General features: G+C 66.4%; 49 protein-coding genes and 3 pseudogenes (1 of these 52 running past the window's edge). 29 read left to right on the top strand and 23 right to left on the bottom strand.

The window, feature by feature from the left end:
* Positions 1-204 precede the first annotated feature (204 nt).
* The 4 genes from RJ1_RS30645 to RJ1_RS30660 all read right to left on the bottom strand — a co-directional run bounded on the left by RJ1_RS30645 (position 205) and on the right by RJ1_RS30660 (position 2814).
* Positions 205-942: an IclR family transcriptional regulator gene (locus tag RJ1_RS30645; RefSeq protein WP_073366274.1), complete on the bottom strand. Its 738-nt coding sequence runs from the start codon at positions 940-942 to the stop codon at positions 205-207.
* Positions 943-1060: 118 nt separating this feature from the next.
* Positions 1061-1348, bottom strand: coding sequence for a PaaI family thioesterase (locus tag RJ1_RS30650; protein ID WP_143049021.1), 288 nt, complete (start codon positions 1346-1348; stop codon positions 1061-1063).
* A gap of 219 nt (positions 1349-1567) precedes the next feature.
* Positions 1568-2452, bottom strand: coding sequence for an alpha/beta fold hydrolase (locus tag RJ1_RS30655; protein WP_073366275.1), 885 nt, complete (start codon positions 2450-2452; stop codon positions 1568-1570).
* Complete coding sequence (locus RJ1_RS30660; protein ID WP_240320077.1) at positions 2449-2814, bottom strand: hypothetical protein; 366 nt, start codon at positions 2812-2814, stop codon at positions 2449-2451. Before RJ1_RS30660 ends, RJ1_RS30655 begins: the two co-directional genes overlap by 4 nt.
* Before the next feature lie 605 nt (positions 2815-3419).
* Here RJ1_RS30660 and RJ1_RS30665 point away from each other — a divergent pair.
* The 3 genes and pseudogenes from RJ1_RS30665 (at position 3420) to RJ1_RS30675 (ending at position 6197) form a co-directional block, all read left to right on the top strand.
* A complete protein-coding gene (locus tag RJ1_RS30665; protein WP_073366277.1) occupies positions 3420-4457 on the top strand; it encodes a zinc-dependent alcohol dehydrogenase family protein in 1038 nt (345 codons plus the stop codon).
* 313 nt (positions 4458-4770) lie between these two features.
* Positions 4771-5748: pseudogene (locus RJ1_RS30670) on the top strand (aldo/keto reductase).
* Positions 5749-5825: 77 nt separating this feature from the next.
* The gene (locus RJ1_RS30675) at positions 5826-6197 is read left to right on the top strand and encodes a DUF2255 family protein (RefSeq protein WP_073366278.1); all 372 of its coding nucleotides are present in this window, start codon (positions 5826-5828) and stop codon (positions 6195-6197) included.
* A gap of 225 nt (positions 6198-6422) precedes the next feature.
* On the opposite strand, the gene RJ1_RS30680 is transcribed toward RJ1_RS30675, so the two are convergent.
* The 5 genes from RJ1_RS30680 to RJ1_RS30700 are packed head-to-tail and all read right to left on the bottom strand — an operon-like array spanning position 6423 to position 10908.
* Entirely contained in the window at positions 6423-6836 is a 414-nt protein-coding gene (locus RJ1_RS30680; protein ID WP_073366279.1) for an OsmC family protein, read from the bottom strand.
* Complete coding sequence (locus tag RJ1_RS30685) at positions 6833-8197, bottom strand: LLM class flavin-dependent oxidoreductase (RefSeq protein WP_073366280.1); 1365 nt, start codon at positions 8195-8197, stop codon at positions 6833-6835. Before RJ1_RS30685 ends, RJ1_RS30680 begins: the two co-directional genes overlap by 4 nt.
* Before the next feature lie 13 nt (positions 8198-8210).
* Complete coding sequence (locus RJ1_RS30690) at positions 8211-9299, bottom strand: NrtA/SsuA/CpmA family ABC transporter substrate-binding protein (RefSeq protein WP_073366281.1); 1089 nt, start codon at positions 9297-9299, stop codon at positions 8211-8213.
* Positions 9300-9325: 26 nt separating this feature from the next.
* Positions 9326-10063: an ABC transporter ATP-binding protein gene (locus RJ1_RS30695; RefSeq protein WP_073366282.1), complete on the bottom strand. Its 738-nt coding sequence runs from the start codon at positions 10061-10063 to the stop codon at positions 9326-9328.
* Positions 10063-10908, bottom strand: coding sequence for an ABC transporter permease subunit (locus RJ1_RS30700; RefSeq protein ID WP_083400807.1), 846 nt, complete (start codon positions 10906-10908; stop codon positions 10063-10065). The genes RJ1_RS30695 and RJ1_RS30700 overlap by 1 nt, the downstream gene beginning before the upstream one ends.
* Positions 10909-11096: 188 nt before the next feature.
* Here RJ1_RS30700 and RJ1_RS30705 point away from each other — a divergent pair, with 188 nt between their 5' ends.
* From RJ1_RS30705 to RJ1_RS30715, 3 genes are all read left to right on the top strand, one after another.
* Positions 11097-11720: a GntR family transcriptional regulator gene (locus RJ1_RS30705; protein ID WP_240320076.1), complete on the top strand. Its 624-nt coding sequence runs from the start codon at positions 11097-11099 to the stop codon at positions 11718-11720.
* Positions 11721-12021: 301 nt separating this feature from the next.
* Entirely contained in the window at positions 12022-13452 is a 1431-nt protein-coding gene (locus RJ1_RS30710; protein ID WP_073366283.1) for an aldehyde dehydrogenase family protein, read from the top strand.
* Positions 13453-13500: 48 nt separating this feature from the next.
* Positions 13501-13998, top strand: a complete 498-nt coding sequence (locus tag RJ1_RS30715; protein ID WP_073366284.1) for a hypothetical protein — start codon at positions 13501-13503, stop codon at positions 13996-13998.
* 104 nt (positions 13999-14102) lie between these two features.
* On the opposite strand, the gene RJ1_RS30720 is transcribed toward RJ1_RS30715, so the two are convergent.
* Both RJ1_RS30720 and RJ1_RS30725 read right to left on the bottom strand, forming a co-directional pair.
* Positions 14103-14432 carry a VOC family protein gene (locus RJ1_RS30720; protein WP_073366323.1) on the bottom strand — a complete coding sequence of 110 codons (330 nt, stop codon included), beginning with the start codon at positions 14430-14432 and terminating at the stop codon, positions 14103-14105.
* Positions 14433-14676: 244 nt separating this feature from the next.
* Entirely contained in the window at positions 14677-17007 is a 2331-nt protein-coding gene (locus RJ1_RS30725) for an ATP-binding protein (protein ID WP_073366285.1), read from the bottom strand.
* A gap of 248 nt (positions 17008-17255) precedes the next feature.
* Here RJ1_RS30725 and RJ1_RS46890 point away from each other — a divergent pair, with 248 nt between their 5' ends.
* Positions 17256-17393 (top strand): hypothetical protein, encoded by a 138-nt coding sequence (locus tag RJ1_RS46890; RefSeq protein ID WP_162850414.1) that lies wholly within the window; start codon positions 17256-17258, stop codon positions 17391-17393.
* Positions 17394-18870: 1477 nt separating this feature from the next.
* Here the strand turns inward: RJ1_RS46890 and RJ1_RS30730 are convergent.
* The 5 genes from RJ1_RS30730 to RJ1_RS30755 form a co-directional block, all read right to left on the bottom strand.
* The gene (locus RJ1_RS30730) at positions 18871-19908 is read right to left on the bottom strand and encodes an extracellular solute-binding protein (RefSeq protein ID WP_073366286.1); all 1038 of its coding nucleotides are present in this window, start codon (positions 19906-19908) and stop codon (positions 18871-18873) included.
* Between the two features lie 832 nt (positions 19909-20740).
* Positions 20741-22903: an acetate--CoA ligase family protein gene (locus RJ1_RS30740; protein ID WP_162850413.1), complete on the bottom strand. Its 2163-nt coding sequence runs from the start codon at positions 22901-22903 to the stop codon at positions 20741-20743.
* Positions 22904-22908: 5 nt separating this feature from the next.
* Positions 22909-23697, bottom strand: coding sequence for an enoyl-CoA hydratase-related protein (locus tag RJ1_RS30745; RefSeq protein WP_073366289.1), 789 nt, complete (start codon positions 23695-23697; stop codon positions 22909-22911).
* Entirely contained in the window at positions 23694-24092 is a 399-nt protein-coding gene (locus RJ1_RS30750) for a Zn-ribbon domain-containing OB-fold protein (RefSeq protein WP_073366290.1), read from the bottom strand. The genes RJ1_RS30745 and RJ1_RS30750 overlap by 4 nt, the downstream gene beginning before the upstream one ends.
* Complete coding sequence (locus tag RJ1_RS30755) at positions 24082-25197, bottom strand: thiolase family protein (RefSeq protein ID WP_073366291.1); 1116 nt, start codon at positions 25195-25197, stop codon at positions 24082-24084. Before RJ1_RS30755 ends, RJ1_RS30750 begins: the two co-directional genes overlap by 11 nt.
* An 890-nt stretch (positions 25198-26087) precedes the next feature.
* Here RJ1_RS30755 and RJ1_RS46145 point away from each other — a divergent pair.
* The 13 genes and pseudogenes from RJ1_RS46145 to RJ1_RS30815 all read left to right on the top strand — a co-directional run.
* A complete protein-coding gene (locus RJ1_RS46145; protein WP_143049019.1) occupies positions 26088-26567 on the top strand; it encodes a hypothetical protein in 480 nt (159 codons plus the stop codon).
* Positions 26568-27463: 896 nt separating this feature from the next.
* On the top strand, positions 27464-28894 hold the full coding sequence (locus tag RJ1_RS30760; RefSeq protein WP_073366292.1) for an aldehyde dehydrogenase family protein: 1431 nt from the start codon (positions 27464-27466) through the stop codon (positions 28892-28894).
* Between the two features lie 47 nt (positions 28895-28941).
* Entirely contained in the window at positions 28942-30894 is a 1953-nt protein-coding gene (iolD, locus tag RJ1_RS30765) for a 3D-(3,5/4)-trihydroxycyclohexane-1,2-dione acylhydrolase (decyclizing) (protein WP_073366293.1), read from the top strand.
* A gap of 29 nt (positions 30895-30923) precedes the next feature.
* Positions 30924-31712: an HpcH/HpaI aldolase family protein gene (locus RJ1_RS30770; RefSeq protein WP_073366294.1), complete on the top strand. Its 789-nt coding sequence runs from the start codon at positions 30924-30926 to the stop codon at positions 31710-31712.
* A 33-nt stretch (positions 31713-31745) separates the two neighbouring features.
* Positions 31746-32957 carry a Gfo/Idh/MocA family protein gene (locus tag RJ1_RS30775; protein WP_073366295.1) on the top strand — a complete coding sequence of 404 codons (1212 nt, stop codon included), beginning with the start codon at positions 31746-31748 and terminating at the stop codon, positions 32955-32957.
* 42 nt (positions 32958-32999) lie between these two features.
* Complete coding sequence (locus RJ1_RS30780; RefSeq protein WP_073366296.1) at positions 33000-33932, top strand: NAD(P)-dependent oxidoreductase; 933 nt, start codon at positions 33000-33002, stop codon at positions 33930-33932.
* A complete protein-coding gene (locus RJ1_RS30785; RefSeq protein WP_417716681.1) occupies positions 33929-34915 on the top strand; it encodes a Gfo/Idh/MocA family protein in 987 nt (328 codons plus the stop codon). Before RJ1_RS30780 ends, RJ1_RS30785 begins: the two co-directional genes overlap by 4 nt.
* A 2-nt stretch (positions 34916-34917) precedes the next feature.
* Positions 34918-35565 carry a sugar phosphate isomerase/epimerase family protein gene (locus tag RJ1_RS30790; protein WP_240320075.1) on the top strand — a complete coding sequence of 216 codons (648 nt, stop codon included), beginning with the start codon at positions 34918-34920 and terminating at the stop codon, positions 35563-35565.
* A 389-nt stretch (positions 35566-35954) separates the two neighbouring features.
* Positions 35955-36734: an SDR family oxidoreductase gene (locus tag RJ1_RS30795; protein WP_205415429.1), complete on the top strand. Its 780-nt coding sequence runs from the start codon at positions 35955-35957 to the stop codon at positions 36732-36734.
* On the top strand, positions 36734-37741 hold the full coding sequence (locus tag RJ1_RS30800; RefSeq protein ID WP_073366298.1) for a Gfo/Idh/MocA family protein: 1008 nt from the start codon (positions 36734-36736) through the stop codon (positions 37739-37741). Before RJ1_RS30795 ends, RJ1_RS30800 begins: the two co-directional genes overlap by 1 nt.
* The gene (locus RJ1_RS30805; RefSeq protein ID WP_073366299.1) at positions 37738-38601 is read left to right on the top strand and encodes a sugar phosphate isomerase/epimerase family protein; all 864 of its coding nucleotides are present in this window, start codon (positions 37738-37740) and stop codon (positions 38599-38601) included. The genes RJ1_RS30800 and RJ1_RS30805 overlap by 4 nt, the downstream gene beginning before the upstream one ends.
* A complete protein-coding gene (locus tag RJ1_RS30810; RefSeq protein WP_073366300.1) occupies positions 38598-39578 on the top strand; it encodes a Gfo/Idh/MocA family protein in 981 nt (326 codons plus the stop codon). Before RJ1_RS30805 ends, RJ1_RS30810 begins: the two co-directional genes overlap by 4 nt.
* Positions 39579-39698: 120 nt before the next feature.
* Positions 39699-40183, top strand: a pseudogene (locus RJ1_RS30815) (substrate-binding domain-containing protein); the annotation flags it as partial.
* 139 nt (positions 40184-40322) lie between these two features.
* Here RJ1_RS30815 and RJ1_RS30820 read toward each other — a convergent pair.
* The 6 genes and pseudogenes from RJ1_RS30820 to RJ1_RS30845 form a co-directional block, all read right to left on the bottom strand.
* Positions 40323-40478 (bottom strand): annotated as a pseudogene (locus tag RJ1_RS30820) (sugar ABC transporter substrate-binding protein); the annotation flags it as partial.
* A gap of 923 nt (positions 40479-41401) precedes the next feature.
* On the bottom strand, positions 41402-42586 hold the full coding sequence (locus tag RJ1_RS30825; RefSeq protein ID WP_073366301.1) for an acyl-CoA dehydrogenase family protein: 1185 nt from the start codon (positions 42584-42586) through the stop codon (positions 41402-41404).
* On the bottom strand, positions 42583-43416 hold the full coding sequence (gene phaZ / locus RJ1_RS30830; RefSeq protein WP_073366302.1) for a poly(3-hydroxyalkanoate) depolymerase: 834 nt from the start codon (positions 43414-43416) through the stop codon (positions 42583-42585). The genes RJ1_RS30825 and phaZ overlap by 4 nt, the downstream gene beginning before the upstream one ends.
* Positions 43413-43865: a MaoC family dehydratase gene (locus RJ1_RS30835; protein ID WP_073366303.1), complete on the bottom strand. Its 453-nt coding sequence runs from the start codon at positions 43863-43865 to the stop codon at positions 43413-43415. The genes phaZ and RJ1_RS30835 overlap by 4 nt, the downstream gene beginning before the upstream one ends.
* 19 nt (positions 43866-43884) lie before the next feature.
* Entirely contained in the window at positions 43885-45576 is a 1692-nt protein-coding gene (locus tag RJ1_RS30840) for a PHA/PHB synthase family protein (RefSeq protein WP_073366304.1), read from the bottom strand.
* 2 nt (positions 45577-45578) lie between these two features.
* Positions 45579-47090, bottom strand: a complete 1512-nt coding sequence (locus RJ1_RS30845) for a long-chain-fatty-acid--CoA ligase (protein ID WP_073366305.1) — start codon at positions 47088-47090, stop codon at positions 45579-45581.
* Between the two features lie 144 nt (positions 47091-47234).
* On the opposite strand from RJ1_RS30845, the gene RJ1_RS30850 reads away from it, so the two are divergent.
* From RJ1_RS30850 to RJ1_RS30890, 9 genes are all read left to right on the top strand, one after another.
* On the top strand, positions 47235-48416 hold the full coding sequence (locus tag RJ1_RS30850; RefSeq protein ID WP_073366306.1) for a PucR family transcriptional regulator: 1182 nt from the start codon (positions 47235-47237) through the stop codon (positions 48414-48416).
* Positions 48417-48938: 522 nt separating this feature from the next.
* Positions 48939-49463 carry an MSMEG_0572/Sll0783 family nitrogen starvation response protein gene (locus RJ1_RS30855; protein ID WP_073366307.1) on the top strand — a complete coding sequence of 175 codons (525 nt, stop codon included), beginning with the start codon at positions 48939-48941 and terminating at the stop codon, positions 49461-49463.
* An 11-nt stretch (positions 49464-49474) separates the two neighbouring features.
* Positions 49475-50536, top strand: a complete 1062-nt coding sequence (locus RJ1_RS30860; protein WP_073366308.1) for an MSMEG_0568 family radical SAM protein — start codon at positions 49475-49477, stop codon at positions 50534-50536.
* 1 nt (position 50537) lies between these two features.
* Complete coding sequence (locus RJ1_RS30865) at positions 50538-51986, top strand: MSMEG_0567/sll0787 family protein (protein WP_240320074.1); 1449 nt, start codon at positions 50538-50540, stop codon at positions 51984-51986.
* Positions 51983-52924, top strand: coding sequence for a carbon-nitrogen hydrolase family protein (locus tag RJ1_RS30870; protein WP_073366310.1), 942 nt, complete (start codon positions 51983-51985; stop codon positions 52922-52924). The genes RJ1_RS30865 and RJ1_RS30870 overlap by 4 nt, the downstream gene beginning before the upstream one ends.
* Positions 52917-53222 carry an MSMEG_0570 family nitrogen starvation response protein gene (locus tag RJ1_RS30875; RefSeq protein ID WP_073366311.1) on the top strand — a complete coding sequence of 102 codons (306 nt, stop codon included), beginning with the start codon at positions 52917-52919 and terminating at the stop codon, positions 53220-53222. Before RJ1_RS30870 ends, RJ1_RS30875 begins: the two co-directional genes overlap by 8 nt.
* Complete coding sequence (locus RJ1_RS30880; protein ID WP_073366312.1) at positions 53219-54475, top strand: MSMEG_0569 family flavin-dependent oxidoreductase; 1257 nt, start codon at positions 53219-53221, stop codon at positions 54473-54475. The genes RJ1_RS30875 and RJ1_RS30880 overlap by 4 nt, the downstream gene beginning before the upstream one ends.
* 4 nt (positions 54476-54479) lie before the next feature.
* Positions 54480-55328, top strand: a complete 849-nt coding sequence (locus RJ1_RS30885) for a carbon-nitrogen hydrolase family protein (protein WP_073366313.1) — start codon at positions 54480-54482, stop codon at positions 55326-55328.
* A 1-nt stretch (position 55329) separates the two neighbouring features.
* Positions 55330-56403, top strand: coding sequence for an MSMEG_0565 family glycosyltransferase (locus RJ1_RS30890; RefSeq protein WP_073366314.1), 1074 nt, complete (start codon positions 55330-55332; stop codon positions 56401-56403).
* 104 nt (positions 56404-56507) lie between these two features.
* Here RJ1_RS30890 and RJ1_RS30895 read toward each other — a convergent pair whose 3' ends face one another.
* A protein-coding gene (locus tag RJ1_RS30895; RefSeq protein ID WP_083400842.1) for an MFS transporter crosses the window boundary here: on the bottom strand, positions 56508-57671 show its 3' portion. Its footprint extends 222 nt past the window's final position; only the last 1164 of its 1386 coding nucleotides appear in the window; the start codon falls outside the window, past its right edge; it ends in the stop codon at positions 56508-56510.

Here is a 57671-nt window from a genome sequence, read left to right on the forward strand (position 1 = left end):
AATCACCGCCCGCCTGTGACGGCGACGCGATGAAGCCCCCCGTGCCGGATCTGAGGCACGGGGGCGCTTTCTACGCTCAGTCCCGAACGAAAAGACATGCGGCGAGGCCGCTCACCCGCCGACCTCCGTGAATTAGGGAAGCCGACGCCGTGGACGAACTTCGCCTGTGCGGCTCAGGAAGGCATCCCGAGCGCATACGCGGGATCAGAGCAATGAACTCACGTTCGCTGCAGTGTCGGCGACCTGCTTACCCCACCACGGCACACGATTCTCGTCGAAACGGGTCTCCGGCATCGAGATCCCGATGCCACCCACGGGGCATCCCCCCTCACCGAGCACGGCAGCCCCGACGGCGCACACTCCCATCCGGTTCTGATTGACGTTCACCGCATATCCGACGCGGCGGATTTCCTCGATCTTCTTTCGGATCGATTCGGGGTCGGTGTCGGTCTGCGGAGTCAGTTGCTGGATGGGGCTGGAAAGAATTCTGTCGACCTCGTCGTTCGGCAAGCGCGCCATGATCGCCATTCCCCCCGACGTGTGTGGGAGCTGCCATGTGCTGCCGACCTTGATGAAGGTGCGAACCGCCTGATGGGAATCCATGCGTTCGATCTGAACCACCCGCTCCGCGCCATCGCGAACCTGAAGTGTGATGGTCTCGTTCGTCAGATCCCGCAGCTCACGCATCGGCTCGAGCGCGACCGTCCGCAAGTCTCCCTTGTCCCAGCCCCGCCGGCCCACGGCCAGCGCCCGCGAGGTGAGCTTCCATCTCGTGTACTCGCTCCCATCGCTGCGGATCCAGCCGGCGGACGCGAGCGCCTGAAGAGTCCGCTGTACGGTCGATTTCGGTAACTGAAGGGTGCGTGACAGTTCGCCCACTCCGACCGGCTGGCTCTCCGCCACAGCTTCGAGTACGCGCAACCCTCGTTCGATGCCTTGCACCTACTGTTCCTCTCCCTCGACCGCCGCTGGATCAGCACCGCCGCGGTGCTACATTTCCGTACTGTGCCGATTATCGGCACAGTATGTCGAAATGTCCAGCCTTGACTTCCCTACCGACTCACCGAGGGCGGCTCTCGGCGAGCCCACCGACGCCGACAGACGGCGAACTGTCCGCGAGGATCTTGAAGACCCCCGTCACCGTGGCCACCACCGCGTCGTTCACCCGCAGGTCGGAGTCCGCGAAGACCATCGATGCCGTGCGCCGCACGATACGCGGTGAGCTCGTCAAGAGGTCCCCGACCCGGACGGTACCGAGAAAATTGACACTCAGCTGCACCGCCGCCATGTTCTGCGTGCCGGTTTCGGCGAGGGCGGTCGATCCGAGAGCACGATCGGCGAACGCCATGATCAGCCCCCTTGCACGACTCCTCGAAGGTTTCGATGTCGCGCCCGCGCCCCGGAAAAGGTCACACGCTCGGCACGAATCGTGAGCTGATGGGCGGCGCCGGGCCGCCGACGGCGAGGTTGGAGGAACTCGCTCGCCGGCGGCCCGGCGTGGTTGCGACGGCCCCGGACCCGCGATCACCACGAGCACTGCCGACCGCGCAACACACCTATCCGACTGCTACCGGGTTGCCGAGAGCGCCTTCGACGGCACGGCCGCGTTACGGATTTCCCACAGCACCGGCTTGATGCACCGGAAGAACTGCTCGGGGTCCTCGCTCATCGGAAAATGCCCGAGTCCCGCCATCGGAAGAACCTTCGCGCCCTCGATCCGCGCGCCGAGCTCCTGCGCTTCCTCCGGCCCCGTCGCGAAATCGTATTCGCCGTTGAGGATGTACACCGCAGTCCTCGACGTGTCGATGTTCTTCGCCGTTTCCCGAAGATCGTGCTCCACGCTGTAGTACTGCAGGTCACCCTTGAACACCGGCGGGGAGCCCTGACTGTAGACCCAGGTCGTTTCCCTCCGGCCGACCTCCGGCGCCGTCGGTGAGGTCAGCGCGTACATCGCCGCCGGCTTCGAGTCGTTGCTGATCTCGGGGTGGAACCAGTAGTCGAGGTAATAGCCGGGCGAATGCAGCGCCGCCTCCAGGCCGATCACCGCACGGAACACGCCGGGGTAGTGCAAGGCCAGATCCGGGGCGAGGTTGCCGCCCATCGAACTACCCATATACACCGCGTCCTCGCAGCCGAGGGCCTCGGCCAGGGCAACGACGAACTTCATGAAGAAGTCCTGGGTCAGGGTGTACTCCTGCTCCCACCACCGCACCGACAGCGGCGGCAACGACCGCCCGTGATACGGCAGATCCCACGAGATCACACGGAACTGGGAGGTGATCTCCTCGTCCTCGAGCAGATGCCGGTACTGGCGGCCGTCACAGCCGGCGGTGTGCTGGAGAAGCAGCGGGATCCCGGACCCGCTCTCCTCGTAGTAGACCCGGTACTCGACGTCGTCGATCGTCAGGTACAGGTACCGCCCGACCGCCTTGTCGAACTTCGTCGTGGTCATTTCGCCTCCTCGGCAACGTTGGTGTACGAACGCATGAAATCGAACAGCCGCCGCAGCGCCGCGTAATAGGCGAAGAACATCTTCATGTCCCCGCCATAGCGGAAGTTGTGCCGCGACACCGCCGAGAACAGGTCCTGATAGAACGGGCGAGGCACCCGCTGGAAAAACTTGCTCCATTCTTCGATCGGCGCCGAGATCTCGATGTCGTAGTTCCGCGCCACCGTCATGAGGTTGTTGCCCTCGGGCGGTGCCATGGACTCGAGGTGTCCGTCCCGAATCACCAGCACGTAGGTCTCATCGCCGATCTCCAACCGGACGATGGCGTTCCAGAAGCGCGCCGCAATCTTGAATTCGGGATCCAAGTTGAGCGCCTCCGTGAACCTCTCCGTGTCCACAAATGGCATGAGATTTCCCTTTCTAGGAAGTCACTAATCGAACTGCGATCGCACGCGGGCTGCGTGGGGAGTCGCGGGGACTCGACGCGGCCACCGAACCCTCCCGGGGTAAGTGTGCCGTTCAGCGGAACGCCGTGTCATTTTCGAGTATGTGCACTGGATCACAGATTGTCAATACTGTTGCGGGTGCCGCCGTCGGGCTCGCGACCAGCGGTCCGGATCGCCTCGAAGTTCAGGTCGAGGTCACCGACACGGGATGGTGCAGCTTCTCGAGTCTGGTGCGGTGAAAGCGCACGGTGCGCTCGGCTCAGGAAGAACCGAATACCTCTCTGCGCGTGGATAACTCACCGACGGTTTCTGGACACCGAACTCTCACGCGGCGATTTCCGCCGTAGGCCGACAGGGCCCGCGTGCTCCGGGGTGATACGTGTCGCGAGGGAGGTACCGCCAGTACCTGGAACGACAGGCACTCCCGCACGGAGGAGACAGAGCGTTGACTGATCGACGTCGGTCGCGGAGGGCAATCGTCCGCGGCGATCAGGGATCGACTCCAGAACAATCGAAGGGACATCATGCGAGCAACCATCATGTACGGCGCCGGAGACGTTCGTGTGGAAAATGTGCCGGACCCGGTGCTGCAGCAGCCGACCGACGCGATCGTCCGGGTGGTCCGTTCCTGCGTCTGTGGCTCCGACCTGCACCCGTACCACAACATGCCGGTGACGCCGGAGGGAAGCCCGATGGGCCACGAGTTCATCGGAGTCGTCGAGGAGATCGGCAAGGATGTCGCGACCCTGAAGAAGGGCGACTTCGTCATCGCCCCGTTCGCCTGGTCCGACGGCACGTGCGAGTTCTGCCGGGAAGGCCTGCACACCTCCTGCCGCCACGGCGGATTCTGGGCCGCCAACGGCATCGGCGGCGGACAAGCCGAAGCCGTCCGCGTCCCACTGGCCGACGGCACCCTGGTCAAGGCCCCGGTCGGAGAGGACTCCGCGCTGCTGGCGTCGCTGCTGACCCTGTCCGACGTGTTCGGCACCGGCTACCACGCCGCGGTCAAGGCCGGCGTGAACGAGCGCAGCACGGTCACCGTTATCGGTGACGGCGCGGTGGGATTGTCGGCGGTGCTGTCGGCCAAGCGGCTCGGCGCCGAGCGGATCATCCTGATGGGACGCCACAAGACCCGCACCGACCTGGGTGTCGAGTTCGGTGCCACCGACGTCGTCGCCGCACGCGGCGAGGAGGGCATCGCCAAGGTCCGCGAGCTCACCGGCGGCGACGGTACCCACGCGGTGCTCGAGGCCGTTGGCCACATGCCCGCCTACGAGCAGGCCCTCGGGGTGGTCCGTCCGGGCGGTGTGATCAGCCGTGTCGGTGTGCCGCAGTACGAGGCCGCGCCTATCGGGTTCGGCACCCTGTTCGGGCCGAACATCACCCTCACCGGCGGCCCGGCCCCGGTCCGCGCCTACATCGAGGAACTGCTGCCCGACGTGCTCGACGGCAAGATCGAACCGGGCAAGGTCTTCGACCGCACCGTCGGCCTCGACGAGGTCCCCGACGGCTACCGCGCGATGGACGACCGCAAGGCCCTGAAGGTCCTCGTGCGTCCCTGAACACCTCGAGCCGCGTAGCCGGATTCGTCCGGCTGCGCGGTTCCCCCACCCGCCCAACGAGAAGAAGCGCGTGACTACTGACTCGGGCCCGGCAGCCGGCCGGGATCGCAGGGGTCACCCCCCGAGACGCCGGCGCCGCCGAGGACGATCCCGCCACCGTTCTCACCGCCCACATCTCTACGGCTCTCACCGGTGGCACCGTCCTGCTCGCGCGGCGGACACTCGACCGCACCCCCATCGACCTCACGAGCGCAGGCGTGCAGCAGAACGCATGACGACATCACCGCACCGACGAACAGAAGGAGTAGCGACTATGAAGCACGTCGAACTGAGAGACCTGGACGTCTCCCGCATCGGTCTCGGAGCCATGGGGATGTCCTTTGCCTACACCGGAGCGGGCACGGACGACACCGAGTCCATCCGCACCATTCACCGGGCGCTCGATCTGGGCGTCACCCTCATCGACACGGCCGAGATATACGGGCCTTTCACCAACGAAGAACTCGTCGGCCGCGCGATCAAGGGCCGCCGAGACGAGGTCGTGCTGGCCACCAAGTTCGGCATGATCTCCCACTCCGGCGGCGGTCCCGGCGCCCTCGACAGCAGCCCGGCGAACATCCGCACCGCGGTCGAAGGCTCACTCAGACGGCTGGGCACCGACCACATCGACCTGTACTACCAGCACCGCGTCGACCCGAATACGCCCATCGAGGACACCACCGGCGCTCTGGCAGAGTTGGTGAGCGAGGGCAAGATTCGCCACATCGGCCTGTCCGAAGCGGGAGCAAGCACGATTCGCCGCGCCCATGCCGTCCACCCGATCACGGCTGTGCAATCCGAGTAGTCCCTGTGGACTCGTGACCCCGAGCCACAGGTGTTGCCGTTGCTGCGCGAGTTGCGCATCGGCTTCGTGCCCTACTCCCCGCTCGCCCACGGCTTCCTCACCGGGACCATCCGCTCGACGGAACAATTCGACGCCGACGACTTCCGCGCAACCAACCCCCGCTTCACCGGTGAGAACTTCGAACGGAACCTGCACATCGCCGACGAAGTCGAGGCCATCGCCACGGAGGTCGGTGCCACACCAGCGCAGGTTGCACTCGCTTGGCTGCTGGCGCAGGGCGACGACATCGCCCCCATCCCCGGCACCAAACGGGTGTCCCGCGTCGAGGAAAACACCGCCGCAGACGCCGTCGAGCTGACCGACGACCAGATCGCCAAGCTCGACAACCTCACCCCGCCCGCCGGCGATCACCACAACGAGCAGCAAATGCGGATGATCGACCGTTAGCCGGCCGAGCCCTCGGCGCCCGAACCGCGAGACGCTCAATCCACAGAAGTAACTATCCATCGAGAAAGCGAGAGCACATGAACTCGTGGCGACCGCAGGACGCGCGGGCCGTCACCGCCCCCGAGGAGGTGCAGGTCGTCATCCGCCGCGGAGACGGCAGCCTGCGGCGCCCCACGACGATCTGGATCGTCGGTGACGGCGACCGGGTCTTCGTCCGGTCCACGAACGGCCGCACCGCCGACTGGTTCCGGGGTGCCCTCGCCACCGGCACGGGACGGATCGTCGCCCGCAGCACCACACACGACGTCGAGTTCACCGAGGCCGACGACGGCGACCTGGCGCGTGTCGACGCGGCCTACCGCGCAAAATACGGCCGATATGCCTCGATCGTCGACCACCTCGAGAAAGACGGCCCGCGGGCGGCCACACTCGAAATCCATCCTGCCTGAATAGATTCAGTGCATCGGCGGTGCCCCCACGTCGCGGGCAGTGCCACCTCTCCACGCCGAAACAAACCAAGTGGCCGGTTTACTGGTAGGGTTTGGGCGTCATGGTGGTCACATGACAACGCGAACGCTCGGGGCACACGAGCCGATTCGCGCGAGGGGTGGAGTGCAGGTGCCGCCTGAGCTGCTGGTTGGGCGGCACCTGCACCCACTGTCCGGGACCATCGCTCACAGGCTCCCGTTGACGACGAGTTCGATCCCGCTACCCCGCCGGACGGTGTTGTAGATCGGGCAGGTGGAGACGAACTTGTCCGCCAACAGTTCGGCTGCCGCCTGGTCGACGCCGTGGATGTGGATGTGGACGGTGGTGAAGTCGTAGCGGGTGACGTCGGCCGTCCCTCGCCGATGCGTCGCCCGGACCTCGATCGAGTCCACAGCTATACCGTCAGCCTCGGCGTTGGCCTGGATGTTCGCCATCGCACAGGACGTGAGCGCGGCGAGCAGTAGTTCGCCCGCCTGGACGGCCTCGGCGGGCCCGAACCGGGAGTCGGTGACGAGGTGGTTGCCGCGAGCATCGAGGAGGAATCGTCCGGGTCTATCGACGAGAGTGTGCCCGGCTACCTCGACGACGTCAGTGGTCACGCGTCGGCCTCCGCGGTCCGTCGTACGCGGCGAGCCCACTCCCCCGACTCGACCCGCGGGAGACCGAGGTTCTCCCGGAGCGTTCTCCCCTCGTACTCGGTGCGGAACAGTCCGCGCTTCTGCAGTTCGGGGACGACCTGACGGGTGAAGTCCTCGAATCCGCCCGGCTGGTAGGGAGCCTGCAGCATGAATCCGTCGCATGCGCCCTCCGTGAACCACTGTTCGAGCCCGTCGGCGACCTCGTTCGCGGTGCCGATGAACCCACCCTCGACGCGTCCGCCGTACCGCTTTCCGAGTTCGCGGAGGGTCAGGCCCTCGCGCTCGGTCATCTCACGGACCTCGTTGTAGTGCCCTTCGACCCCGGGTACCTCGACGTCGGGTAGGCGTTCGTCCAAAGGGAAGGTCGAGAGATCGACATCGAGATGGTAGGCGAGGGTGGACAATCCACCGAGCGGCGGCACCAACTCGAACAGTTCGTCGAAGGTTTGCCGGGCGATCGCGGTGGTGGCGCCGACCACCGGCGCGATCGACGGCAGGATCTTCACCGAGTCGGGGTCGCGGCCGTGCGCGGCGGCGCGTTCCTTGATCTCCCGGTAGAAGTCCTGGGCGGATTCCAGCGAGGCGTGGCTGCAGAAGATGACGTCGGACCACCGGGCGGCGAAGTCCTTGCCCTTCGCGGACGCTCCTGCCTGGATCACCACCGGGTATCCCTGGGGCGGCCGCGGAACGTTCAGCGGTCCTTGGACGGTGAACCACTCCCCCTTGTGCCCAATGCTGTGGACGCGTTCGGGGTCGGCGAAGAGCGGCGCCTCGGTGTCGAGCACGAGCGCGTCGTCGTCCCAGCTGTCCCACAGTTTTCCGGTGACTTCGAGGAACTCGTCCGCCCGCTCGTATCGCTGCTTGCGGGGAAACTGCTCGTCCCGGTTGAAGTTCCGGGCCTCCGACTCCTGAAACGACGTCACGACGTTCCAGGCGGCCCGGCCGTCGGTGAGGTGGTCGAGTGTCGCGAAGGACCGGGCCACGGTGAACGGCTGCGCGTAGGTGGTCGAGACCGTCGCCGCGAGCCCGAGATGCGAGGTCACTGCGCCCATCGAGGACAGGATGTGCAGTGGGTCGAGACGCATCGAGCCGAGCGCGCCGTTACGCAGTTGCGAGTCGAGGCTGCCGCCGAAACGGTCGGGGACGGAGAGGATGTCGGCGAAGAAGGCGAGGTCGAACCGCGCGTCCTCGAGGGTGCGCGCGATGTCCTGGTAGTAACGGGCCGACAACCAGCCGGGCACGGACGCGGGGTATCGCCAGCCGCCCGGGCGGCCCGGCCCGGCGGTGACGAACGCGGCGAGGTGCATACGAGGAGATGACATGGTTTCGGTGTTCCTAATTCGCGAGTGCCGAGGTGACGGTCGATTTGATCGAATCGAAGCGGGAGTCCTGCAGCCAGGTGGTGACGTCGACCCGGTCGGGATACACGCCGAGGTCGTGGAAGTTGTCGGCGAGGTCCTGGGTTCCGTTGATCGCGGCTGCGTCGACGGCGCCGAATTCACCGGCGCCCGAGTACGACAATCGTCGCGACTTCACCAGGTCGAGATAGACCTGCTCTTCGAGGTCGCTGTTGCCGAAGCCGCCCAGGTCGGCGAATGCCGCCACCGCCACTTCGGGATTTCCCTCGATCCACCGCTGCGCGTCGCGTACGTTCCGAACGAGCGCCGCGGCGGTCTCGGGGTGATCGAACGCGAGGCTCTCACTGGCGACGAAGAATGCGTAGTCGTACGTTTTCACGTCGGGCAGAGCCACGGCATCGTGTTTGCGCTTGGCCAGTTCGACGGTGGGTTGCCAACTTGTCCAGGCATCGACCTTGCCCTCGGCGAACGCGGCCTCGGCGTCGGCGGCGGGTAGGTTGACGTATTCGATGTCCTCGAGTGTGAGACCGACCGACTGCAGGTACTTCACCAGGCTGTAAGTGCCGGTGGTGCCACGGTGGTCGGCCACCCTGCGGCCCTTCAGGTCCGCTCCCGCCTTGATGTCGGATCCGCGCGGCACGAGGATGTCGACCTCGTTCGCGGGCAGCGGGTAGGAGACGAGCGGGACGATCGGCACCCCACCACCGATCGCATAGATGACGGCGGTCGCCGTGGCGAAGGAGAAGTCGACGCTGCTCGACTTGATCGCCTCCATCACGGGCAGTGACGCCGGGAATCCGGAGGGCCATTGCACGGGAAGACCGAGATCGGCGCTCAGGTCGAAGCCACCGAGGTTGTTGCGGAGGATGGTTCCGGGCTCGGCCTTCCCGTCGCCGATTAGGGCGTAGCGCACCTCGGTGAGCGGACCGCCGGACGTACCCGAAGCCGTACCGGACCCGCATCCGGCGATCGAGAGCGCCGACAGGCCGAGGACACCGGCCCCGGCTGCCTTGAGGAAACCGCGGCGGTCGAGTGCCGCGAGGGACGGGTTGACGCGCGAAGACATGGAGAGGACGAACCTTTCGGGTGGGATCAGGGGAAGGTGAGCGCGGTGTCGGCCTGCAGGAGTCCGTCGAGGAACTCCTCCTTCCAGACCGCGAGCCGGCTGTCACCACGGTGTCGTGGCCGCGCCTGCGGGATCCGCAGGTCACGGGTAATGCCCTGCTCGGTGAGCAGGAGGACGCGGTCGGAGAGGACGAGCGCTTCCTCGACGTCATGCGTGACGAGAAGAACCGTGCGGGGCCGGTCGGCCAGCACTCGCTCGAGCAACTGCTGCATCGCGACCCGGGTGATGGCGTCGAGTGCGCCGAAGGGCTCGTCGAGCAGCAGCACGTCGGGCTGATGCAGGAGTGCGCGAGCCAGGGCAACGCGCTGCCGCTGCCCGCCGGACAACTCGGACGGCCAGTCCGTCTCCCTGCCGGCGAGGCCGACAGCGTGGAGCAACTCGACAGCCCGGTCTCGCTGGTTCCGGGTGCCGAGTTGCACGTTGTCGACGACGGACCGCCACGGCAGCAACCGGTCCTCCTGAAACATCATTCGGGTGACCAAGTCGGCGGTTCTTGCGCCGACCGGTTCGACCGAACCGCTCGTCGGTCGCTCGAGACCCGCGAGGATCCGCAGGAGCGTCGATTTGCCGACACCGCTGGGGCCGAGGAAAGAGACGAACTCGCCCGGGGCGATGGCGAGATCGATGTCGTGGAGGACGGTCTTGTCGCGGTAGCGGTGGCCGAGACCGACGAGGTCGAGACCGACGAGGGAGGAAGTGGGCATTAGCGAGTTCCGCCTTGGTAGTGAGGGTTCCAGCGCAATACACGGGCCTCGATCAACCGGGTGATCTGGTCCGCGAGCAGACCCGCGATCGCGTACAGAAGAATGGCGAGGACGATGCGGTCGTTCCGCAGCATGTCGCGGCCGTTCTGGGCGAGGAAGCCGATGCCCTCGCTGGTGGCGATGGTCTCGGCGATCACGAGAGTCAGCCACGCGACGCCGAGGGCGTACCGGATGCCGGTGAGGATCATCGGCATCGCGCCGGGGACGATGATGTCGCGGATTCGGGCGCCACGGCCGAGTCCGTAGGACTCGCCCAGCTGGATCAGTTTGGGATCCACGGTACGGATACCCGCGACGGTGTTGAGGTAGACCGGGAAGATCACGCCGAGAATGACGAGGACGATCTTCGGCAGTTCACCGATGCCGAACGCGGCGATCAGCAGCGGCACCAACGCGAGGTGTGGCAGCGCCCGCAGCATCTGCAGGGTGCGGTCGACGAGCCCCTCCGCGATCTTCGAGAGCCCGACGAGGAAGCCGAGCAGCAGGCCGATAGCTGCGCCGAGCGTGAACCCGATCAGGATCCGGCGCACACTCACCAGCAGATGCGTCTGCAATTCGCCCGACGTCCACAGTTTATCTGCGGTGGCGAGCACCTTGCTGGGCGGCGGAAGGATCGACGGGGACATCGTGCCGGTCGACGACGCCCATTGCCAGCCGAGGATCAGCAGAACCGGGACCACCCAGGGCAACAGCACGGCGGGCCGGAGGCGGCGGCGCGGCGCCGGCGGGCGGTCGCCGGGAGGTGATGTGACGGCACGGCGCGGTGCGACCTGGGTGTCAGACATATCGATTGCCCGGGATTGACGAGTGGTTGTGCATGACTTCTCCTTGTGCAGACGCGGAGGAGCCTACGAACATCTGCACATAAATGTCTTTATCTGTATACACATGGATTCAAAGTATTTACTCGGGCACCTGCACTCTGGTAAGGGTTGCGTCGTGGCATGCCTTCGTGCCAGAGAGAGGACAACCCGTGGAACGAGAGTCAGCCGCGTACAAGCAACTACGCGAGCGCATCACAGGGGGCACCTACCGCCCGGGGACGATGCTGGTGCCCGCGGCGGTCGGCACCGAACTCGGGCTGTCCCGCACGCCGGTGCGGGAAGCGATGCAGCGCCTCGACTACGAGGGCCTCGTCGTCCAGGCACCGCGCGGGTACCGGGTGCGCGAGCGGAGCGCCGAAGAAGTGCTCGAGATCTGCGAGGCGCGTATCGCCCTCGAATCGGCGATCGCCTACTCCGCGGCCACCCGCCACACCGACCTCGACATCGCTCGACTGACCCGACTGTTCGACCAGGCCGTCGAAACACCCGACCCCGCGACAAGCCTGGCCATACACAACGAATGGCACAGTGCGCTGCGCAGCGCTGCACACAACCAGACGATCACTGAACTGATGGATCGGCTCGACGCTCAGCTACGGGTGTACGACGCGGAAGAAGCGCAGGCCGAATCGAATCTGCAGCAGATCGAAACCGAGCACCGCGACATCCTGAGCGCCGTCCGAGCGGGAAACGCCGAGCAAGCCAGGCTTCTCATGATCGCGCACCAATCCCGCACGCGCGACCTGCGGATCGCCGCGATGGCGACACGCTGAAATCGCGGGACGCCCAACACCTGAATCCGAACGCGCGAAGACGGCGACCACCGATCCGGTATAGCGAGGCACATTCTCGTGGGGGCACCGCCCGCTGATCAGCAGGCGGGACAGATCGTCTCGCATTTCATTCCATGATCGCTCGACCCGAATCCCGGTTGTCCTCCGATTGGGGGACAACGCATTCATCCTCCAGTGGGCCCGGCCGGCGGACAGACGTCGGAGCTGCGAAGAGTCATTGTTGTCACACGCCGGAAGCAAAGCTTTCCTGCCTTCTGCAGCAGCCGACCAAAGGAGCACCATGGAGAACACCCGGAAGTTTTACGTCGACGGCGAGTGGGTCGACCCGATCGGCACCGACACGGTCGACGTCGTCAACCCTGCGACGGAGCAGGCGATCGCCACGATCGCATCGGGCGACGAGAAGGATGTCGATCGCGCCGTCATGGCCGCCCGCAGAGCCTTCGACAGTTACGGGTCGACGACACGTTCCGATCGGATTGCTCTGCTGAGTCGGATAATCGAGGTCTACGAGCGGCGTGTGGACGACCTTGCGTCGACTATCACCCAGGAGATGGGCGCACCCACCGGCCTCGCCACGACCGCGCAGGCACCGTCCGGCCTGGTGCATCTCACCGCAGCCCTCGATGCACTCCGCGGGTTCGAATTCGAGGAGCAGATCGGCACGACAACGGTCGTGCACGAGCCGGTCGGCGTGTGTGCGTTCATCACTCCCTGGAACTGGCCTGTCAATCAGATCGCCGCGAAAGTTGCACCGGCGTTGGCCGCCGGCTGCACCATGGTGTTGAAGCCATCCGAGATCGCGCCGCTCAACGCGATCGTCTTCGCGGAGATACTCCATGAAGCGGGTGTCCCTGCGGGAGTGTTCAACCTCGTCCATGGCGACGGACCCACCGTCGGAGCCGCCCTGTCGATGCACCCCGATGTCGACATGGTGTCGTTCACCGGATCGACGCGCGCCGGCGTCGAGGTCGCTCGGAATGCTGCGCAGACAGTCAAACGCGTCACGCAGGAACTCGGCGGCAAGTCGGCGAACATCGTGCTCGACGACGCGGACTTCGAAGAAGTGATCACGCGAGACGTGTTGGGTGTCGTCGTCAATTCGGGTCAGTCCTGCAACGCGGGCTCTCGCATTCTGGTTCCGTCGGACCGCATGGACGACGCGGTCGCGATCGCCAGAGCCGCGGCCGGATCGATCGTGGTCGGTCCACCCGAGGCCGAGGGAACGACCGTGGGCCCCTTGGTGTCACAGACGCAGTTCGACAAGGTTCGGCGTCTGATCCAGACCGGCATCGATGAGGGCGGCACGCTCGTCGCGGGAGGTGTCGGTCGCCCGGCCGGACTGTCCACGGGCTACTACGTTCAACCCACCGTCTTCGCGGACGTGACGAACGATATGACCATCGCACGCGAAGAAATCTTCGGGCCCGTCATGATGCTGATCGCCTACGAGGACGAAGCCGACGCAATCCGCATCGCGAACGACACCAACTATGGGCTGTCCGGAATGGTCTCGTCGAGCGATCCGCAGCGCGCACGGAACGTCGCCCGACAGCTGCGGACGGGGATGGTTCATCTGAACGGAGCTCCACTCGCCTTCGATGCGCCGTTCGGCGGCTACAAACAGTCAGGCAACGGCCGTGAGTTCGGCAGATTCGGTCTGATGGAGTACCTCGAAGCCAAGACCATCTTCGGCGACAACGAGAACTGAAGGGTTCTCGCTGTAAGAAATGGATGCACAAGAGACGGGAGACGGACCGTGAATGCCATCATGTGGATGGGCGTGGCCGGGATAGTCGGCACGGCCGTCTCCCCGTGGGTTACCGAACGATTGCGCAGCAAGAACGCGCGCCGAGACCAGCTAGTGAAGCTGCGGCTCGCGATCTACGCCGAGTTGCTGAGAGCGACGGCCGCGCTCGCGGCGACCGCGACGACACGGGCATCGCATCCTGCCGGCGACCAGGAAGGGATAGGTGGCTATGAACTGGATTGCCTCGTCAGCCAGGCGCAGGTCGTGGCCAGCAAAGACGTCTACCGACAACTCGACGAGCTGTCGCACCTCACGGAGTCGTTCAATCAACACCTCGTGAGGGCAGGGTCCCGCCCGGTGTTTCCCCATCGGCAACATCTGCACGATGGCGCAGTGCACGACCCGCTGCGCGTCCGGCACCGGAGAACACTGACCGATATCGCGGGCGGTATCACGGCGGCTCACGGAAAAATCCAGGACGCGATCCGCCATGAGATGAACCGTTGACGGTGCGAGGCTCGCACCATCGCAGTGAGACGACCCCGATCGGGGAGATCGTCTCGACACGTGACGCGGGGCGACTCACGACGCCGACCCCGGCCACGGCGGGGCTACCGGCCGCGCAGCCCGATCGGGTTGCCATCGGCGTCGGCGAGCACGCAGATCCGCGCCTCGGATGCGACTTGACGCGGGGCGCTGCGCTCGGTCGCACCGGCGGCAAGCAGAGTTTCGCGGGTCGCGTCGAGATCCTCGACGTCAGCGAAGGCAACAGGTCCGGCGGTCTCGCCACCTGGGTTCAAGGCGATTTCGAAGCCGTCCACGTTGTACCCGACGTAGTACGACTCGTCGGTGTGCGGTGCGCCGAGCAACGCGGTGTAAACCGCCTTGGCGGCGTCCAGGTCCGATACCGGGATCACCAGGCTGCGGATAGTGGGACTCATGTTCGTCTCCTTCGGGATACGGCGGTCATCGACGACCGCTTCTTCGGCGATGCAGTCCACGCTATGCGCACCCAGGGACCGGCGCTTCTCGAATCCTGACCGATCTGTAGGTCTTTGGTCCGTCGTAGCGGATCGACGCGCACAGGTTCCAGACCGGGACTCCGAGTGGGTTCGTGTCTTCAGGTCGGCTACGGAACGCCTCCACCTGCGGGCGCCGAATCAGTTCCGCCGCGGCGGCATGCGATCAGGACTGCTGCCCCTGTGTCTGCTCGACGACCCATGTCGCGATCTGAGTGCGGGAGGTGAATCCCAGTTTGGAGAGGATGTGCTCCACATGGCCCTGCGCGGTCCGTTGCGAAATGACGAGCTTGTCGGCGATCGATCTGTTGGTGAGGCCCTCGGCGACAAGTTCGGCTACCTGCTGTTCCCGCCGCGTGAGGCTCGTCGATCCCGGTCCGGCGGGGGTGTCGGTCGTGTCCTTCTCGTCGAGGGCGTACGCCGCGGCTTCCTCGAACCGCATCCCGAGCCCCTGCCGGAACTCCGTCTCGAACGCGCGGTCACCGATCGCCCGACGGGCCATTTTCTCGAACTCGGCGTGAAGGACACCCACGTTTGGGTATACGGTGCTCGGACTCCCCGCCGTCTGGGCGAGGGCGTCCGTCGCACCCATCAGCCTGGCCGCACGCCTGGAGGCTCCCTCATCCACTGCGATCCACGAGAGCACCTCCATACACCCCCCTGCGCTGATGCGGTCGTCCACGTTCCGAGCGAGCGGCAATGCCTGTGTGAGCAGATCTTTCGCACGGGACGGCTCGCCCCGCTGCCAGGCCCCCATCCCTAAACCCCACAGCGCCCATCCTCGGTAGACGAACTCCCCTCGCGACGCGGTGAGCGCAAGGATCTCCCCCCGGCACTCCTCGCTGCGTGTCCGGTCTCCGTCCGCGTCACTTGCCAATGCGAGCCCGAGCAGCGACCAGATCAGGTACAGCAGGTTGCCGTCCGTGCGGAATACCGCGAGCGAGGATTCGAAGTGTTCACAGGCCGTCGCGTAGTCCTGGGTGACCAGTGCGTGATGGCCGGCGGCGTCAGACATGAGCGCCGCGCCGGTACGATCTCTGAGTTGCGCCGCGAGGGCGCCCCCGCGTTCCGCATAGAGTGCGGAGGCCTCCGGGTCGCCGTTCAGTGCGGACAGCACACTCAGCACGTACAACGGCTTGATTCGCTCCGTACCGGTTTTGTCGTCCTGAACCGCCAGAAGTTGCGCGAGCCATCGCATCCCCTCGCGCAGTCTGCCCCGCACCAGCCAGTACAGGTACAACGCCTCGGCCAGGCGAAGTCCCGCATCCGCCTCTCTCGGGCTGGTCAGGCAGAACTCCAGCGCGGCCCGGATGTTCGGTTGCTCGGCGTCGAGGCGCACGATCCAGGCCACCTGTCGCGAACTGATCCAGTCGGCCTCCGCCCGCAGCACCACGTGTTCGTACCAGTCCCGGTGCCGCCGCAACAGCGATCCGAACTCGCCGGTCTCCTGCAACCGTTCAGTACCGTAGTCGCGCAGAGTCTCGAGCATCCGGTACCGCACCGCCCCCGCGGCATCCGCTTCGCGAATCAGGATCGATTTGTCGATCAGCGAGCCCACCAGATCCACAACCTGGTCCGCTGCCACGACATCGGTGCAGACGGCTTCGACGGCGTCGAGCTCGAAGCTGCCCGAAAATACCGCCAACCGTCCCCACATCGCCCGCTCGGCCCGAGTGCACAACTCGTGGCTCCAGTCGATGCACCACTCCAGAGTTTGCTGCCGTGCTGGTGCCCCACGACTACCCGAAGTCAGCAGGCTGTAGCGGTCCGTCAGCCGGTGCAGGATCTGCTCCACCGACATCACCCGCACCCGCACCGCCGCCAGTTCGATCGCCAGCGGCAGGCCATCCAGGCGACGGCAGATCGCCGCGACCACATCCTGATTGTTCTCGGTGACAATGAAGCCCGGGACCGCCGCGGCCGCACGTTCGGCGAACAGGCTCATCGCCTCGTAGTGACCGAGTCCCCCACCGACCGCCGACCGCTGATTCGGCTCCGGCATCGTCAGGGGCGGCACCCGGAGCACGGCTTCTCCCCCAATGCCGAGCGATTCCCGACTGGTCGCGAGAATCCGAAGTTCCGGGCAGGCACGGAGAAGCGTGTCGACGAGATCGGCGACCGGTTCTACGAGGTGCTCACAGTTGTCCAACACGACCAGCAGCTTTCGCACCGCGAGGTATTCGACCAGCAGTGCCGCGGGTGGGTCGCCCCTGCCCTCGCGCAGGTCCAATGACGACAACACAGCGTCGCCGACAGCGCCTGGGTCGTCCAGTTCGCCCAGCCCGACCAACCACACACCGTCGTCAAACGCACGACTCGAGTCGGCGGCGACCCTCAGAGCGAGCCTGGTCTTTCCCACGCCGCCGATACCTGTCAACGTCACGAGCCGCGACAAGGAGAGCAGCCGGCGAACCTCTGCGACCTCACGGCGGCGGCCGACGAAACTCGTCAGTTCGTGGGGAAGATTTCCCACGTTCGCCTTGCCGTCGGGAGGCATGAAACCGTCGCTTTCCTCTCACATACCCTTGCGGACCACGGTACCTCCGCAACAGCGACGCGATACGGTTCGCGACCACCCTCCGCGGTGACAACTGACGAACAGAAGGGGACCTGCCATTTCCCTGCTGATGTCCATCGAACGCATTGCCGTCACCCAGCCAGTCGGTACCCGCTTCCCCGTACCTCTGCCCGCATGCCCGGAACCTCAGCGCCGACCACGACGAGCGCTGCCGTCTCCGGCCACCGGTGACATCTCAGCGGATCCGCACTGTCCTCACACCGTTCGACGTCGCGGCCACGCAGTGGTTCCCGGCCGCAGTCATCGCGTTCGTCGCCGAGTCGGTGTCCCCGCGCAAACTGAGGCAGCGCACCAAGAGCCTTTGACCGCTAGATCGAAAACATCTCTGCCATAGGGGTATTCGGGTTGCCTGAACCTACTTCAGTTACCTACATGGAGGTGGTGCTGAATGTCAGAGATTCGCCCCCGGGCACCGAAGTCGGATTCTTCGGCAGGGACGATCTGTCGCCACGGGTCCGTCGTATCGCGCTCACGTCGACAACATGGCCTCCGCTCCGACGAGCACCATCAGTGGGTGTCAGTGTTCTCGCTGACGCACACGCGTCGACGACCCGTGCGCTCGCGCCGCAAGTGCCAGATAGGTTTGCCGGAATAGACTGGGTTCGCAACAGTTCCGGAGCGGTCTTCACTGTCGGCGCAGCCCTTTGGCTGAATTGTTCAACGTACGATCAGGTTCGGTAGACATCATGCTAGACGTCGGCGGCGCTACGGAGGTTCACAGACACACGTCGGGCGGCGCCCCGATGAAGGGGAGCCGCCCGCGAGCACGAACATCTGGCTACCAAGCTGCATGGTTGCGCGGGGTGAAATGTGGCCTCGGCGTCAGACATCCCCCGCCTGACGCAAGCCCACCGCGCTGAGCCCAGTTAGTGGGCCGTGCTTTTGCGTGGGTACCTACAACTCGTGCTGGGCGCCACGACCGAGAGGCGGAACCTTTTCTTCCGGTCCAACCTTGGTCTGCCGTGGATCCATACCTCAGGTCTACCCCGCATATCCAGTTAAGGCAAGGAACGTGAGCTCGAATGCACCGGCCGGTGCCTCCAACTCGCTCAGTAGCCGAGCTGCAGAGGCCGCCGACGCAGTCCGCTTGGCACGACAGACGTCACCCCTGATGCGTACAAAGGAAAGACACCCACATAACTCGGGCGAGTGGCATGACACGCCGCCACCCGCGCGAACTACGTGACTGGTGGAGCGATCTCCTCTCGTCAACGCACAGAGACGACATCGCATGAGCGTTCCGTGGGCGGTACGGGCACGATCGGATGCGTTCTGGGAGCAACGAGTCTCCGGCGAAGCGCGGCTGCGGCGGTAACGGCGCGAGAGGATTCGCATCGTCCGACAATCCCCCTACACCGGCTGACCAATGCCAGGATCGCCGCAACCCTGACGCCTCCCCTGCAGATCGAAGCGAGCAATTTCGCGTCGGTTCGCTGCTGCCTCCCTGATCAGCCTCTCTGCGTTCTCACCTCGCTGAACTGCCCGGCTTCCGGCCGCCGTGGTCATTAGCTTGGCGGCAGCGACCGCGAACCGGCTCGCTCGCGCGTGCATCATAAATGTCACCGCCCCCGGGCGCTGTGGCATTCGGAGTTCCTCGAATCATTCGAATATCGTTGGGGCGTAATCGTGCTCGACCTCAACGATGCAGTTGGCCGGGGTGGCGGTCAGGGGCGCGACGTCGAATGCGACGCGGGTGCCGAAACCTGGCCACCGATGTCGCGGCGCACTCCGCCCGCCCCCACATTCGCAGATCCAAAGGATGGAAACCGCGAGGCGGGCCGCCTACTGGACGAATCGCTTTTCCCAGTCCGATTGGTATTGCGTGAGCGCTTCGGGCGTGAGATCAACGGCGTTGGGCAGCTCGATGTCCTGGGCGCGGGCGACGCTTCCTTCGATATCGGGAAGCGCGCTTGCGTAGCCGAGTGACAACGCCTTCTGGCCGGCCGGGGTCACCATGAAATTCGCCAGCACCTGCGCCGCATTCGGGTGCGGCGCCGCCGAGAGGACGTGAGTGAACCATGGAGTTCCCCACCGAGGGGTCGGCAATGCCCAGTCCACGGGAGCACCCGATTCCTTTTCCCGCACCAGGGGTTGCACCATAGGGGTTGCGACGATCTCACCCGAGGTCAAGGCCTGAGCGACCCCCAGCGCACTCGGGTAGATCCGTGGTTTCAGCTCCGCGAGTTTCTGAAGGTAATCGTCGCCGAAGTTCTTCTCGAAGAATCGGTAGAGATCGACGTACGAGGCAATGCCCGACGGGTTGACGATACCGATCTTGCCCTTCAACGCAGGATCGAGCAGGTCTGCCGGCTTCTGCAGACCACCCGGAAGTGCGGCGGTGTTCCATCCGAGAGAGAACACCGCCGCACTCGTCAGGAAGAACTTGTCGGAAATGACGCTCTTCTGCGGTTCGTACTCCGGCGCGTCAAATGCCGGACCGACGAGGTCGGTCGAGTAGGTGCCCGACTCGGCGGAATTCTCGATCCAGGCGGCGTCGGTCAGCATGTGGACGTCGGCCGTGCCTCGCTTCGTCTGATTCTCGACCTCGACCTTCGGGTTGATGTCGGCGTCGGTTCCCCGGACGTACTCGAGGGAAATTTCGGGATACTCCTGCTCGAACGCCACTGTGAGAGCGTCGAGATTGGCGGGTTTCTGGCTCGAGTACAGCAGCACACTGCCTTCGCCCTTGGCAGCTGCAACGACCTCGTCCCAACCGCCGGACACTGGTTGGTTGGCTGCGGAGCCACCGGACCCGCAAGCGGCGGAGGCGAAAGCAGCGACGACCGCGACCGCCATCAGCTTTATCGGCACACTTCTCATGACATGCAAGTCCTTTCGTATGGGTTCACGGAGCGCGAACCTGTGCATTCGGGACAGAGCGAGGAATCTCGCACAGAGGGAACGTCTACGCCGCGAGTGACCTGTCCAGTGCAGCAACATGATCGGGACGTGCGTACAAGCGTTTGCCCAAGGCCGCCTGTTGTCCGCCTGTGTTTGCAAGAGCGGTCGGCTGCCATCGTGTGAACGGACGACATTGCACTTGACGAAACATGAACTGAAATCAGTTTGAATCTAGATAAGTCGGGGTGTGCTGTCAATCGCATGATCGCGTGAAGTGAACCCAGTTTCTACCGGGGTCGTGCCGGCTCGACGCGCAGTACAGCTGCAGTTTCGCTCACTTCGGTTGGCAAAACCGTCTTGTCGGAACAGCTCACGCCTCTGACCCCGTCGCTGCCGGCATCCCATTACCCGGGTGACGGGGACGACCGACGGTGCTGCGCAGCCGACGGCGCCACCATGCTGATCGTCGGCGGCACCCAGTTCGACCAATCGCAACTGATTGTCGCGCCTCTCGGTCCTCGAGCCCTACTCGTGTCTTGCCGGCCGTCCGGCCGACCAGCATGTCGTTCATGGCCGTCGGCGCCGTTACCGGCCCGTCGGAGTCGGTCTCGAGATGGGCCGGCTTGCCCTCGCACAACCAGGACGCGAGCCGCTGCTGCATCTCGTCCAGGAGGACGAAGTGCGCGCTGCAGCGAAATCCCCGGAGGGTGAGGCTCTTCGCCGTGGCGAGGAAGATGTTGCGCGGGCCCACCTTCTCCGACTCTTAGCCAGACGCCTACCCGCACAGGGCGCCTCGGCCCGGTGGACGAACTCACGGGCGCGCTGCCGCTCCGTCTCCGGCTTCCCCGACTCCCGCTCGGTCGCCAGCATTGCCGCTGGGGCGCCAGACGATCGATGCGTCGAGGGCTTCGACGGTCGAGCCCTCCACCCGGAGCGGGTTGATCTCGATGGATTCGAGCGAGTCGCCGAGTCGCTCGGCCAGCCTCGCGACGTGAAGGATCGCAGTCACCAGCGCATCCTGGTCGACGGGCTTGGAGCCGCGGACACCGTCGAGCAGAGCCTTGCCGCGCAGCTCGGACAACATCTGCCGCACGTCGGTCTCGCTTACGGGAAGGGTCCGCAGCGCACTGTCGTCGATGACATGCACGAGGACACCTCCGAGGCCGACCGCGAGAGTGAGCCCCCACTGCTGGTCGCGCACGACCCCGACGATCATCTCCACGCCGCCAAATCGCATCGATGAGATCAGGGCACCTTCGGACTGCGCGCCCGGCACTGCCTGCACCGCCGCCTGCACCTGGCGGTACGCCCGCCGGACCGCCTCGGGCGAATCCAGGCCGAGGAGGACTCCACCGACGTCGCTCTTATGCACGATATCGGGCGTCACGAGCTTGACCACGAGGGGCAAACCGAGCCGACCCGCCGCCTCGACGGCGGCCTCCTCGCCCCGAACATGGGCGTACGGAACCGCGGGGACACCGTGCTCGACCAAGAGCGACAGCGACTCAGCCTCGCTCCACACCCCACCGGTCCCGGCGAGGTCGGACAGGTCCGGCGCGCTCGCAGTCGGCAGGTGGTCCTGGCGAAGCCACTGCGACCACCAGATCGCATGGCCAGCCGCCTCGACGGCGTGGTCGAGACCCGTCATGGCGAGTGGGATGCCAAGCTCCTCGAGATTGCGCACCGTCCCGGGGTCCATCGTCGCGATCGTCTGGTCGAGCAGGATCACCGGCGTGGCCGAACCGGCGAGTGCCGGTGCGTCGATCCGCAGTCGCTCCTTGATCGCCTCGCCACGTTCCTCGGTGGGATGAACGTGGATCGCAGCGACGATCGCCACCGACGGATCATCGGCGAGCGCGAAGATCGAGTCGCGAAAGAGCTCCGGCTTCGCCGACGCCGCTCCCGTCGAGTCGAGCGGGTTGCGCAGGGTGCAGAACTCCGGCAGCAACTCGGCGAGCCGCGCCCTCGTCGCGTCCGCGAGGACGGGAAGCCTGACACCGGATGCATCGGCCCGGTCGGCAACAAGGTCGCAGGCGCCGCCGGACATCGAGACGACGCCCAGGTCGCCCGTGCCCAGCGGACCGGTACGTGACAGCAGCCCGGCCGTCATCACCAGCTGCTCCAAAGACCTGACCCGGATGACCCCGAACTGCCGAAGCGCCGCATCAACGAGACGGTCGTCACCGACGAGTGCACCGGTGTGGCTCTGGGCGATCTCGGCGGCGAGCTCGCTCGAGCCGATCTTGAGCGCCACGATCGGCTTCGCGAGCTCGGCGGCCCGACGCGCCAGACTCCGGAAAGCTCGGGCGTCGCGGATCGATTCGATGAACATCGCCACGGAGCGGACCCGCTCGTCTTCGATGAGGATGGTGGCCATCGTGGTCGTGTCGACCATCGACTCGTTGCCGGTTGAGACGACGTGGCTGACGCCGATGTTCTGCTGCGCTGCAAAGGCCGAGATAGTGTGCGCGGTCGCGCCGCTCTGCGACACGACCGCCATTCCGCCTGTGGTGAGCTCGGCCATCCGGCCGGACCACGCAGGCACCTTGTCGACGAGGTTGATGAACCCCAGGCAGTTCGGTCCCACACAGGTTACCCCGAGCTCCAGTGCGAGCGCGGTGATCTGGTGCTGCATGGCACGACCGTTGGCACCGATCTCGTCGAACCCGGCAGCGAGCACCACAGCGAAACGGATCCCGGCAGCGGCGATGTCGAGCAGCGCGTTCGGGACGGCCTCGGCGGCCACCAGCAGCAGTGCCAGGTCGACCTGCTCGCCGATCTCGGCGCACGACTTGTGGGCCGTCTGTCCGTGGACGGTGCCACCCTTCCGGTTGACGAGATGCACCTGACCCTCGAACCCGAGCCGAGCGAAGTTGGAGAACGACCCTGCGGACCAGGCGGAACGCTCCGACGCCCCGACGATGACGACGTTGCGCGGTGCGAGCAGCGCGCTGAGGGAATGGGTCCCGGTCATGTCAATCAGCATCCTGTCCATTCGGGTTGCCTCTTCTCAGTGAAGGCCCGTGGCCCCTCGACGAAGTCGTGCGAGGCCAGCAACCGGTCGCGTCGGCCGTTGTCCTTCCGGAAGGCGTCGTCGATGTTCACGAACTGGGCGTCGAAGACCGCCTCCTTGGTGAGCTGCACGGACAACGGCGAGCACCTGACGATCCGGTCGGCCCACGCCTGCGCCCTCGCCATCAGCTCGTCGTGAGGAACCACCTCGTTGATCAACCCCATCCGATGGGCCTCGGGCGCATCGATCAGGTCGCCGGTGAGGAGCATCCCCATGGCGAACTTGAAGGGGATCTGACGTGCGAGCCGGTGAGCGCCCCCGGCACCGGCGAAGAGTCCGACCTTCGGCTCCGGAAGTCCCATGCGGGCGTGCTCCGACGCCACCACAATGTCACAGGCCAGGATGAGCTCGAGACCGCCGCCGGCGGCGACACCGTTGACCGCCGCGATGATGGGCTTCGGGCAGTCGAAGTCACGGGTAATGCGCCCGAACGGGGGGCGGGCCTCGCCTTGGACGTCGCCACCCCGCGCTGTACGCTCGGCCGTCACCTTGAGGTCGTTCCCCGCACAGAAGGCGCGGTCACCTGCTCCGGTCAGGATCGCGACCCACACATCAGGGTCGTCGCGGAAATCTTCCCACGCCTCCGCGAGCTCGAGGTGCGCCTCGAGATGCAGGGCGTTCATCGACTCCGGCCGATTGAGGGTCACGACCGCGACACGGTCTCGCTTCTCGTAGGTGATGAATTGATAGCTCATGAGGCTCTCCGGAATCTGGGAACGGTGAATGGCTTTGCGGTGCGGTCGAACACGGCGACCAGCTCCGATCCAATCGGTGTGCTCGCGGCGTCCTCACCGACGAGCGAGGCGTTGAACCGGACACCCTCCTGCGTCTCGACCGTTGCGAGGACGTAGGGACTGGGGAATCTCGGGTGAGCCTGGTGCACGACGGACAGGCTGTACAACGTCGCCCAACCGCTCGCTGCACGCCATACAACCCCGGGCGCGAAGCAATGGAGGCAGCGGTACTTCACCGGCCACATGTACCCATCGCACGACTCACAGAACTGCAGCATGAGCTCACCACGGGCCGCGCCCTCGAAAAACGGCGCGCTGGCGTCGTCGTAGGTGAGCTCTGGGGTGTCAGTCGGCATGCTTGCTCCAGATCGTTGTCGAGTGGAAATTGAGGACGCCACCGTTGCCACTGGCCACGACGATGTCGTTCTTGGCCACCTGTCGCTCGCCTGCCTGTCCCCGTGCCTGCATGATGGCCTCCGACAGCGGGGTGAAGCCCCACATGTAGTAGCCCGACAGCTGCCCGCCACCGGTGTTGGTGGGCAGCGAGCCACCGGGGCCGAGCTTGCCGTCCGCGACGAACGCACCGCCCTCACCTTTTTCGCAGAAGCCGTAGTCCTCCAGCGTCACCAGCACCGTGTACGTGTAGCAGTCGTAGAGCTCGAGGATGTCGACGTCGTCGCGCGTGATACCCGCAAGCGCGAAGGCCTGCCCGCCGGCCTGCTTCGCGCCCGTGACGATTCCCGGGTCGCGTCCGGACATCTGGTTGTCCCCCGGCGCGGCTTGCGTCGCAGCCTTCAGGTGAATCGGCGGCTGCCGCAAGTCCTTCGCGCGCTCGGCCGTCGTCATCACGACGGCAACGGCACCGTTGGAAACCAGGCAGCAGTCGAACAGGTGGAACGGATCGGCCACCATGCGTGAAGCCTGGTGGTCTTCGAGCGTCATCGGCTTCTGCATCTGCGCGTGCGGGTTCATCTGTGCCCACTCACGCTGGGCCACTGCGATCGTGCCGAGCTGCTCGCTCGTGGTGCCGAAGAGCTCCATATGTCGACGCGCGGCCAGGGCGTACGGGACATTGCCACCGAACTCGCCATACACCGCCTTGAGGACGTTCATCCCGTCCCAGACCCCGCGAGCCGCGTACGCGGCGCCAGCGCCGACAGCGGGCTTCAGTGGGGTATCGCCGTATACCAGGACCACATAGTTGACCAAACCCGCTTCCAGAGCAAGGCTGGCGTACTGGACCATCGAGCCGACTGTCGAGCCGAATGCCCTCATCGAGTTCATGATCGACAGATCCTCGAACCCCAGCGAGAACTGCAGGCGCGGGTCCATATCCAGGTTTCCGTTGCCGTTGAGTAGCAGCCCGTCGATGTCGGTTTTCTGCAGTCCTGCGTCGTCGAGGGCTAGGCCGATCGCCTCAGCGGCGAAGTCTGCGGTGGTTCGCCCGTAGATCTTTCCCATGGCCGTTACGCCTAAGCCCACTACCGCGGTATTCGCCGACCATCTCCGATGCGCAGTCACGCGACTGAAGGTAACTCCACCGGTTCGATCTGTCAAACTGAATTCGGTTTAGTAATAGAGGAGAGTTGCAGCACCGGGAATCTTGCAGTGCTACGACCGAGGCCACCCCGGCGACGACCTCCGTGCGAATCGCGACCACACTGCGACACGGAACTGTCACCACGGCATGCGCCCGATACGATCGCGACGAAGCGTCATTCGGCATCGCCATGGCGAGCATTTCGCCGGAGCCCTCCGGGAAAGTGCGGAACCGGGTCGCTCGCAGCGGAACCCGCGCAGATGATTCTCGGTTGCAGTGACGCCGACAATGACATAGCCGACGTGACATAGGGGTGCGGTGCGCCACCGTGCGGCAGACATTTCGGACGCCGATGCGTTCAACATGCGAGCCACATTGCACCCGTGGAACTTTCGCTACCACGCACCAGAAGATGCGCAGCCTGGACCGCCCTGCGTCGCCGCGGACAATCACGGAAATTGCGCGCTGCGCAGTGTCCTGCATTCGACGAGGTCGACGGCGGCAGTCCTGACCACGGCTTTCATGGCCACGGGCACGCTGCGGCAACCGCTCTTGCGGACGTGTTTGATGTCACATACTATCAGCCATATGAACTGAACTCATTTAGATGATTGACGAATCATGGGATAGCTGTGGCAACTCTCTGGTCCACAGGCACAGCAACGCCGACCTCGCGATGCACCATGCGAAGCAGCGGGTTCGAGGATTCCTCCAACACTTCGACCCAGCTCGTATCTGGGACTCGTTTGGGCGATGTTCATCTGCTGAACGCCGCAACTTTCGTTCGCGGCCTTGACCGAGAGATGACGCAATGGGTGCTGAGTACCAGAAACGCGCACTCGCCGGCGGTCGCCGGCCGGTCGCCATGCCTGAACAGCCTGGTGACCACAGAAGCGCGATCAACCGAAGTCTCCGAACCTCGCGGCACAGCCGGGCGACATCACCGAACAATGCAGCTGCCATCGAATCCGACGTACAACGCTACCGTCGCCGAAAGGAAGAGCACCGAAAGGCAAGGAGTCGTCCTCACGGCACACCAACGGATGCCGACGACTTCATCACCTTTGCGCGAACATGGGCGCCATACGGCGGGGCTTCGAGTGAAGACATATTCGTGAAATACGGAATGACACGAACAGAATTCGTCCGCAAGCTGTGGGAGCTGATCCCGATGGGGGCGGAGAGCGACAATCAGACGGTTCAGCAACTCCTGGATGTCTACCCACCGCCGGAGCCGCACACACGGCGGGTTGCCGAAACCGGCGGAATCTCGAAAACGCGAATCACATAGCCACACCGTCGGCGCCCCCACGACGGCACATCACCGGTCGCGGCGGCGCCATCGGCGCGGATAGGCGGTCCCCGGGGCCGGCCCAGCAAACGACACCGGAGCCGGAACGTCGCCTCGGCCGCCGGCGCTTCGACCACATCGACTGGACACGCCCTCCCGGCGCCCTCGATCAGATCCGCCGGGGCCCGGGAAGATCCCGCACTCGCACTTCGCGGCATTGCGCAACAGGGGCTTCTACGCCTCCGCCACTAATGATCCCTGCCCATCCCGAATCTGATGTCGATGTCGCCGAACCGGCAAACGATGTCACGACGGCCCGGCGTCGTCTCCCTGGGCGGATTCATCGACCGGATCGACGAGATCACCGAAGTCGACTCGTTGTTCATCGACAACGCCACTGCCATCTGAAGGTCGGCCGAGTCATTACCCCTACCTGATATTGGGTCCGGCGCGGCCGAGCACGATTTCCCGACGACTCCGGCGGACTGCGAAAGCATCTCGAGAGTTTGCCATGAGGTGAATTTGATGGCATTTTCGCCTTGATTGAGGCGCGAGTCACAGCAAGACTGACTGCATGAGCATGAGTAGTCCCCCACCGACGGGGCGCGGTCGAACTCCGACCCGCAGGGTTGTCGAAACAATCCACGTCTCAGCGTGGTTCGCCAGCCGTCGCGGCGACCAGTAACGGAAGCGCCGCATAGGTCTTCCGCACCAATTCCCGTCCCGGACGTCCCCGTCCCGGGGTATGAGTTCCTCGCCCTGATTCGAGCACAGACGTCGCCCACTGCGAGACGTGTACTCATCTCGGCGCCACAGCTTTTCGAACGAGTTCTTCTGCCGTGCCGTCTTGCCGCTGACGCGGCGGGCGGCGAACGAGTCCCGATATGGAGCCTGACATGGATATGTTGCTTGCTGGTGAGTGGCGCGGTGCCGCCGACGGTCGCACGGAGACCATCCGGTCACCGTTCGACGGTCACCCCGTGGACGCGGTCCCGGTCGCCACAGCTGCCGATGCCGCGGCGGCCCTCGATCGGGCCGAGGTCGGCGCACGAGTCCAGCGCGCCACCCCCGCGCATGAGCGCGTAGCGATCTTGATGCGCGCCGCCGACCTGGCAGATCAGCGCGCCGAGGACATCGCCCAGACGATCAGCGCGGAGACCGGGAAGCCGATCACCGAGGCACGCGGCGAGGCCGGCCGGTCGGGCAGCATCATCCGGTTGGCAGCCTTCGAGGGCAGCCAGCTCTACGGCTCGTCGTTGCCGCTCGACGCGAACCCCGGGACCGGGCTCGAGAAGGTCGGATTCACGCTGCGCCAACCGTGCGGCATCGTCGTGGCGATCACCCCGTTCAACTACCCCGGATTGTTGGTGCTGCACAAGATCGCTCCCGCACTGGCCGCGGGCAACGCGGTGGTGCTCAAGCCTGCCCGCACCACGCCGCTGACCGCTTTGAAGCTGGCGGAATGCTTCGTCGATGCCGGCCTCGCCCCGGAGGCTCTGTCGGCACTGACCGGACCCGGCTCGGTGCTCGGTGACGTGCTGGTGACCGACCCTCGGGTGCGCAAGGTGTCCTTCACCGGCTCGACCCGGACCGGGACCCGGCTGGCCTCGATCGCCGGCATCAAGAAGCTGTCCCTGGAGCTGGGAGCGTCCTGCCCGGTCATCGTTCTTCCCGACGCGGACATCGAGCTCGCCGCCTCCGCGGTCGCCGCCGGTGGCTACATCAACTCCGGTCAGGTCTGCATCAGTGTGCAACGCGTGATCGTCGACGAACGTGTGGAGGCGGACTTCCTCGACGCCCTGGTCCCCAAGGTGGAGGACATCCTCGTCGGCGATCCCGCGAACGCCGACACCAAGCTCGGCTCGCTGATCTCGGAAACCGAAGCCACGCGCGTACATTCGGCGATCGCCGACGCCGCCCTCGCCGGGGCGAAGGTCCTCACCGGCGGTGACCGGAACGGCGCCGTCGTGACCCCCACCGTCGTTGCCGGCGTCGACCCGGCCTCCCCGTTCAGCCGCGACGAGTTGTTCGGCCCCGCCGTCGCCGTCTCCTCCGCACCCGACATCGAGTCCGCGATCGCATTGGCCAACGACAACGACTACGGACTCGGCGCCGGACTGTTCACCTCGGACATCTCGGCGACGACCCGGGCGATGCGCCAGATCGACGCCGGCAACATCCACATCAACTGGACCCCGCTCTGGCGCGCCGACCTCATGCCCTACGGCGGCCTCAAGGGCAGCGGCATCGGCAAGGAAGGCGTCCGATCCGCGGTCGAGGAGATGACCGAGGAAAAGACCGTCATCCTCCACGGCCGACCCTGGTAACCGCCTCCTGCTCACACACTTTCGTGGCACTCACAGAAAACGACGACATGACACCCTTGAACTCGCACAAGACCGTCCGGCTGACCACCGCCCAGGCTGTCGTGAAGTACCTGGCCGCACAGTACTCCGTTGCCGACGGCGAACGCCGCCGCCTGATCCCCGCCGCACTCGGCATCTTCGGCCACGGCAACGTCGCCGGCCTCGGGCAGGCCCTCGACCAGCTGTCCGACGACCTCCCGTTCATCCAGGGCCGGCACGAGCAGTACCTGGCGCACATCGCGACCGCCTACGCCAAGGCCAGTCGGCGCCGCGCCACCCTCGCGGTCACCGCCTCCATCGGTCCGGGCGCGCTGAACCTCGTCACCGCCGCCGGGCTCGCCACCATCAACCGGCTGCCGTTGCTGCTGCTGCCTGGCGACACCTATGCCACCCGGCACCAGGGGCCGGTGCTCCAGCAACTCGAGCACGCCAGTGAAGCCGACCTCACGGTCAACGACACCTTCCGTCCGGTCGCGAAGTTCTTCGACCGCATCACCCGTCCCGAGCAGCTGCTCACCGCGTTGCCCCAGGCCATGCGCGTGCTCACCAGCCCGACCGACACCGGCGCGGTCGTACTGTCACTGCCGCAGGACATCCAGTCGCACGCCTTCGACTTTCCGGTCGAGTTCTTCGAACCCCGCGACTGGAAGATCCGCCGTCCGCTCCCCGACCCCACCGAGGTCGACGAGGTCGCCTCTCAGATCCGGGAGGCGCAGCGGCCGGTGATCATCGCCGGTGGCGGCGTGCACTACTCGGATGCCACCGCGGCACTCGAACGCCTCGCCGAGCAGACCGGTATCCCGGTGGTCGAGTCGTTCGGCGGCAAGGGCGCGGTCAGCCGCGACGAATGGTGGCAGGTCGGCGGCGTCGGCCTCGAGGGCAACTTCGCCTCCAACATTCTCGTCAAGCAGGCCGACCTCGTGCTCAGCGTCGGGACCCGGCTGACCGACTTCGTCACCGGATCGCAGTCGATCTTCGAGAACGACAACGTGCGCTTCGCCTCCCTCAACGTTGTCGACGCCGACACCCGCAAACAGGGTGCCACCGGCATCCTCGCCGACGCCCGCCTCGGCCTCGAGGCTCTGGCATCGGCATTGGAAGGGCACACGACGAGCGCGTCCTGGCAGGACACGGTGCGGTCGGCGAAGGCGGACTGGGCACCGATCCGGGCACGCGCCCTCGACCCCGACATCGCGTTCGACCCGGCCGAGCACCCGCACGCCCCGGCCACCGGTGCCGTGCTCACCCAGCCGCAGCTGATCGGCCTGCTGCAGGAGCACGCCCGCAGTGGTGACACCATCATCGCCGCCGCCGGAGGCCCGCCCGGAGACCTGCAGAAGGTGTGGGACGCCACCGGAAACCGGAACTGCCACCTCGAGTTCGGGTTCTCGTGCATGGGCTACGAGCTCCCGGCCGCGATGGGTGTGCGCCTCGCCGAGGGCAACCGGGGGCAGCGCATCGTCACCTTCATCGGCGACGGCACCTACCTGATGGCGCCGACCGAGCTGGTCACCGCCGCCCAGGAGAGCCTCGACGTCACCATCGTGGTTTCCGAGAACCACGGCTACCAGGTGATCCACCGGCTGCAGATGAACCGCAACGGACGCGAATTCGGCAACGAGTTCCGCTACCGCACCGACGGCGAGATCATCTCCGACACCGACCGGAAGGCTCGCCTCGAGGGCGACTACCTGAAGGTCGATCTGCGGCAGATCGCCGAAGGACTCGGCGCCACCGCGATCCGCGCCGGCACCACCGCCGAGGTGCGGCAGGCCCTGAACGAGACCCGTGAGGTGTCCGGACCGGTCGTCATCGTCGTACCGACGGTGCCGCACGTGGACCTGCCGGGCGGCGACGTGTGGTGGGACGTCGCACCCGCCGAAGTCTCCAACCAGGAATGGGTCCAGACCCTGCGCGCCGACTACGAGGGCGCCGTGGGACGGCAGCGGTGGTTCGGATGAGCACCACTCCCCTCGACACAGGAAGTCGGATGAACAACAACAGTCCCCTTGATTCAGGGTCCTTGCGTCAGCGCCTGGCCAACGGCGAGACCACCGTAGGCACCTTCGTCGGTATGGCGTCCTCGACCGCAGCGGAGGTCTGCGCCGCGGCCGGCGCCGATTGGATCCTCATCGATCTCGAACACGGCTCCGGCTCGGAGGGCGCCCTGCGCGACGGCATCCTCGCCGCCGGCAGCTACGGGGTGCCGACCGTCGTGCGGATCGAATCCGGTGAGCGCATCCGCATCGGCCGGGCCCTGGACCAGGGTGCTGCCGGAGTCATGGTCCCGCGCCTGGACAAACCCGACCAGGTCGCCGATTCCGTCCGGCATCTGTCGTATCCGCCGAACGGGGACCGCGGAGTGGCGACCTACAACCGCTCCTGCCGGTGGGGCATGGACCGCTCCCCCCTGCTCGCCGACGAACAGGCCGCACTCGGCGTGATTCAGATCGAAACCCTGGCCGCGCTCGATGCGGTCGACGAGATCGCCGCCCAGGAGGGCGTCGACGTGCTCTTCATCGGCCCACTCGATTTGTCCTTCGCGCTCGGTGTGCCGTCGCAATTCGACAGCCCGGTCTTCACCGCAGCACTCGCCCGGGTGCTCGAGGCTGCCCACCAGCACGGGAAAGCGGCCGGCATCCTCGCTGCCAACGCTGCCCTGGCCGCCGGTTACGTCGAACTCGGCTTCCGGTTTTTGGCCATCGGCTCCGACTCCACAATGCTCGCGACCGCATTGACCGAGGCGTTCGCTACCGCCCGTCCCGAACAGACCACCTAGCCCGCAAGGGCAGAGACTGAAAGAGGTACAACCGTGAGCACACCCCGCACCGTCGGAGTCGGATTGATCAGCGTCGGCTGGATGGGACAACTTCACACCCGCGCCTACCGCGACGTCCCCATCGTCTACCCCGAGCTCGGCATCACCCCGAAGCTGGTGATCGCCGCCGACACCGCCGAAAGCCGAGTCGAGTTCGCCGAGAACGTCCTCGGTTTCGCCGAGGGCACCACCGATTACCGGGAGGTCCTCGCGCACCCGGACGTCGACGTCGTGTCCATCTGCGCACCCAACTTCCTGCACGCCGAGATCGGCATCGCCGCTGCGAAGGCGGGCAAGCACTTCTGGATCGAAAAGCCCGTCGGACGCAGCCACACCGAGACCGCCGCGATCGAGACCGCCGCCACCGACGCCGGGGTGATCACCTCCATCGGCTACAACTACCGGCACGCCCCCGCCGTCGAGCACGCACGGAAGCTGATCGCCGACGGCACGCTCGGCCGGATCACCAACGTGCGGGCCTCCTTCTTCTCCGGCTACGCCAACGAGCCGAACGGCGCACTGTCGTGGCGGTTCGACCGCGAACTCGCCGGCTCCGGGGTGCTCGCCGACCTGTTCAGCCACGCCAGCGACCTGTGCCAGTACGTGGTCGGCCCGATCGCCGAGATCAACGCCCTCACCAGCACTGTCTACACCGAACGCCCGAAGCTGGAGATGGGCTCGGGCACCCACTTCGCGGTCATCGAAAACGGGGACATGGGGCCGGTGGAGAACGAGGACTACGCCGCCGCACTGGTGCGGTTCGGTGCCCAGGGCCCGGGATCGGGTGCCGTGGGCACCATCGAGGCGTCCCGCGTGATCGTCGGCCCCGAGTGCGGCTATCAGATCGAGGTCTACGGCACCGAGGGCTCGCTGAAGTGGGACTTCGAGCGGATGAACGAGCTGAAGTTGTGCCTGGGCCGCACGAACGCCGAACAGGGGTACACGACGGTCAACGCCAGCCCGAAGCACGGTGACTACTCGCGGTTCCAGCCCGGACCGGGCAACGCCCTCGGCTTCGACGACCTCAAGACCATCGAGGCCAAGAAGTTCCTCCTCGCGGTCTCCGGTGGGCCGCAGGAGAACTCGAACGTCCACGACGCCGTCTCCGCCGCGGCGATCGTCACCGCTGCCGAGGTGTCCGCCTCGACCGGGCAGTGGCAGAAGCTCGACGACGTCGCCGGCACCACCGCCTCTCGCACGGCCTGATCCTTTCCCACCCCGCACCTTTCGACACCTGCAAGGACTCCGATGACTACGACCACCTCGACGCAGCTGTTCGTCGCTCTTGGGCCCCTCGACCGGGAGCTCGTCGACCCGTATCTGGATACGCACCAGGAACTCGTCCTCGACCCGACCGCGGAGCAGTTGGCGGTCGCCGAGGCGGCGATCGTGCGGGCGGCGTTCACCGTCGACGCCGTTATACTCGACCGCATGCCGGCGCTGAAGGTCCTCGCCCGTACCGGTGTCGGCACCGACCTCGTCGACGTCGCCGAAGCACAGCGACGCGGAATCCCGGTGGTGATCACCCCGGGCAGTAACACAGTCTCGGTGGCCGAAGGCGTCTTCGCGCATCTGTTGTCACTGGTGAAGCGGCTACCGACGCTGACCGGTCTGGTGCGGGGCGGGCGCTGGGCCGAACGCGGCGGTGTGACCGTCGGCGATCTCGAGGGCGCCACGCTCGGCATCGTGGGCTTCGGGCGGATCGGCCGCAAGGTCGCGCAGATCGCCGAAGCGTTCGATCTGACCGTGCGGGTCTACGACCCGTTCGCCGAGATCCCCGAGGCGTACCGGTGTGCCGGCGTGGATGAACTGCTGCAAACCAGCGACTTCGTCACCCTGCATGCGCCGCTGACTGCCGAGAACCATCATCTGATCGACAAGTCCCGGCTGGCCGGGATGCGGCCGGGGTCCATTCTGGTCAACTGCAGCCGGGGCGCGCTGATCGACCTGGACGCCGCACACGCGGCGTTGCAGTTCGGGCAGCTGGCCGGTCTGGGACTGGATGTCTTCGATCCCGAACCACCGCAATATCATCCGGTGTTCGATCACGCGAACACCGTCCTCAGCCCGCACCTGATGGGTTTCACCGATCGGGCGATGGCGTTGACCATCCGCGCGGCGGTCGAGGGCGCAGTTGCGGTCCTCGACGGACGCGAACCGGCCGCGGTGGCACAGTCGTGAGCATTCGGGTGGGGGTGATCGGTGTCGGAGTGATGGGCGCCGATCACGCCCGAACCCTCGCTCGGTCGGGGTCGGGTGCGCAGGTGACGGTGGTGACCGATTACGACGCTGTCCGTGCGGACTCGGTCGCGCAGGAGGTGTCGGCGCGCGCCGTCGCGACCGCGGAAGAGTTGATCACCGCCCCGGACATCGACGCCGTGGTGATCGCCTCCCACGATTCCGCCCATGCCGAGCAGGTGAAGCTGTGCCTCGTTCATCGCAAGCCGGTGCTGTGTGAAAAACCGCTGGCCCCGACGGTCGACCATTGCCGAGACCTGGTCGCGACAGAAGATGCGCTCGGTCTTGCCGTTCCGCTGGTGTCCGTGGGATTCATGCGGCGCTTCCACCACCCCTACGTGGCCTTGGCCGACGAGGTGAGATCCGGGACCATCGGCACTCCGTTGTTGGTGCGCAGCTCCCACCGCAATGTCTCGGCCTATCCGGGCGGGACCTCGGCCGACACGATCACCAACTCCGCCATCCACGAAATCGACGTCACCAGTTGGCTTCTCGGGTCGCCGATCGTGGAGGTCAGCTGGCATGCGCCGAAGCCCACCTCGCTGGACACCTCACGTCACGACCCGCAGGTACTGATGCTGCGGACCGCCGACGGTGTGCTGACGGTGGTCGATGTGTTCGTCAACGCCCGAAACCGGCGCGATCAGCTTGGCTGCGCCGCACGTTCTGTCGGTCGATTCGTCGCTGCGATCCGCCTCGTCGTATCCGGAGGACTGGCGGCCCCTGTTCGCCGACGCCTACCGGCGCCAGTTGCAGGCCTGGATCGACGCCCTCACCGCGAAGGTGCCGTCTCCGCTCGTGTCCGCCCGCGACTGGTTGCGGGGGCCACCGAAGTAGCTGCCGCCCTGATCCATTCGATGAACAACGACGGTGCCACCTCCAAGGTCGAGCACACTGAATACACACCCACGACGTCGAGAGAGTAGAGATGACAACCACACCGACACCGGAATTTCTGGCCGCCTGTTGGACGTCCGCCGGCGACGTGATGCCCGCACGAGGCTCGGACCTGAGTCCGGTCCCGATCCGGGAACGGATCGAGGCGGTCGCGCAGACCGGCTACACCGGGTTCGGATTGACCCGCCCCGACCTGGTCGCCGCCCGGGAGACGGTGGGGCTCGGTGAGGTCGCGAAGATGCTGGCCCACAACGGCATCACCCATGTGCAGCTGGAATGGATCACCAACTGGTGGACCACCGGCGAAGCCCGCGCGGTCTCCGACCAGGTCTGCCGGGACCTGTTCGAGGCCGCCCCCGTCCTCGGGGTCGACAACATCAAAGTCGGCGCGGACGACGACGGCGTCCCGGTCTCCCGCGACATGCTCTGCGAACAGTTCGACGCCCTCGCTTCCGCCGGTGCCGAGGCAGGGGTGAAGGTGTCGAACTCGACGACGGCTGGTCCACCGTGCGAGGAACCGACCTCGAGGACACCTTCGACAACCGAGTTCCGTGTGGAGAAGGCGAATTCAACGTCCCGAAGTTCATCAACGCAATCCGCCGAATCGGCTTCGACGGGGCGTGGGGTGTCGAGCACATGTCGCAGGACTTCCGGACACTGCCCATCGTCGACGCCCTGACCCGGGCTCGCGACGGCGTCCTGCACTGCTTCGAGATCGCCGACCAGACTGCGGAAACCCCCGGCAAACATTAACTTCCGAGTCAGCACCTGATCGCCGGTTCGGCCACCTCGACGGTGGCCGACCGGCGATCCGCCATATTCGGCGTAGTTCTTTCCAGGAGACGCCCGCCGACCCGACTCGCGGCGATCCGAACCACAGCCTCACCTGAGGTGAAAATGATGTGAAAACAGTCTTGATTGAGGCGTGTGTCACAGCAAGACTAGCAAGGGCACAAGGCCACGGCTCCGAATCACGACACACCGGTCACCGACAACGAGCGATGGTTCCGTCTGCCGAACCGACCCACGGCACCAATGCCGGAGGGCCGCAAGATCGAAAGGAATACAGTGGCCACCCTGTTGAACGGGAAAGTCGTTCTGATCAGTGGAGGGACGCAGGGCGTCGGCGCCGGCGTCGTGCGGGCAGCGGCCCGCGAAGGGGCCCAGGTGGTCTTCACCGGTCGCCGCGCCGAAGCCGGCAAAGCCCTCGCCGCCGAACTCGAAGCGACGGGAGCGCAGGTTCGCTTCGTCCAGGCCGACATCTCCGACCCGACCGAGGCCCGTGATTCGGTGACCCGGACCATCGAGGAGTTCGGCCGGATCGACGCACTGTGCAACGCGGCGGGTCTGACCACCCGCGGCACCCTCCTCGACACGACACCCGAGTTGTTCGACCAGCACATGGCGGTCAACCTGCGCGCACCGTTCTTCACCATGCAAGCCGCCGTGGCAGACATGGTCGAACGTAAGGCACCGGGGACGATCGTCAACATCATCTCCATCGCCGAGCACGGCGGGCAGTCCTACCTGGCCCCGTACGTGGCGGCGAAGGCCGGGCTCGCGGGGCTGACCCGCAACGCGGCCTACGCGCATCGCTTCGACCGGATCCGGATCAACGGCCTGAACATCGGGTGGACCGAGACCGAGGGTGAGACCGCGATCCAGCAACGCTTCCACGGTGCCGATGACAACTGGGCCGCCGAAGCCGCCGCGAAGGTGCCGATGGGCAAGCTCGGGCAGGTCGACGAGATCGCCGACATGGTGGTGTTTCTGCTCTCGGAGCGCAGCGGTGTCGTCACCGGCTCGGTGATCGACTGGGACCAGACCGTCATCGGAGGACAGGACTGATGGGATCGACGATCGGCGTGATCGGCCTCGGCCGGATCGGCGCATTCCACACTGGTACCCTCGCGCAGCTGCCGGGGGTGGACGGCCTCGTCGTCACCGACGAGCGCCCCGACGTCACCGCGACCGTCGCCGCGAAGTTCGGCGCCAAAGCGGTCGATGACGCCGCCGCCGTCTTCGCCTCCGGAGTGGACGGAGTGGTGATCGCTGCCGCGACCCCGGCGCATGCGCCCCTGATCCGGGCCGCCGTCGATGCCGGGATCCCGGTGTTCTGTGAGAAGCCCGTAGCGTTCACCGCCGACGAGAGCTACCAGGTCGTCGAGCGGCTGAAGACGTCGACGGTGCCGGTACAGATCGGTTACAACCGGCGGTTCGATCCCGCCTTCGTCGCGGCACGCAACGCCGTCGTCGGCGGGGAACTCGGCTGGCTGCACACGGTCCGCTCGACCACCCTCGACCCGGCACCGCCACCGGCGGAGTACGTGGCGGCCTCGGGCGGGATCTTCCGCGATTGCAGCGTCCACGACTTCGACATCGTCCGCTGGGTGGTGGGCCAGGAAGTCGTCGAGGTATATGCCGCCGGCACCAACCAGGGTGATGCGATCTTCGCCGACTGCGGCGACGTCGATACCGCCACCACGACGTTGACCTTCGAGAACGGGACCCTCGGCGTCGTGTCGAACACCCGTTACAACGCCCGCGGCTACGACTGCCGGCTCGAGGTCCACGGCTCCCAGGACAGCGTCGTCGCCGGCTGGGACGCCAGCGCGCCGGTCCGCAACCTCGAATCCGGCATCGCGTTCCCCGACGGCCCGCCACACCGGTTCTTCATGGACCGTTTCAACGCCGCCTACCGCGCCGAACTCGGCGCGTTCCTCGAGGTGATCGCCGGGTCCGCACCCTCGCCGTGCACCGCCGCCGACGCCCTCGAGGTGGCCTGGATCGCCGAGGCGGCCACTCTTTCCCTCTCCCAACACCGACCCGTACAAATGAGTGAGGTTCGACGATGATTCGTATTGCAGGAGCACCTATTTCGTGGGGTGTCTGTGAAGTTCCCGGCTGGGGTCACCAGCTCGGCCCCGAGCGCGTGCTGTCGGAGATGCGCGACGCCGGTCTCGAGGCCGCCGAGATCGGCCCCGAGGGCTTCCTGCCCGCCGACCCACAGCAACTGGCCGACACCCTCGCCTCCTACGATCTGAAGGCCGTCGGCGGGTTCACCCCGGTCCTGCTGCACGACTCCGGCCACGACCCGGTCCCCGACATCACCGGCACCCTGGCCGCGTTCACAGCCGCCGGCGCCGAGGTCCTCGTCCTCGCCGCCATCACCGGCGCCGACGGCTACGACTCACGCCCCGACCTCGACGACGCCGGGTGGAAGACGTTGCTCGGCAACCTCGACCGCCTCCACCGAGTCGCAGCCGACCAAGGCATCCGCGCCGTACTGCACCCGCACGTGGGCACCATGATCGAGAAGAATGCCGAGGTCCAGCGGGTCCTCGACGGCTCCTCGATCCCGCTGTGCCTGGACACCGGTCACCTGCTCATCGGCGGCACCGACCCCCTCGAGCTGGCCCACGCGGCCGCGGACCGGATCACGCACACCCACCTGAAGGACGTCGACGCCGAGTTCGCCGCCCGTGTGCAGGCGGGTGAGCTCAGCTACACCGACGCCGTCGCGCAGGGCATGTACACCCCGCTCGGCACCGGCGACGTCGACATCGAAGGTGTGGTCCGTCATCTCGTGGAGTCCGGCTTCGACGGCTGGTTCACCCTCGAGCAGGACACCATCCTCGCCGGCGAGCCCGAGGGCGAGGGCCCCGTCGCGGACGTCAAGACCAGCGCCGCGTTCCTGCGGAGTCTGCAACTGTGACCCAGCTGCGCATCGGCGTCCTCGGCGCCTCACGGATAGCGGAGCTGGCGATCGTGAAGCCCGCCCAGATCCTGGGGCACCGGCTGGTCGCGGTCGCCGCCCGCGACCGCGGCCGCGCCGAGGCCTTCGCGCAGACCCACGGGGTCGAACGGGTCCTCGACTCGTACGCGGACCTGATCGCCGACCCCGAGGTCGACGTGATCTACAACCCCCTCGCCAATGCGTTCCACGCCGAGTGGAACCTGAAGGCGATCGCGGCGGGCATGGCGGTCCTGACCGAGAAACCGTTCGCCCGCAACGCCGCCCAAGCCGAGCTGGTGCGGAACGCCGCACGCGAGCGGAATGTGCCGATCATGGAAGGGTTCCACTACCTGTTCCACCCGATCATCGGGCGGATGTTCACCCTACTCGAGGACGGCACCCTCGGAGTCCTGCAGCGGGTCGAAGTGGTCATGCGGATGCCCGAACCCAAGCCGGACGATCCGCGGTGGAGCTTCGACCTCGCGGGCGGTGCGGTAATGGATCTCGGCTGCTACGGGCTGCACGTGCACCGGCAGTTGGGCCGGTTCGCCGGCGGCGAACCCACTGTCGTTGCGGCCCGCGCCGTCGAGCGCACCGCAGGAGTCGACGAATCCATGGACATCGACCTCATATTCCCCAATGGCGCAACGGGTTCGAGCATAAACTCGATGAACTGGGACCGGTTCGAGATGACGCTACGGCTGGTCGGCGACCGAGGTCAGGCACTCGCGCACGACTACATGCTCCAATACGGCGACGACCGGATCACCATCACCACCGACGCCGGGACCACCGTCGAACACCTCGGGACCCAGTCGACGTACACCTACCAGCTCGACGTTGTCGCTCAGCACCTCGCCGACGGGACCGCGTTCCCGATCGGCGCCGACGACGCGGTCACCACGATGGAGCTCATCGACTCCACGTACCGCACCGCCGGCCTGCCCCTGAGGTAGGTCACATTCTCCCCGCCGGGCCAGGAACCGACTTCCCACGTCCGGCCCGGCGGGGCTTTCATCCACACCCCTCGCCGTTTCACCCCCCGTCACCCTCCCTCGCTGCTTCTCCATGCCTGCATGGTTGCGGCTTTCGAAAGGCCACCCACATGGATACACACGACGGCGGTCCGTCCCGCTCACAGGCAAATCACTCGCCGGGTGACCACCCTGGCATTGGGCATCGCCACGGCCGTGCTCCTCGCGGGATGCTCGAGCACCGGCGGCAAATCAGAGTCCGCTGGTGGTGGCATGGCGTCGGGCACCGCGGACACTCCCACGCCACCATTGCGATGATCACGCACGAGGCTCCGGGTGACACCTTCTGGGACCTCATCCGCAAGGGCGCCGAAACCGCAGCAGCCAAGGACAACATCGAACTGCGCTACTCTTCGGACCCCGAGTCACCGAACCAGGCCAACCTCGTCCAGAGCGCCATCGACAGCCGGGTCGACGGCATTGCCGTCACCCTAGCGAAGCCGGACGCGATGGCACCGGCCGTCCGAGCCGCCGTCGACGCAGGCACCCCGGTCGTCGCCTTCAATTCAGGTTTCGACCAGTACCAGGCCAGGTCGCCCTCGAAGCGCGGCATGGCCGGTCACCACACCCCTACCACCGACAGGAATCGCTGGAGACTCACATCCGTCAGCACGGCCCGGTCGGCGTTGCCCGGTGGCACCACAGTTCGGGCAATTGATGCTCGAGCAGGGCGACGGGGGCGCCGAGCGCGACGACGTGATCGATCGAGGGATCCTGCTGCAGTGTCGCGGTGATGGTGGCCTCCACCGAGGGCAAGTCCTTGCTGTTGACGTTGAGGATCTCGGTCTGTCCCTTGAACCCTGCGATCACACCGGCGCCGCGAAGCATCGACTTCGTAGACACGCTGCCGATGTCCGGGGCAGGCAAAATTCTCAAACGCGAACTACGGATAACCGACCGGGAACAACACCCCGGTATCTGACGATCCAGTCAGCGGCCCGCGCGATACCAGAAACGTCGATCCGAAGAAAGACAGGTACCCACGTACGCCAAACGACCCATGCAAAAGCGCGCAGGCCAAGCCCACAATTGTGGCCAACCGATACGCCGAACACAGCAAGGAGGCCGCCGGACAAAGCTTCCGACCCACAACTTCACTCGCAGTTACGCAGGCAGCACACCCCGCGCAGACAGGCAACATGCGCCCCCTTATGAGGGACCAGTGCTGCACCCCAAGGACGCACCGCAATTGGTGCGTGTCGGGGATGGCCCGCCCATACGAAGGCACCGTCGTACGGGCGGGCAACCTCGGTGCCAGTCGCCTCGGCGAGCCAAAAGTTCGCCCTGCGAGGACGCCGAACACACGTAGCCGAGGATTCATCCCACCACCACAGACCCGACCGCTGAGGACGACACTGCCGACCGCTGACGCACCCTCACTGCCCATGCAGGTACGACGGGGGGGGGTGGCCATCCACGCCGGGGACTGGTGGCTCGGCACTCGATGCCGATTCACAGACATTGACCTGTTCTTCGACTCCGAACGAGGATCACACGGGGACAAGATGCGCCGAGAACGTGCGGCCCGAACATTCTGCTCCCGCTGCCACGTCCAGTAACAGTGCCGCGACCATGCAATCGCAGTGACAGGGTCCTACGACATTTGGGGCGGCCTCACCTCGGCCGAGCGGCGCGCCCAACCGCGCAACGCATGGCAGACAGCCGGCGAGAACTCACGGACAAGGGCCTGTCGACAGGGGCCTCGCCCGACGCGAGGGCGGCGTCGCCTCGGCGCCAGCGCGTCGTCACACGAAGGCGCTTCGTCCGGTCAACGACCGTCCGACGATCAGGGTATTCATTTCCCTGGTTCCCTCGTACGAGTAGATCGCTTCTGCGTCGGCGACGAATCGGCCTACGTTGTGATCCAGGAGTATTCCGTTGCCGCCCATCAACTCCCGCGCCCAGCCGACGGTTTCTCGCATGCGGACCGTACAGAACGCCTTGGCGAGCGAGGAGTGCCGGTCCTCGGCATCCCCCTGGTCCTGCAACTGGGACAACCGGGCGCACAGGGCCAAGGATGAGGTGATGTTTCCGAGCATCCGCACCAACAGGTCCTGGACGAGCTGGAAGCCGCCGATCGGCCGGCCGAACTGTTCACGGGCGCAGGCGTATTTCAGCGCATTTTCGTATGCTCCGCGCGCACATCCGACGGCCATCCAGGCCACGCCCGCGCGCGTCACTCGTAGGACCTCGGCGGTGTCCTTGAACGTGTTCGCGCCTTGCAGGCGGTTGTGCTCCGGTACCCGCACGTTGTCGAGCGTGATGAGCGCGTTCTGCACGATCCGCAGGGCGATCTTGTGCTCCTGCTTGTCCGCCGTGAATCCGGGCGAGGAGTTCTCGACGACAAACCCTTTCACCTGACCGTCGGCGACATCCTTCGCCCAGATTACCGTGAGATCACCGAACGTCGCGTTGCCGATCCATTTCTTCTGCCCGTTCAGGGTCCAGGTGTCACCGTCGCGTTCGGCAGTCGTGGTGAGCCCGCCTGACGCACCGGAGCCGACGTCGGGTTCGGTCAGCCCGAAGGATCCGATCTTCTCGTACTGCGCCATCGAGGGGAGGAAGCGTTCGCGTTGTTCAACCGAACCGCACAGGTAGATCGATCCCATGGCCAGGCCGCCGTGCACGCCGTTGAAGGTGGCTATCGACGAATCCGTCCGGGCCAGCTCCATCGCAACCATCCCGTCGAGCAGGTAGCTCCGACCGGCACAGCCGTAGCCCTGGTATGGCACACCGGCGATGCCGAGTTTCCGGAGTCCGGGCACGATCTCGAACGGGAAGGTCCCGGCATTCCAATGTGTGTTGATGATCGGGTCGACCTCGGTGGTCATGAAATCGCGCACGGAGTGCAGCATTGCGCGCTCGGAGTCGGAGAGCATCCGTTCGAATGCATAGAAGTCCGATGTGTCGGTGTTCGTATTCGGGCTCATGGGCTAGCTCCTGGATCGTGAAGGAAGGTGGTGATCACCGGCGCGAGTTCGGTGGCATTGGTGACCAGGTCGATGTGTCCGCCGGAGTGCAGATGGAGGGTTGCGTGTGGCAACAGCTGATTCATGATGCGGGCGTTGACCACGGGCACGATCGGGTCGTCGGTACCCGCGACGAGGAGGGTCTGCTGCCTGATCGCGGGCAGCAGGGGCAGGCTCGTCCACACCGCTCCGGCGAGCAGTTGATGGACGTAACCGATCTTCGAACCGGCGTGCAGCTGCTGCAGGAAGAGCCCGGCGACGTCGCCGCCCTGCCGGCGCGCGGTGCCGCCGTACAGGTCGCCGGCGATCGAGGCAGCGTAGTCCGGGTCGCGGAACCTGCGCGGTGTCAGCATCTTGGCCAGCACCCGCGGACTGCCCGGAACCATCACTGCGCCGGTGCCGGTCGCGGCCAACACCAGCCGCCGGCACCGGCGCGGATTCTGGACGGCGAACTGCTGTGCCAGCGCCCCACCCCAGGACAACCCGAGCACGTCGACGACGCCGAGGCCGAGTTCGGTCAGCACCCGACCCAGCACCCATGCCAGGTAGGCAAACCCGTAGGGAGCAATGGACGCGGGGGATCCGCCGGTGCCCGGCACGTCGAATCGAACCACGGTGATTTCTGGATCAAGCTGAGCCACCAACGGATCGAGCACCTCGTAGCTGGCCCCGATGCCGTTGCACAACACCAGCGGCACACGTCGGGCGCTGGCGGATCCGGGCCGGATGCTGACCCGGATCCGCTGACCGGCGGTCGCGACGTATCTCTCGGCCTCGATGGCCGCGCTCATCGGTACAGCACCACGACATCGGCGATGCAGGCCGGGCGTTCGCTGCCGTCGACCTCGTAGGTCAGTCCGAACACGACCTCGACGCCGGCGGGCTTGTGCTGGGCCGAAGTGACGGCAACCGTTGCCCGGAGTTTGGCACCGACCGGCACCGGCGAGGGGAACCGCACCCTATTCAGCCCGTAGTTCAGCGCGGCCTGCACGTTGTCGATGGTCAGGACATCGGCGAGTACGCGCGGGGCCAACGAGAGCGTCAGGTAGCCGTGCGCGATCGTCCCCTTGAACGGTCCCAGCGCAGCGCGCTCGGGGTCGGTGTGGATCCATTGGTGGTCGCCGGTCGCGTCGGCGAAGAGGTTCACCTGGTCCTGTCGCAGTTCGTACCATGCGGTGGTTCCGAGGGTCTGTCCGGTCAGGTCGAGCAAGTCCGCTGGGTTGGCGATATGGGTGGTCATCGTTTTCTTTCTCGTGGTGTCAGTTCTGGTGCACGTAGGTGCCGGGTGCTGGGGCGACGGGTGCATACCCCGCGCCGCCGAGGGTGTGCGGTGCGTCGACTTCGGGGCCGCTGCGGTCGGTCAGCCAGCTGATGTAGTCCGGCCACCACGAGTCGGTGGACTGCTCGGCCGTCTGCACCCAGTCCTCGGCCGTGTCCTGATCGACTTGGCCGATCCGGAACGAGGCCCTGGGGTTGCCCGGCGGGTTGACCAGTGCCGCGATGTGGCCGCTCGACGAGAGGACGAACCGATTGTCCTTGCTGCCGAGCAGGCGGGCACTGCGGTAGCAGGCCTGCCAGGGTGAGATGTGATCGGCGACACCGCCGATCACGTACGAGTCGGCGGTGACCTTCGACAGGTCGACCGGGGTTCCCAGCATGCTCACCGCCCCGGGGGTGGTCAGCGCGTTGCGTAGCCCCATCAGCACCAGGTCCCGGTGCAGCGCGGCCGCCATCCGGGTGGTGTCGGCATTCCAGAACAGCACGTCGAAGGCTGCAGGCGGGCGGCCCTGCACGTAGTTGTTCACCCAGTACCGCCACACCAGGTCGGTCGGTCGCAGCCACGCGAACACCTCGGCCATCGCCCGTCCGTCGAGGTATCCCTTGGACCTCGACGCTCGGATGGCGGCCTGCGCTGCGCGCTCGCTCATCGCGGCCGAGGCGAAGCCGGCCCTGCTCTGGTCGAGCACCGTGACGGCGAGCGTGAGTCCGGCGATCCGATCGCCCTCTCCGATCTCAGTGAGGTGGGCCGCGGTCATGGCGGCGAGGATGCCGCCCGAGCAGGTCGCCAGCAGGTGCGCGCTGTCGGTCCCGGCGATCTTCTGCACCGCGTCGAGTGCCTCGATGATCGCCGCACCGTAAGTGTTGACGTCCCAATCACGATGCCGAGCTTGGGGATTGCGCCACGAGATCGCGAAGACCTGCTGGCCCTGCTGCAGGAAGTACTCGATCATGCTGCGACCGGGAGCGATATCCATGATGTAGTACTTGTTGATCACCGGCGGGATCATCAGCAGCGGGATCGAGCGCACCTTCGGTGTCTGCGGTGCGTAGTGGATCAGCTCGAACGCCCGGGTCTGCAACACCACCGCCCCCTTGGTGGTGGCGACGGTCTCGCCGACGGCGAACGCGTCGGGATCCACCATCGCCGGGATCCTGGGCTGGGACAGCATGTCGCGGGCGAAGGCTTTCACTCCGCGCACGGCGCTCAGTCCGCCGGTGTCGATCATCGCTTTCCAGCCGACCGGGCTGATCAGCGGGTTGTTGGTCGGCGCCAACCCCTCGATGATGTTGTCGAGAACGAACCGCATCTTCTCCGCGTCTCGCCAATCCAACTGGGCATCGCCGAACAGCTTGTCGGCCGTCTCCGCCGCCGCCAGGTACGCCTGCATGGTTCGCTCGAGCAGGGGATTGCCCTGCCATGCCGGATCGACGAAGCGTTTGTCGCCCTTTGCGGGGACACGTTCGCAGGTCCCGACGGCGATCGTGCCCAGTTCGCGGGCCAGGGCGGTGCCGCGGCGAGCGAGCGTGCCCTGCCGTTTGGTGAGATTGACCGCGAAGCGGGCCCAGGCGCCATTCGGGAGCATTCGGCCGATAAATCCTCGGGTGGAGTTGGTCAGCAGCAGGTCCAACGGCGCGGCGAGCTCGTCGGGGTTCTTGATCGGGTTCGTCATGACTACTTGGTGCTTTCGGTTGTCGGAACGGACACCTCGCGGCGGAGAATCTTGCCTGTCGCTCCCTTCGGGAGACTGTCGACGATCCATACGTGGCGGGGGTACTTGTAGGCAGCAACTCGCTGCTTCACGAACTCGCGCAGTTCGGTGGGATCGACCGGTGCGCCGTCCCCGAGGACGACCGCAGCGCCGATCTCCTCGCCGAGTGAGTCGTGCGGAAGACCGATGACCGCAGCCTCGACCACCACCGGATGCTCGTAGAGCACCTCCTCGATCTCCCGGGGGTAGACATTGAAACCACCGCGGATGATCAGGTCCTTCTTGCGGTCGACGATGTAGAAGTAGCCGTCTTCGTCGACCTTGCCGACGTCACCGGTCGAGAACCAGCCATCGACCGAGAGGGCCGACGCCGTCGCCTCGGGCTGGTTCCAGTACCCCTTCATCACATTGTGTCCCCGGATCTGGATCTCGCCGAGCTCGCCCTGCGTGACCTCGTGGCCCACCAAGTCGACGATCCGCATCTGGACACCCTCGACCGGGGTCCCGATCGATCCGGGCTTGCACTCGCGGTGCGGGTGGTTGAAGGAGGCTACCGGGGAGGTCTCGGACAGCCCGTAGCCCTCGAGAATCGTGGCACCGAACATCTTCTCGAAATCGGTGAGAACCCGAACCGGCAGGGAGGCGCCGCCGGATACGCAGACTCGGAGGGTCTCCGTCGCCGTAGAAGGAAAATTCGTCGCCTCACCCAACAGTGCGGAGTACATCGTCGGCACGCCCTCGAACACCGTGACTGCGTCGCGTTCGATCACCTCGATGGCTTTGTGCGGGTCGAATCTGGGGATCAGGGTGAGCGTCGCGCCCGCCGACACCGACGTGTTCAACCCGCAGGTCAGCCCGAAGACGTGAAAGAGCGGCAGGCACCCCATCACCACGTCGTCGGGTCCCACTTCGATCAGGGTGCGGCCGGCAATTTCCTGGTTGCGGTTGAGTCCGCCGTGGGTGAGCTCGGCCCCCTTCGGCTTGCCGGTGGTCCCCGACGTGTGCAGGATGACGGCGGTATCTGTGTCGGCGCGGTCGACCGGATTCGCTTGTTCGGGCAGATCCGCAGTCAATCCCACCAGATCGGCAACGTCCACCAACCAGCACTTCGCTCCTGCTCCCACGGCGCCCGCCGTAGCCTCCGCGGCGAAAGCCGGTGTCGCGAACAGTGCCGCCGCACCCGTGTTGGAAAGAGAGAACTCGATCTCGCGGGACTTCAGCAACGGGTTCATGGGCACCGCGATGGCACCGCTGCGCAGGATGCCGTAGAAGGCCAGCGCGAACGCCGGCGTATTGGGCAGCATCAGCCCGACCCTATCGCCGGGGCCGATTTCTTCGCGGTCGAGGAAGGTGGCGACTCGCGCTGCCGCGGCGTCGAACTCGGTGAAAGAAAATTCCAGATCGTCGCAGCGAAGCGCCACCGAATCGGGGTACTTTCGCGCTGAGGCAACAAGATTCAGACTCAAATTGGACAACAGGACCTCCGGTGACTGTTTGCGTTTTGCCGCTGATTCAAGGGTGACCCCCGGCGCAGCCCGAGTCGATGGCGGCGGGAACAACGTCAACGGGCCGCCGGTGTGTGCGCTCACAACCGGCGTTGATCGGCCTATCGTGTCGGTATGGAGGGACCGCCCAATCCACCGATCGTCGGACTCGCCGTCACGATGCTCGCCCGCGCCGACAAGTTGGGTACCGCGCTGGCCGCAGTCATCCGCCGCGACATCGACTACTACCGGTCGAACTCCCTCGTGACCACCGACGAGATCCAGCGCAGCTGCACCGCGAACATGACCTTCGTCTATCACTCGCTGGCCGGAGACACCGAAATGGACGTCTCCGCAGCCGAAGCGACGGGGACAGCCCGGGCGCTGGCCGGGGTCCCGTTGCCGGCAGTGATGGCGGCATACCGGGTCGGCTTTCGATTCATGTGGGAGTCGATGGTGACCGAGGCGAGGAGTAGCGGAGTGCCACTCGACGCCATCCTGAACGCCACCTCGCAGATCCTGATCGCCCAGGACATGTTCACTCAGGCGATGACCGACGCGTACCGGCACCAACAAACGATTCAGGTCCTCAGCCGCGAGGAAGAGCGTTCGGCACTGGTGGAAGCGTTGTTGTTCCGTCAGATCCCCGACATACAGAGTCTGTGGGAGACAGCCGACATCTTGCGGTTGCCGACGGCCGGTCCGTACGTTGTCGTGGCTGCCCAACTTCCGGCCATCGGCAAACTCGGCCTGCCGGAAATCGCAAGCAAACTCGACGTCCGCGACATCCGCTCGGCATGGCGACTGCTGCCTGACCTACAGGTCGGTATCGTCTTCCTCCGTCGCCCCGACATCCTCCGCGAGCTGATCGATACCCTCGACGCCGTCGCCTCCTCGCGCGTCGGCATCAGCCCGCAATTCGACCACCTCAGCGAGACCAGCGAAGCACTCCGACTCGCCCGGATAGCCATCGGCGAGAGACCGTCCGGCGACTCCTTGATCACCGTCTTCGACGGGTCTGCGCTGGCGTACGCCGCCGTCAGCGCACCCGAGATCATGAAACGGATCGGGAAGTCCGTTCTCGGACCGATCGATGACCTACCACCCGAGGAGCGCCGAATTCTGGTGGACACGTTCGCGGCGTGGCTCGATGCCGGCGGCTCGGCGAACGAGACCGCCGCGGCGATCTACTGCCATCCGAACACCGTTCGACATCGACTCCACCGCATCGAGGAGTGGACCGGTAAGTCGCTGTCGCGGCCACGAGATGTCGCCGAACTCTGCCTGGCCTTCGAAATCGACCGCCTGCTGCCCTGAGTGACCCAGCACCCCCTCCGCCCATACTCCGCTCTCGGCGATCAATTGGACGTCGATGCCGCCGAGCTACAACGCCCCCGACAGGGTCCACACCGGACACCGATGCCGCGTGGTCCGCAGGTGCTGCGGTCCAGCCAGCATCGACGATTCCCAGCGGGAGAGCGCCGCGCTGCCGTCGATGCTCGTACAGGCAGGTACCCCGGCTCCCCCGGTGCCGCCGCGGACACGTACGGGGAGATGCGATAGACGAGCACTCAGGCGGCCCCGCTGCACGCCTGCGCATCCAATGCTTCGAGCACCGGGGCGGGCCCCGGCAGCTGCAGCACCATACGTCTCATCGCATCACGACCTTGCTTTGCTTCGGACATGTTACGCAGATCGCTCGGAGGTGAGGGCTCGGAAACGTGGAGTTATTCCCCGCGGAACCAAACCGAAATAGACGGTGCGTGTACTGGTTTCAGGCAAGCGAACGACATTTCCCGCTCCGCCGATCGAGACCACCACACGCCCGAGGAGTAGCCCGTGTCCGATATCGACAAGACCATCGCGGAAAACATCGAGAAGTCACTCGGTGAGATCCCGCATCCGGCGCTGCCCAAGGGCACCAACATCTACGGCTCTACCAAGATCTTCCCAGACTACAAGGCCGAGAACGGCGAAAGCTACTTCACCCTGGTCCACGGCATCGCCCATGAGTCGTCGGTGAGTTTCGTGGCAGTTCTCCAGGCCACCCGCGCCCTTCGCAAGGGCTTCGAGTCCGCCATCTACTTCTACGGCCCCGGCGCGATCAACTGCCTCGCCACTCGCGGGTTCCCCACGACCGGTGACAACGGATTCCCGGGCGAACAGAACATCAACGACGCCTTGGCGACGTTCATCCAGGAAGGCGGCCGGGTCTTCGCGTGCCGCTTCGGCCTCGCCCTGCACGGCGGCCGGGAAGAGGACCTCATCGAGGGGGTGATCCCTGCGCATCCGCTCGACGTGCAGGACGCGATCATCCACTACTCCCGCAAGGGCGCGATCATCAATTCCACCTACATGGTCTGAGGTGCAACGACATGACTGGCCTGTCCACTCGAGCTGACCTTGCGGTCCGCGGGATCCGCGGCCTGGACGCACCGGTGCGCCGGCGGTCCGGAGCAGGCCCCAGCGACGACGGCCACGTGCTGATCGGCGGATTCGGGGGCGCCATCCCCGTCCGATCGGACAGTCCGTACGAGGTCAGCGGCAACCGCCTGTTGATGAACGGCACCGACTTGGGGATCGATATCGAGCCCGTTCGGCGGCCGAAGTTCTACGATCTGCAGACCGCGGAAGGGGTCTCCTACGAGAAGATCGCACGCCTGCACGGCTCGAACGTGTTGGCCACGACCGTCGTCCAGACGTGCATTCGATACGACGCGGATCAGCGGTGCCGGTTCTGCTCGATCGAGGCGTCACTGGCCGCAGGTTCGACGATCGCGGTGAAGCGGCCGGAGCAGCTCGCCGAGGTAGCGGAGGCGGCGGTCCGGCTCGACGGGGTCAGTCAGATGATCATGACGACGGGCACGTCGGCCGCCAAGGATCGTGGCGCCCGGCACCTGGTGCGGTGCGTTGCGGCGGTGAAGGCCGCCGTGCCCGACTTGACGATCCAGGTGCAGTGCGAACCGCCTGGAGACTTGTCGTCCATCACCGAACTTTTCGCGTCGGGGGCGGAGTCGATCGGGATTCACGTCGAATCCCTGGATGACGAGGTGCGCTCGCGGTGGATGCCGGGCAAGTCGACGGTGCCGCTGGACGAGTACCGGGCGGCGTGGCAGGAAGCCGTCCGGGTGTTCGGCAGCAACCAGGTGTCGACGTATCTGCTGGTCGGCCTCGGTGAGGATCCGGACGAGCTGGTCGCCGGCGCCGAGGAGTTGATCGGCATGGGCGTGTACCCGTTCGTGGTCCCGTTCCGCCCACTCGCGGGCACCCTCGCAGTCGATGTGGACGGTGCACAAGCCCCGAGCGCGGCCCTGCTCGAGGACGTCACGTCACGAGTGGCGAAGGCGCTGCGGGCCGCCGGGATGCGCGGGGCCGATCAGAAGGCAGGCTGCGCGGCGTGCGGTGCCTGCAGCGTGCTCCAGAATGCGGGAGGCTGACATGCTCGATATGGGTTCGCTCTACGGGCTCACCACGGCGGGGCCGCCGGATCTGGAGGTCCTCACCGGACCGGATCCCGGCCCGGCCGAGCAGACCTTCCTGATTCACCGGGCCGACACCGCCTCGGACCTCACCACCTATCACGGCCTGCGCCGCGAGACGTTCGTCGCCGAACAGGGGTTGTTCCAGGGCACCGACATCGACGACGTCGACGACGACCCCAGAACGGTCGTACTGGTCGCCGCCGGTCCGGACGGCACCGTGCTGGGCGGCGTTCGCCTCGCACCGGTCACCGACGGCGTCGACCTGGGCTGGTGGACCGGGGGCCGGCTCGTCGTGGATCGCCGCGCCCGGAACGGACACGGGATCGGCAAGGCTCTGGTCCGTGCGGCGTGCGCGTACGCCGAGACACACGGGGTGCTGCGGTTCGACGCCACCGTGCAGTCCCGGAACGAACCGATGTTCGTCCGGCTCGGCTGGGAACGGGTCACCGACATCACGGTCGCGGGACAACCGCACGTGCTGATGCGCTGGCCGATCGACCGGATCGAGCGACTCGCCCGGTCCACGAAGGCGATCCTCGCGGAGGCGTTGGCGCCTCTCGAGTCGGCTCCGTCGGCGCTGGGTGGGTCAGGGTTCCGCGGCGATGACGGTGCACCGGTACCCGGCACCGACCTGATCGCCGCGTGCGATGCGATAGTCCCGTCGATGGTCGAGCGTGACCCCGAGTGGGCCGGCTGGTGCGCGGCCTTGGTGAACCTCAACGACCTCTCCGCGATGGGCGCCGACCCGGTCGGCCTGCTCGACGCGGTGGGCGCTCCCAACCGGTCGATCCTGACCCGGGTGATCCGCGGGCTGAGCCGGGCGAGCGCGGCGTGGGGGGTGCCCGTCCTCGGAGGACACACCCAGGTGGGTGTCCCGGGCGCGCTGTCGGTGACCGCTCTCGGCCGCACCACGGATCCGGTACCGGCCGGCGGCGGCCGGACCGGGGACGAACTCCGGCTCACCGCTGACCTTTCCGGCTACTGGCGGACCGGATATGGAACCCAGCAATGGGATTCGAGCTCCGACCGGACCCGCGACGAGCTGACACTGCTGGGGTCGTATGTGCGGCGGGCGCGACCGGCCGCGGCGAAGGACGTCAGCATGGCCGGAATCGCCGGAACGACGGGCATGCTCGCCGAGGCCTGCGGCACCGGTGCCGTGCTCGACGTCGCGGCGATCCCGGCGCCGGACGGCGCGACGATGGGTGATTGGATCACCTGCTTTCCCGGATTCGCGATGATCAGCGCTGATCGACCGGGTCGCTCACACGACGTGGATACCGGACCCGCCACATCCACGGTGTGCGGGCAACTGACTACCGAACCGGGGGTCGGCCTGCGCTGGCCCGACGGTGTGATCACACGTGCGGTGCACTCCACCGTCACGGGATTGGGACCAGCATGACAGAAATCGGAATCTCTGTCGCGGCCGCCGAATTCGGCCGCGACATGGAACAGGCATATGCGACGATCGGGGATCTGATCGAGCGGGCGCGCGCAGCAGGTAGTTCGTTGCTCGTGCTGCCGGAGGCGTGCCTGGGCGGCTACCTGCCGAGCCTCGGCGGCGACGACGAGACCGAGGAGGAACGCGATCGTCGTCTGCGCAGGCTGCCTCCGGCACTCGAACTGGACGGCCCGGAACTGCGCCGGGTCATCGAGATGGCCGGCGACTTGGTGATCACCCTGGGCTTCTGCGAGGCGGACGGCCCCACTCGATACAACGCCGCCGTGACACTGCACGGTGACGGGATCCTCGGGTCGTACCGCAAGGTGCACCAGCCGCTCGGCGAGAACCTCTGCTACGCAGCAGGAGACGCCTACAACGCGTTCGACACTCCCGTCGGCCGGATGGGCATGCAGATCTGTTACGACAAGGCGTTTCCCGAGGCTGCCCGGACCCTCGCACTCGACGGCGCGGAGATCATCACCTCGCTGTCCGCCTGGCCGACCGCCCGCACGGCCCCGGCGGAGAACATGGCGCACGACCGCTGGAAGCAGCGCTTCGACATCTACGACCGGGCCCGGGCCACCGAAAACCAGGTGGTCTGGGTCGCCTCCAACCAGGCCGGCACCTTCGGGTCGCTCCGATTCGTGTGCAGCGCCAAGATCGTCGGTCCGGGCGGAGATGTACTCGCCGACACCGGTATCCGCCCAGGGCTGGCGTCCGCACGCCTCGATGTGCAGGCGGAGATCGCGGCCATCCGCAGCGGCGGGATGTACAACCTCCGCGACCGGCGCCCCGAGGTTTACGGCGACGTCGTCGCCGAGAATCACGTGACCGGAACACTACTTTCCCCCGAACAGCGACCCTCCGCCACCCGGAAGGTACCCGCCCATGCCTGAGATGACGTTCCGGGTGCAGTGGCCGGACGGACATGAACAGTCCTGCTACTCCCCCTCATTGGTGATGCACGACTACCTGACCGTCGGCGAGGAGTACAGCGTCGCCGACTTCCTGCGGCGGTCGCGGGCCGCACTCACCGAAGCCAGTGAGCGGGTCAAGGCAAAGTTCGGCATGTACTGCACCTCCGCGGCCGAACAACTCCACGAGCTGGAGAAGGTCGCCTCCGCGCACACCCCCACCTCCCTCGTCCGGGTCCTCGACATGCACCCGGCGACCGTCTCGGAAGGAACGCGATGACGACGCATCATGACGTGGTGGTGATCGGTGGCGGCCAGGCCGGTCTGTCGATCAGCTGGCACCTGACGCACCGCGGCATCGACCATGTGGTCCTCGAACGCGACTCGATCGCCCATGAATGGCGCGACAGCCGCTGGGACAACTTCACCCTGGTCACCCCCAACTGGCAGTGCAGCCTCCCCGGATACAGCTACTCCGGCGGCGACCCGGACGGGTTCATGACGCGGGAGCAGACCTACGATTTCGTCCGCGGCTACGCCGACACCTTCGCGGCGCCCGTCCGTGAGGGCGTGACGGTCACCTCGGTGCACCAGTCCGCGGACGGCGGATTCGACGTCGACACCACGCAGGGCCCGCTGCACGCCGGCCAGGTGGTGGTCGCGACCGGCGGCTACCACACCCCGGTGATTCCCCGATTCGCCGAGCGCCTGCCGGGCTCGATCGAGCAGATCCACTCCTCGCAGTACCGGTCCGCCGAATCCCTTCCGGACGGGGAGGTGCTCGTCGTCGGCAACGGCCAGTCGGGGGCGCAGATCGCCGAGGACCTCATGCTCTCGGGACGGACCGTGCACCTGGTCACCGGTGGTGCGCCCCGGGTCGCCCGCTTCTACCGGGGCCGCGACTGTGTCGCCTGGCTACACGACATGGGCACCTACGACGTGTCGATCGCCGACCACCCCGGTGGCCTCGCCAAGCGGGAGAACACCAACCACTACGTCACCGGCCGGGACGGTGGCCGCGACATCGACCTGCGCGCCTTCGCCCTGCAGGGCATGAATCTGTACGGGCGGCTGCTCGAGGTCGTCGACGGCACCCTGCAGTTCGCGCCGACGCTCGCGTCGTCGCTCGACGCCGCCGACGTTGTCGCGGAGAGCATCAAGGATGCCATCGACGCCTACATCGAGCGCGCCGGGATCGTTGCTCCCACCGAGGCTCGGTACGTCCCGTTGTGGCGGCCGGAGCGGGAGACGACGTCGCTCGACCTGGCGTCGTCGGGGATCACGTCGGTGGTGTGGTCCATCGGTTTCCGCACCGACTACCGGTGGCTGCACGCCGGGGTGTTCGACGGCGAGGGCCACCCCTGCCACAACCGGGGCGTCACCGCGGTGCCGGGCCTGTTCTTCCTCGGCCTGCCGTGGCAGCACACCTGGGGTTCCGGGCGGTTCGCCGGGGTGGCCCGCGACGCCGAGTACCTTTCCGAACGAATCGAGTGCGAAGCGACTGTGCGTCAGTCCGTGTCGTCACTAGCCTGAACCCATGGGGACAACCAGACTGGCCGCGCTGGCCGGCCACTTCGGCCGGGACGTCGAGCGGGCGCTGCTCAAGCTCGACGCACTGATCGCCAAGGCGCGCAGCGACGGCATCGACCTGCTCGTCCTCCCCGACGCGTGCCTCGGCGGCTATATCTCCGACCTGCGCAGCCCCGACCCGGACGAACTCCCGCCCGCGCTCGCGGCGGACGGGTCGGAACTGCAGGCGATCGCACGGATGGCAGGATCGATGACCGTGTGCATCGGCTACACCGAATTGTGCGACGGTGTCCGGTACAACACCGCCGCGTGCGTCACCGGTGACGGAATTCTCGGCAGCCACCGCAAGGTCCACCAGCCTGCCGGTGAGTCGCTCGCCTACGCCGCGGGCGAAGCGTTCACCGCATTCGACACCCCGGTCGGGCGGATGGGAATGCTCATCGACTACGACAAGACCTTCCCCGAGGCCGCCCGCACGCTGGCGCTCGACGGGGCCCGGATCATCTCGGTCCTCTCCGCCTGGCCGGCCAGCGTCACCGATCGCGCCGAACGGCTGGCACAGGACCGGCAGTCCCGGCTGTTCGACCTCTACGACTCCGCACGGGCGGCCGAAAACCAGGTGGTGCTGGTGTCGTCGAACCAGACCGGCATCCAGGGCGGGCTGCGTTTCCTGGGACAGGCGAAGGTGGTCGGCCCCGGCGGCGACGTCCTCGCCCGCACCGGAGTCAAAGGCGGCCTCGCCGTCGCCGACCTCGACGTCGACTACGAAATCGACCGGGCCCGGAAGGTGCTGCGGCACCTGGAGGAACGACGGGTCGACACCTACCGGTCATTGCTCGAGAAAGGTCGTCCCTGACGTGCGCATCGCGCTGCTGACGTACTCCACCAAGCCGCGCGGCGGCGTCGTTCATACCCTCGCGCTGGCCGAGGCGCTGGCACGGCAGGGCGCCGACGTCACCGTGTGGTCGTTGGGGCGCGGCGGGGACGACGCCTTCTTCCGGAAGGTCGACCACGCCGTGACCGTGCGCATCGTGCCGTTCGCCGCGCGGGACGGTGAAGATGTGGGCGACCGGATCCTGCGGTCCATCGCCGTCCTCGCCGAGGCGTTCACCCCCGACGCCTACGACATCGTGCACGCCCAGGACTGCATCAGCGCGAACGCCGTCGGTCGATGTATCCGCACCATCCATCACCTGGATCAGTTCACCACTCCCTCGCTCGCTGCCTGCCACGAACGCGCGATCGTCGAGCCGTACGCCCGGATCTGCGTGTCCGAGGCCGTGGCCGCCGAAGTGCGCGCCGGGTGGGGGCTCGAACCCACCGTCATCCCGAACGGCGTCGACTCGGCCCGCTTCGAGAAAGCCGCCGCCGACGAGGCGGGGAGGCGCCGCTGGGCCGGCGAACTCGGTGACTACGTTCTCGCCGTCGGTGGCATCGAACCGCGCAAGGGCAGCATCGACCTCGTCGAGGCCTACGCTCTCCTTCGCCGCGACCGGCCGGACCTACGACTGGTGATCGCCGGCGGCGAAACGCTGTTCGACTACCGCAGCTATCGGGACGACTTCGACACCCGCTGCACACAACTCGGGGTGCAGCCGAACATTCTCGGCACGGTCGACGACGACGCCCTCCCCGCCCTGGTGGCGCAGGCCACCGTCTTCGCGTTCCTCTCCACCAAGGAGGGCTTCGGTCTGGCCGCCATGGAGGCACTCGCGGCGGGCGTGCCCGTAGTCGCCCGAGACCTCCCCGTCCTACGCGAGGTCTTCGGCAGCACCGTTCGGTTCGCGTCCACCCACCAGCAGATGGCTGACGCCCTCCGGCGCCCGAGCGACGCCGACCAGGTCGACCGTGGCCGCTCTCTGGCACGCGCGCACAGCTGGGACGACGCCGCCAGCGCGCATCTCGACTTCTACGCCGAGATGGGGCGCTGAGAAGACAGCGGGTCGAATGTCGTCGAAGACCTCGAATAGTCCGCTGCCGGCGGACACCAGGATCAGGGCTGACGTGACCACCCGCCGCATGCCGAAGCGTTCCCTCAGCGTCGCCACGACGAGCCAGGCGTAGCGCGGTCGTGGTGGCGCGGACCGGGCCGGCTTCGACGGGAGCTGCGGTGGTGCGATCTCGGATGTGACGAAGGCAATTCGCCTTCGGTGATGGATTCGGCAGCCTGGTGCTTCGCGCTGGTGCCGGTGGTAACAAGCGCTACGGCCGCCGCGACGGTCAGAACCGCGCCGAACAGGGCGACCGCGAGGGAGAGTCCGAACGTGTCGGCGGCGTAGCCGACCAGGACGGAGAGGATTCCGGCTGGGATGTAGCCGCCGATATTGAAGACCGCGTTGGACTCCGCGCGTTTCTCGGCCGGAACGTGTGTGGCGATCAGGGACAGGCCGGCGAGTTGGCCGAGACCCTGTGCGGCGCCGGCGAGGAGCGCCGCGATGATCGCGAGGGCAGCGACCGGGAAGACGGTGACGGCCAGAACCATGAAGATCATCGCGGCGATCGCGGCGATCGAGCTGAGGGTGAGGTGAGCGCGTGTGGTCAGGCGGGACAGAGCGAACTGGATGCCGGTGGCCACCAGGAACATGGCGCAGGCGACCGCGCCGGCCACGAACACGCCGGGCATGCCGACGAAACGGAGCACGGTCGGGCCCAATGAGAGCACGAATGACGTGGCGGTGATGCCCGGCGCGAATGCGCCGATACCCCGGCGTAGCTCGCGGCGATTCTCCCGCGGCGCCGACGGCAGGGCCAGCAGGCGGGCCGCACTGGGCGCGGAGGAACGCTTCATCGGAAGCACGATCGCCACGATGAGGGCGCCGACCTCGACAAACAGCACGACGGAGAACACGAGCGTCTGGGGAGAAGACGAGTCGGACGCGGCCAGGCCACCGGCCAGCAACGGACCGAGACCGGCCCCGAAGACCATCGAGACGGAGGCGATGAGCGAACCGGTGCGCTTGTGGCGGTCGGGAGCGAGGTCGACGACCGCGGCCATGCCGGCTGTGACCGCCGCGCCGACGGCGGCGCCCGCAAGCAGTCGTGCGACCAAGAGCCAGATGATGTTCTGCGCACTCAGGAACAGCACCGCCGCGATCACCGCCGCCCCCAGACCCGGAACGAGCACCGCCTTCCGGCCGAACCGGTCTGCCAGGCGGCCTGCGACGACAAGCGCTGCGATCAGACCAACCATGTAGGTGGC

Source organism: Rhodococcus jostii NBRC 16295 (genome assembly GCF_001894825.1).
In the GTDB taxonomy this organism is placed as follows: Bacteria; Actinomycetota; Actinomycetes; order Mycobacteriales; family Mycobacteriaceae; genus Rhodococcus_F; species Rhodococcus_F jostii.

Bases quoted from the DNA above. Each gene is read 5' to 3' on its own strand.
- RJ1_RS30650 (WP_143049021.1), bottom strand. From the start codon at position 1,348: ATGGCGTTCGCCGATCGTGCTCTCGGATCGACCGCCCTCGCCGAAACC.
- RJ1_RS30655 (WP_073366275.1), bottom strand. From the start codon at position 2,452: ATGACCACGACGAAGTTCGACAAGGCGGTCGGGCGGTACCTGTACCTG.
- RJ1_RS30665 (WP_073366277.1), top strand. From the start codon at position 3,420: ATGCGAGCAACCATCATGTACGGCGCCGGAGACGTTCGTGTGGAAAAT.
- RJ1_RS30675 (WP_073366278.1), top strand. From the start codon at position 5,826: ATGAACTCGTGGCGACCGCAGGACGCGCGGGCCGTCACCGCCCCCGAG.
- RJ1_RS30685 (WP_073366280.1), bottom strand. From the start codon at position 8,197: ATGTCATCTCCTCGTATGCACCTCGCCGCGTTCGTCACCGCCGGGCCG.
- RJ1_RS30690 (WP_073366281.1), bottom strand. From the start codon at position 9,299: ATGTCTTCGCGCGTCAACCCGTCCCTCGCGGCACTCGACCGCCGCGGT.
- RJ1_RS30695 (WP_073366282.1), bottom strand. From the start codon at position 10,063: ATGCCCACTTCCTCCCTCGTCGGTCTCGACCTCGTCGGTCTCGGCCAC.
- RJ1_RS30700 (WP_083400807.1), bottom strand. From the start codon at position 10,908: ATGTCTGACACCCAGGTCGCACCGCGCCGTGCCGTCACATCACCTCCC.
- RJ1_RS30710 (WP_073366283.1), top strand. From the start codon at position 12,022: ATGGAGAACACCCGGAAGTTTTACGTCGACGGCGAGTGGGTCGACCCG.
- RJ1_RS30720 (WP_073366323.1), bottom strand. From the start codon at position 14,432: ATGAGTCCCACTATCCGCAGCCTGGTGATCCCGGTATCGGACCTGGAC.
- RJ1_RS30725 (WP_073366285.1), bottom strand. From the start codon at position 17,007: ATGCCTCCCGACGGCAAGGCGAACGTGGGAAATCTTCCCCACGAACTG.
- RJ1_RS30730 (WP_073366286.1), bottom strand. From the start codon at position 19,908: ATGAGAAGTGTGCCGATAAAGCTGATGGCGGTCGCGGTCGTCGCTGCT.
- RJ1_RS30740 (WP_162850413.1), bottom strand. From the start codon at position 22,903: ATGACCGGGACCCATTCCCTCAGCGCGCTGCTCGCACCGCGCAACGTC.
- RJ1_RS30745 (WP_073366289.1), bottom strand. From the start codon at position 23,697: ATGAGCTATCAATTCATCACCTACGAGAAGCGAGACCGTGTCGCGGTC.
- RJ1_RS30750 (WP_073366290.1), bottom strand. From the start codon at position 24,092: ATGCCGACTGACACCCCAGAGCTCACCTACGACGACGCCAGCGCGCCG.
- RJ1_RS30755 (WP_073366291.1), bottom strand. From the start codon at position 25,197: ATGGGAAAGATCTACGGGCGAACCACCGCAGACTTCGCCGCTGAGGCG.
- RJ1_RS46145 (WP_143049019.1), top strand. From the start codon at position 26,088: ATGGGTGCTGAGTACCAGAAACGCGCACTCGCCGGCGGTCGCCGGCCG.
- RJ1_RS30760 (WP_073366292.1), top strand. From the start codon at position 27,464: ATGGATATGTTGCTTGCTGGTGAGTGGCGCGGTGCCGCCGACGGTCGC.
- iolD (WP_073366293.1), top strand. From the start codon at position 28,942: ATGACACCCTTGAACTCGCACAAGACCGTCCGGCTGACCACCGCCCAG.
- RJ1_RS30770 (WP_073366294.1), top strand. From the start codon at position 30,924: ATGAACAACAACAGTCCCCTTGATTCAGGGTCCTTGCGTCAGCGCCTG.
- RJ1_RS30780 (WP_073366296.1), top strand. From the start codon at position 33,000: ATGACTACGACCACCTCGACGCAGCTGTTCGTCGCTCTTGGGCCCCTC.
- RJ1_RS30790 (WP_240320075.1), top strand. From the start codon at position 34,918: ATGACAACCACACCGACACCGGAATTTCTGGCCGCCTGTTGGACGTCC.
- RJ1_RS30800 (WP_073366298.1), top strand. From the start codon at position 36,734: ATGGGATCGACGATCGGCGTGATCGGCCTCGGCCGGATCGGCGCATTC.
- RJ1_RS30805 (WP_073366299.1), top strand. From the start codon at position 37,738: ATGATTCGTATTGCAGGAGCACCTATTTCGTGGGGTGTCTGTGAAGTT.
- RJ1_RS30825 (WP_073366301.1), bottom strand. From the start codon at position 42,586: ATGAGCCCGAATACGAACACCGACACATCGGACTTCTATGCATTCGAA.
- phaZ (WP_073366302.1), bottom strand. From the start codon at position 43,416: ATGAGCGCGGCCATCGAGGCCGAGAGATACGTCGCGACCGCCGGTCAG.
- RJ1_RS30835 (WP_073366303.1), bottom strand. From the start codon at position 43,865: ATGACCACCCATATCGCCAACCCAGCGGACTTGCTCGACCTGACCGGA.
- RJ1_RS30840 (WP_073366304.1), bottom strand. From the start codon at position 45,576: ATGACGAACCCGATCAAGAACCCCGACGAGCTCGCCGCGCCGTTGGAC.
- RJ1_RS30850 (WP_073366306.1), top strand. From the start codon at position 47,235: ATGGAGGGACCGCCCAATCCACCGATCGTCGGACTCGCCGTCACGATG.
- RJ1_RS30860 (WP_073366308.1), top strand. From the start codon at position 49,475: ATGACTGGCCTGTCCACTCGAGCTGACCTTGCGGTCCGCGGGATCCGC.
- RJ1_RS30865 (WP_240320074.1), top strand. From the start codon at position 50,538: ATGCTCGATATGGGTTCGCTCTACGGGCTCACCACGGCGGGGCCGCCG.
- RJ1_RS30870 (WP_073366310.1), top strand. From the start codon at position 51,983: ATGACAGAAATCGGAATCTCTGTCGCGGCCGCCGAATTCGGCCGCGAC.
- RJ1_RS30875 (WP_073366311.1), top strand. From the start codon at position 52,917: ATGCCTGAGATGACGTTCCGGGTGCAGTGGCCGGACGGACATGAACAG.
- RJ1_RS30880 (WP_073366312.1), top strand. From the start codon at position 53,219: ATGACGACGCATCATGACGTGGTGGTGATCGGTGGCGGCCAGGCCGGT.
- RJ1_RS30885 (WP_073366313.1), top strand. From the start codon at position 54,480: ATGGGGACAACCAGACTGGCCGCGCTGGCCGGCCACTTCGGCCGGGAC.